General features: G+C 64.8%; 56 protein-coding genes (2 of these 56 running past the window's edge). 28 read left to right on the top strand and 28 right to left on the bottom strand.

What is annotated here, in order from left to right:
* The 5 genes from BX591_RS09235 to BX591_RS09215 all read left to right on the top strand — a co-directional run.
* Nucleotides 1–46, top strand: partial view of a TOBE domain-containing protein gene (locus BX591_RS09235; RefSeq protein ID WP_111930486.1) — the final stretch only. It extends 380 nt beyond the left edge of the window; only the last 46 of its 426 coding nucleotides appear in the window; its start codon lies beyond the left edge, outside the window; its stop codon occupies nt 44–46.
* A 252-nt stretch (nt 47–298) separates the two neighbouring features.
* Nucleotides 299–799, top strand: coding sequence for a GAF domain-containing protein (locus BX591_RS09230; protein WP_111930484.1), 501 nt, complete (start codon nt 299–301; stop codon nt 797–799).
* Nucleotides 800–960: 161 nt separating this feature from the next.
* Complete coding sequence (locus tag BX591_RS09225) at nt 961–2,055, top strand: aromatic ring-hydroxylating oxygenase subunit alpha (protein WP_111930482.1); 1,095 nt, start codon at nt 961–963, stop codon at nt 2,053–2,055.
* A gap of 27 nt (nt 2,056–2,082) precedes the next feature.
* The gene (locus tag BX591_RS09220) at nt 2,083–2,250 is read left to right on the top strand and encodes a rubredoxin (RefSeq protein ID WP_111930480.1); all 168 of its coding nucleotides are present in this window, start codon (nt 2,083–2,085) and stop codon (nt 2,248–2,250) included.
* On the top strand, nt 2,247–3,431 hold the full coding sequence (locus BX591_RS09215) for an NAD(P)/FAD-dependent oxidoreductase (protein ID WP_111930478.1): 1,185 nt from the start codon (nt 2,247–2,249) through the stop codon (nt 3,429–3,431). The genes BX591_RS09220 and BX591_RS09215 overlap by 4 nt, the downstream gene beginning before the upstream one ends.
* A 216-nt stretch (nt 3,432–3,647) precedes the next feature.
* Here the strand turns inward: BX591_RS09215 and BX591_RS09210 are convergent, their stop codons facing one another.
* Complete coding sequence (locus tag BX591_RS09210) at nt 3,648–4,568, bottom strand: LysR family transcriptional regulator (RefSeq protein WP_111930476.1); 921 nt, start codon at nt 4,566–4,568, stop codon at nt 3,648–3,650.
* Nucleotides 4,569–5,125: 557 nt separating this feature from the next.
* Between BX591_RS09210 and BX591_RS09205 the strand changes: the two genes are divergently transcribed.
* A complete protein-coding gene (locus tag BX591_RS09205) occupies nt 5,126–6,838 on the top strand; it encodes a putative bifunctional diguanylate cyclase/phosphodiesterase (protein WP_111930474.1) in 1,713 nt (570 codons plus the stop codon).
* Nucleotides 6,839–6,886: 48 nt separating this feature from the next.
* Here the strand turns inward: BX591_RS09205 and BX591_RS09200 are convergent, their stop codons facing one another.
* On the bottom strand, nt 6,887–7,102 hold the full coding sequence (locus BX591_RS09200) for a hypervirulence associated TUDOR domain-containing protein (protein ID WP_111930472.1): 216 nt from the start codon (nt 7,100–7,102) through the stop codon (nt 6,887–6,889).
* 129 nt (nt 7,103–7,231) lie between these two features.
* Between BX591_RS09200 and BX591_RS09195 the strand changes: the two genes are divergently transcribed.
* The 3 genes from BX591_RS09195 (at nt 7,232) to BX591_RS09185 (ending at nt 10,594) form a co-directional block, all read left to right on the top strand.
* Nucleotides 7,232–8,041 (top strand): mechanosensitive ion channel family protein, encoded by an 810-nt coding sequence (locus BX591_RS09195; protein WP_111930470.1) that lies wholly within the window; start codon nt 7,232–7,234, stop codon nt 8,039–8,041.
* 202 nt (nt 8,042–8,243) lie between these two features.
* Nucleotides 8,244–8,903 (top strand): biliverdin-producing heme oxygenase, encoded by a 660-nt coding sequence (locus BX591_RS09190; protein WP_338068885.1) that lies wholly within the window; start codon nt 8,244–8,246, stop codon nt 8,901–8,903.
* 20 nt (nt 8,904–8,923) lie between these two features.
* Complete coding sequence (locus BX591_RS09185) at nt 8,924–10,594, top strand: sensor histidine kinase (RefSeq protein WP_111930895.1); 1,671 nt, start codon at nt 8,924–8,926, stop codon at nt 10,592–10,594.
* Between the two features lie 55 nt (nt 10,595–10,649).
* Here the strand turns inward: BX591_RS09185 and BX591_RS09180 are convergent, their stop codons facing one another.
* The 4 genes from BX591_RS09180 to BX591_RS09165 all read right to left on the bottom strand — a co-directional run bounded on the left by BX591_RS09180 (nt 10,650) and on the right by BX591_RS09165 (nt 15,338).
* On the bottom strand, nt 10,650–11,087 hold the full coding sequence (locus BX591_RS09180) for a response regulator (protein ID WP_111930893.1): 438 nt from the start codon (nt 11,085–11,087) through the stop codon (nt 10,650–10,652).
* 10 nt (nt 11,088–11,097) lie between these two features.
* Nucleotides 11,098–13,497, bottom strand: a complete 2,400-nt coding sequence (locus BX591_RS09175) for an ATP-binding protein (protein WP_111930463.1) — start codon at nt 13,495–13,497, stop codon at nt 11,098–11,100.
* A gap of 122 nt (nt 13,498–13,619) precedes the next feature.
* On the bottom strand, nt 13,620–14,816 hold the full coding sequence (locus BX591_RS09170; protein ID WP_111930891.1) for an extracellular catalytic domain type 1 short-chain-length polyhydroxyalkanoate depolymerase: 1,197 nt from the start codon (nt 14,814–14,816) through the stop codon (nt 13,620–13,622).
* A gap of 96 nt (nt 14,817–14,912) precedes the next feature.
* Nucleotides 14,913–15,338, bottom strand: a complete 426-nt coding sequence (locus BX591_RS09165) for a CopG family transcriptional regulator (RefSeq protein ID WP_111930461.1) — start codon at nt 15,336–15,338, stop codon at nt 14,913–14,915.
* Between the two features lie 242 nt (nt 15,339–15,580).
* On the opposite strand from BX591_RS09165, the gene BX591_RS09160 reads away from it, so the two are divergent.
* Nucleotides 15,581–16,609, top strand: coding sequence for an SGNH/GDSL hydrolase family protein (locus BX591_RS09160; protein WP_111930889.1), 1,029 nt, complete (start codon nt 15,581–15,583; stop codon nt 16,607–16,609).
* 17 nt (nt 16,610–16,626) lie between these two features.
* Here BX591_RS09160 and rng read toward each other — a convergent pair whose 3' ends face one another.
* The 9 genes from rng to upp form a co-directional block, all read right to left on the bottom strand.
* Nucleotides 16,627–18,096 carry a ribonuclease G gene (rng, locus tag BX591_RS09155; RefSeq protein ID WP_111930459.1) on the bottom strand — a complete coding sequence of 490 codons (1,470 nt, stop codon included), beginning with the start codon at nt 18,094–18,096 and terminating at the stop codon, nt 16,627–16,629.
* A gap of 9 nt (nt 18,097–18,105) precedes the next feature.
* Nucleotides 18,106–18,744, bottom strand: coding sequence for a Maf family protein (locus tag BX591_RS09150; protein ID WP_111930887.1), 639 nt, complete (start codon nt 18,742–18,744; stop codon nt 18,106–18,108).
* Nucleotides 18,745–18,825: 81 nt separating this feature from the next.
* The gene (gene rlmH, locus BX591_RS09145; RefSeq protein WP_091795971.1) at nt 18,826–19,296 is read right to left on the bottom strand and encodes a 23S rRNA (pseudouridine(1915)-N(3))-methyltransferase RlmH; all 471 of its coding nucleotides are present in this window, start codon (nt 19,294–19,296) and stop codon (nt 18,826–18,828) included.
* An 80-nt stretch (nt 19,297–19,376) separates the two neighbouring features.
* Entirely contained in the window at nt 19,377–19,832 is a 456-nt protein-coding gene (rsfS, locus tag BX591_RS09140; RefSeq protein ID WP_111930457.1) for a ribosome silencing factor, read from the bottom strand.
* 4 nt (nt 19,833–19,836) lie between these two features.
* Nucleotides 19,837–20,589: a nicotinate-nucleotide adenylyltransferase gene (locus BX591_RS09135; RefSeq protein ID WP_111930455.1), complete on the bottom strand. Its 753-nt coding sequence runs from the start codon at nt 20,587–20,589 to the stop codon at nt 19,837–19,839.
* A gap of 28 nt (nt 20,590–20,617) precedes the next feature.
* Nucleotides 20,618–21,541 (bottom strand): oxygen-dependent coproporphyrinogen oxidase, encoded by a 924-nt coding sequence (gene hemF, locus BX591_RS09130; RefSeq protein ID WP_111930453.1) that lies wholly within the window; start codon nt 21,539–21,541, stop codon nt 20,618–20,620.
* 390 nt (nt 21,542–21,931) lie between these two features.
* The gene (gene purD, locus BX591_RS09125) at nt 21,932–23,230 is read right to left on the bottom strand and encodes a phosphoribosylamine--glycine ligase (protein WP_111930451.1); all 1,299 of its coding nucleotides are present in this window, start codon (nt 23,228–23,230) and stop codon (nt 21,932–21,934) included.
* A 274-nt stretch (nt 23,231–23,504) separates the two neighbouring features.
* Entirely contained in the window at nt 23,505–24,233 is a 729-nt protein-coding gene (locus tag BX591_RS09120; RefSeq protein WP_111930449.1) for a YebC/PmpR family DNA-binding transcriptional regulator, read from the bottom strand.
* 372 nt (nt 24,234–24,605) lie between these two features.
* On the bottom strand, nt 24,606–25,256 hold the full coding sequence (gene upp / locus BX591_RS09115; protein ID WP_105511614.1) for a uracil phosphoribosyltransferase: 651 nt from the start codon (nt 25,254–25,256) through the stop codon (nt 24,606–24,608).
* Between the two features lie 220 nt (nt 25,257–25,476).
* On the opposite strand from upp, the gene BX591_RS09110 reads away from it, so the two are divergent.
* The 3 genes from BX591_RS09110 (at nt 25,477) to BX591_RS09100 (ending at nt 27,814) form a co-directional block, all read left to right on the top strand.
* Nucleotides 25,477–26,256, top strand: coding sequence for an SDR family oxidoreductase (locus BX591_RS09110; protein ID WP_111930447.1), 780 nt, complete (start codon nt 25,477–25,479; stop codon nt 26,254–26,256).
* Between the two features lie 93 nt (nt 26,257–26,349).
* On the top strand, nt 26,350–26,739 hold the full coding sequence (locus tag BX591_RS09105; RefSeq protein ID WP_111930445.1) for a methylglyoxal synthase: 390 nt from the start codon (nt 26,350–26,352) through the stop codon (nt 26,737–26,739).
* Between the two features lie 100 nt (nt 26,740–26,839).
* Nucleotides 26,840–27,814: a quinone oxidoreductase family protein gene (locus tag BX591_RS09100; protein ID WP_111930443.1), complete on the top strand. Its 975-nt coding sequence runs from the start codon at nt 26,840–26,842 to the stop codon at nt 27,812–27,814.
* A 116-nt stretch (nt 27,815–27,930) separates the two neighbouring features.
* Here BX591_RS09100 and BX591_RS09095 read toward each other — a convergent pair whose 3' ends face one another.
* Both BX591_RS09095 and BX591_RS36045 read right to left on the bottom strand, forming a co-directional pair.
* Nucleotides 27,931–28,755 (bottom strand): hypothetical protein, encoded by an 825-nt coding sequence (locus BX591_RS09095; protein WP_146749744.1) that lies wholly within the window; start codon nt 28,753–28,755, stop codon nt 27,931–27,933.
* On the bottom strand, nt 28,724–29,167 hold the full coding sequence (locus tag BX591_RS36045) for a hypothetical protein (protein ID WP_146749743.1): 444 nt from the start codon (nt 29,165–29,167) through the stop codon (nt 28,724–28,726). The genes BX591_RS09095 and BX591_RS36045 overlap by 32 nt, the downstream gene beginning before the upstream one ends.
* A 331-nt stretch (nt 29,168–29,498) precedes the next feature.
* On the opposite strand from BX591_RS36045, the gene BX591_RS09085 reads away from it, so the two are divergent.
* From BX591_RS09085 to BX591_RS09030, 12 genes are all read left to right on the top strand, one after another.
* Nucleotides 29,499–29,612, top strand: a complete 114-nt coding sequence (locus BX591_RS09085) for a hypothetical protein (protein WP_028196918.1) — start codon at nt 29,499–29,501, stop codon at nt 29,610–29,612.
* The gene (gene kdpF / locus BX591_RS09080; protein WP_007583461.1) at nt 29,609–29,701 is read left to right on the top strand and encodes a K(+)-transporting ATPase subunit F; all 93 of its coding nucleotides are present in this window, start codon (nt 29,609–29,611) and stop codon (nt 29,699–29,701) included. Before BX591_RS09085 ends, kdpF begins: the two co-directional genes overlap by 4 nt.
* On the top strand, nt 29,698–31,503 hold the full coding sequence (kdpA, locus tag BX591_RS09075) for a potassium-transporting ATPase subunit KdpA (protein WP_111930437.1): 1,806 nt from the start codon (nt 29,698–29,700) through the stop codon (nt 31,501–31,503). The genes kdpF and kdpA overlap by 4 nt, the downstream gene beginning before the upstream one ends.
* Nucleotides 31,504–31,559: 56 nt before the next feature.
* On the top strand, nt 31,560–33,644 hold the full coding sequence (gene kdpB, locus BX591_RS09070; RefSeq protein ID WP_111930435.1) for a potassium-transporting ATPase subunit KdpB: 2,085 nt from the start codon (nt 31,560–31,562) through the stop codon (nt 33,642–33,644).
* Nucleotides 33,645–33,675: 31 nt separating this feature from the next.
* Nucleotides 33,676–34,254, top strand: coding sequence for a potassium-transporting ATPase subunit KdpC (kdpC, locus tag BX591_RS09065; RefSeq protein WP_111930433.1), 579 nt, complete (start codon nt 33,676–33,678; stop codon nt 34,252–34,254).
* 150 nt (nt 34,255–34,404) lie between these two features.
* Nucleotides 34,405–37,263: a DUF4118 domain-containing protein gene (locus tag BX591_RS09060; protein WP_111930431.1), complete on the top strand. Its 2,859-nt coding sequence runs from the start codon at nt 34,405–34,407 to the stop codon at nt 37,261–37,263.
* Nucleotides 37,256–37,954 carry a two-component system response regulator KdpE gene (kdpE, locus tag BX591_RS09055; RefSeq protein ID WP_111930429.1) on the top strand — a complete coding sequence of 233 codons (699 nt, stop codon included), beginning with the start codon at nt 37,256–37,258 and terminating at the stop codon, nt 37,952–37,954. The genes BX591_RS09060 and kdpE overlap by 8 nt, the downstream gene beginning before the upstream one ends.
* 154 nt (nt 37,955–38,108) lie before the next feature.
* Nucleotides 38,109–38,429 carry a quaternary ammonium compound efflux SMR transporter SugE gene (gene sugE, locus BX591_RS09050; RefSeq protein ID WP_111930427.1) on the top strand — a complete coding sequence of 107 codons (321 nt, stop codon included), beginning with the start codon at nt 38,109–38,111 and terminating at the stop codon, nt 38,427–38,429.
* Nucleotides 38,430–38,714: 285 nt separating this feature from the next.
* The gene (locus BX591_RS09045; RefSeq protein ID WP_111930425.1) at nt 38,715–39,326 is read left to right on the top strand and encodes a DUF4126 domain-containing protein; all 612 of its coding nucleotides are present in this window, start codon (nt 38,715–38,717) and stop codon (nt 39,324–39,326) included.
* Nucleotides 39,323–41,905 carry an ABC transporter permease gene (locus BX591_RS09040; protein WP_420849356.1) on the top strand — a complete coding sequence of 861 codons (2,583 nt, stop codon included), beginning with the start codon at nt 39,323–39,325 and terminating at the stop codon, nt 41,903–41,905. The genes BX591_RS09045 and BX591_RS09040 overlap by 4 nt, the downstream gene beginning before the upstream one ends.
* Nucleotides 41,906–41,932: 27 nt before the next feature.
* Nucleotides 41,933–42,346, top strand: a complete 414-nt coding sequence (locus tag BX591_RS09035) for a group II truncated hemoglobin (protein WP_111930423.1) — start codon at nt 41,933–41,935, stop codon at nt 42,344–42,346.
* Nucleotides 42,339–42,977: a DUF924 family protein gene (locus tag BX591_RS09030; protein WP_111930421.1), complete on the top strand. Its 639-nt coding sequence runs from the start codon at nt 42,339–42,341 to the stop codon at nt 42,975–42,977. The genes BX591_RS09035 and BX591_RS09030 overlap by 8 nt, the downstream gene beginning before the upstream one ends.
* A 67-nt stretch (nt 42,978–43,044) precedes the next feature.
* Here BX591_RS09030 and BX591_RS09025 read toward each other — a convergent pair whose 3' ends face one another.
* From BX591_RS09025 to BX591_RS08975, 11 genes are all read right to left on the bottom strand, one after another.
* Nucleotides 43,045–45,087, bottom strand: a complete 2,043-nt coding sequence (locus tag BX591_RS09025) for an ArnT family glycosyltransferase (RefSeq protein WP_111930419.1) — start codon at nt 45,085–45,087, stop codon at nt 43,045–43,047.
* Between the two features lie 394 nt (nt 45,088–45,481).
* Nucleotides 45,482–46,228 carry an SDR family oxidoreductase gene (locus BX591_RS09020; RefSeq protein ID WP_111930417.1) on the bottom strand — a complete coding sequence of 249 codons (747 nt, stop codon included), beginning with the start codon at nt 46,226–46,228 and terminating at the stop codon, nt 45,482–45,484.
* A gap of 58 nt (nt 46,229–46,286) precedes the next feature.
* Complete coding sequence (locus tag BX591_RS09015) at nt 46,287–46,871, bottom strand: LOG family protein (protein ID WP_111930415.1); 585 nt, start codon at nt 46,869–46,871, stop codon at nt 46,287–46,289.
* Nucleotides 46,872–46,873: 2 nt separating this feature from the next.
* Entirely contained in the window at nt 46,874–47,599 is a 726-nt protein-coding gene (locus tag BX591_RS09010; RefSeq protein WP_105511601.1) for a TetR/AcrR family transcriptional regulator, read from the bottom strand.
* Between the two features lie 309 nt (nt 47,600–47,908).
* Nucleotides 47,909–48,601 (bottom strand): diacylglycerol kinase, encoded by a 693-nt coding sequence (locus BX591_RS09005; protein WP_111930413.1) that lies wholly within the window; start codon nt 48,599–48,601, stop codon nt 47,909–47,911.
* A 20-nt stretch (nt 48,602–48,621) separates the two neighbouring features.
* Complete coding sequence (locus tag BX591_RS09000; protein ID WP_111930411.1) at nt 48,622–49,653, bottom strand: glycosyltransferase family 4 protein; 1,032 nt, start codon at nt 49,651–49,653, stop codon at nt 48,622–48,624.
* A 30-nt stretch (nt 49,654–49,683) separates the two neighbouring features.
* Nucleotides 49,684–50,625, bottom strand: a complete 942-nt coding sequence (locus tag BX591_RS08995; RefSeq protein ID WP_111930409.1) for a UDP-2,3-diacylglucosamine diphosphatase — start codon at nt 50,623–50,625, stop codon at nt 49,684–49,686.
* Nucleotides 50,626–50,781: 156 nt separating this feature from the next.
* Nucleotides 50,782–51,297, bottom strand: coding sequence for an RDD family protein (locus tag BX591_RS08990; RefSeq protein ID WP_111930407.1), 516 nt, complete (start codon nt 51,295–51,297; stop codon nt 50,782–50,784).
* 12 nt (nt 51,298–51,309) lie between these two features.
* The gene (locus BX591_RS08985) at nt 51,310–52,074 is read right to left on the bottom strand and encodes a DUF3106 domain-containing protein (protein ID WP_111930405.1); all 765 of its coding nucleotides are present in this window, start codon (nt 52,072–52,074) and stop codon (nt 51,310–51,312) included.
* 16 nt (nt 52,075–52,090) lie between these two features.
* Entirely contained in the window at nt 52,091–52,519 is a 429-nt protein-coding gene (locus tag BX591_RS08980; protein WP_111930403.1) for a DUF3619 family protein, read from the bottom strand.
* Entirely contained in the window at nt 52,516–53,079 is a 564-nt protein-coding gene (locus tag BX591_RS08975) for an RNA polymerase sigma factor (protein ID WP_012432361.1), read from the bottom strand. The genes BX591_RS08980 and BX591_RS08975 overlap by 4 nt, the downstream gene beginning before the upstream one ends.
* 363 nt (nt 53,080–53,442) lie before the next feature.
* On the opposite strand from BX591_RS08975, the gene BX591_RS08970 reads away from it, so the two are divergent.
* The 3 genes from BX591_RS08970 to ilvC all read left to right on the top strand — a co-directional run.
* Nucleotides 53,443–55,206, top strand: coding sequence for an acetolactate synthase 3 catalytic subunit (locus tag BX591_RS08970; protein ID WP_111930401.1), 1,764 nt, complete (start codon nt 53,443–53,445; stop codon nt 55,204–55,206).
* Between the two features lie 111 nt (nt 55,207–55,317).
* Nucleotides 55,318–55,809, top strand: a complete 492-nt coding sequence (ilvN, locus tag BX591_RS08965) for an acetolactate synthase small subunit (protein WP_035551805.1) — start codon at nt 55,318–55,320, stop codon at nt 55,807–55,809.
* Between the two features lie 120 nt (nt 55,810–55,929).
* On the top strand, nt 55,930–55,978 hold the 5' portion of the coding sequence (ilvC, locus tag BX591_RS08960) for a ketol-acid reductoisomerase (RefSeq protein WP_074763518.1). Its footprint extends 968 nt past the window's final position; 49 of the gene's 1,017 nt are visible here — the first part of the coding sequence; its start codon is at nt 55,930–55,932; the stop codon falls past the right edge of the window.

The raw sequence follows: 55,978 nt of genomic DNA, 5'->3' as shown, positions 1-55,978 counted from the left end.
GGCGATCTTCAAGGCGTCGAGCGTGATTGTCGGCGTCGATCAGTAAGCGCGGCGTGTCGGCCGGTCTCGCGACTGGCCGATCGTGATTGGGGCGTTCGGCAACCGGCGCCTCGCGCGGCGCAAAACGCAGCCATGGCGCGCGCAGCACACAGCACCGGACGCCGCAGCACCCCAGTACCGCAGCACCGCACTACCGCACCCAAGCCCCACCGCGCCACGTCCCGTGAACGAAACAGCCGCTTGCAGTAAACTGCACAGCCTTGCCGTTCCTTTTTCCGCTTTCATCACGGACACCGTCATGTTCGAAGTTTCCTCCGCCTCCCATCTGCCCAAAGCCGCGCACTACGAAGAACTCGTCGCGCAGGCGCGTTCGCTGCTCGCCGGCGAAACCGACTGGATCGCCAACGCCGCGAATTTTTCCGCCTTCGTGTTTCATTCGCTGAGCGATCTGAACTGGGCCGGGTTCTACTTCCACGACGGCCAGGAACTCGTGGTCGGTCCGTTCCAGGGCAAGCCCGCGTGCGTGCGCATTCCGCTCGGCAAGGGCGTGTGCGGCACGGCCGCCCAAACCCGTCAGACGCAAGTCGTGCGCGACGTGCACGAATTCCCAGGCCACATTGCCTGCGACTCCGCCTCGAATTCGGAAGTCGTGGTGCCGCTGATCGCGCCCGACGGCACGCTGATTGGCGTGTGGGACGTGGACAGCCCGCTGGTCGCGCGCTTCGACGATGAAGACGCGAAGGGTATGGAAGCGCTCTGCGCGGTGTTTATCGAAGCGGCGATGCCGCGCGCCGCATAACGTTTTTCACCTGGCGCGCGGGGACACCCTATGCGCTTTCGTACATAGACTAGATGCCCTTCAGGGGATGGGTCGGCGGACCTCATCCCGCTATCGTTCTCTCCACGCGCTCAGGACTTCACATGGGCGCGACGAACCCCCACCAGGTTTTGGAGACACGCATGAGTTCCGCCATCGCTACCCCTAGCGCTTCCTCTACGGCTGCTGCTACGACCACCCAGCCGCTGACGTTTCAGCGCTCCCCCGCGCTTCCGCGCAATTGCACGTTCGAGGCCCACGACTGGGAGATTCTCAGCCGCTACTGGCATCCGGTCGCGTTCGCCGCGGACGTCGCCGACCAACCCGTCAGCGTGACGCTGCTCGACGAGCCGCTGGTCGTGTTCCGCTCGAACGGTCAACTGGCGAGCGCGCGCGACATCTGTCCGCATCGCGGCGCGCCGCTGAGCCAGGGCTGGGTCGATAACGGCAACATCGTGTGCCCGTATCACGGCCTGGCGTATGGCAGCGACGGCAAGTGCAAACACATTCCGTCGCAAACGGACGGCCCGATTCCCGAGCGCCTGAAACTCGTCACGTACGCGACGCAGGAAGCTTATGGTCTCGTGTGGGTGTCGCTCGGCGGCGGCACGGAAGCGTTGCCTTCGTTTCCGTACTGGAACGACCCGGACTTCCAGCAGATCCTGCCGCCTTCGATCGATATCAACGCGTCGGCGGGACGCCAGACCGAAGGCTTTATCGACGTCGCGCATTTCGCGTGGATTCACCACGACAGTTTCGCCGACCGGCACAACCCGGTGGTGCCGCAGTACTCCGTCGAACGACGCGAACGCGGCATGAAGGCCGAGTACGTGAGCAACGTCAGCAACTTCCCGAAGTCGATGCAGCATCGCGCGCCCGACGATTATCCGTGGCACCGCATTTTCGAAGTAGACGTGCCGTTTTTCGCGCGCCTGACCGTGCATTTTCCGGAGAACGGCCGCCTGTCGATCCTGAACGCCGCGAGCCCGGTGTCGGCGCGCAAGACGCGTCTGTTCGTGCCGATCGTGCGCAACTTCGACAAGGACCTGCCGCTCGAGGACGTCTACGCGTTCAACCGTCAGGTGTTCGAGGAAGACCGCGCGATCGTCGAGCAACAGCGTCCGGAAGACTTGCCGATCGACCGCGCGGCAGAGGCGCCGATTCTGGCGGACCGCTCGTCGGGCGCTTACCGGCGCGCGCTGGCCGAGATCGGTCTCGGCCAGGCTTATGTGCGCTAAGGCGCGCGTCGATTCGGGAGAGAAGTCATGAAAGTATGGGAATGCGTGATCTGCGGATTTCGCTATGACGAAGCGCTCGGCTTGCCCGAAGCGGGCATCGCGGCGGGCACGCGCTGGGAAGACGTGCCGGACGACTGGTTGTGTCCGGACTGCGCGACCGGCAAACACGATTTCGACATGCAGGTGGTCGCATGACGGCCGCGCGGCAGGAGGATGGCGCGGCGCCGGTGGTGATCGTCGGCACCGGCATGGCGGGTTACACGGTAGCGCGCGAACTGCGCAAGCTCGACAGCAGCGTGCCGATCGTGATGATCAGCCGAGACGACGGCAGCTTCTATTCGAAGCCGATGTTGTCGAACGCGCTGGCGATGAAGAAAGAGCCGCAGGCGCTGGCGAGTTTCGACGCGCTGGCGATGGCTTCGCAACTGGGCGCGTGGATTCGCGTGCATCAGAACGTCGAGCGCATCATGCCGGACGAGCACACGCTGCTGGTGGATAACGCACGGGTCGGCTATCGCCAGCTCGTGCTGGCCACGGGTGCCGATCCGCGCCGATTGCTGGTGGGCGGCGACGGCGCCGACGCGGTGTTGTCGATCAACGATCTCGACGATTACGCGCGGTTCAGGCTGGCGCTTACGCGTTGCCGCTCGGTGGCGATTCTGGGCGCGGGGTTGATCGGCTGCGAGTTCGCTAACGACCTGGCCGCCGCCGGTTACGCGGTCGATCTGATCGATCCGGCGACCACGCCGTTGGCGCGTCTGTTGCCGCGGCAGGTGGGCGAGATTTTCGCGCGGGCACTTGAAGGAGGCGGCATCCGCTTTCATCCGGGGCGTAGCGTGAGCCGTATCGATCGTCTGTCGGACGGTTATCGCCTCAGTTTCGCCGACGGCGGACGGATCGACGCCGACCTCGTGGTCTCGGCGATCGGCCTCGCGCCACGCACGGTGTTGGCCGCGGCGGCCGGACTCGAGATCGAGCAAGGTATTCGCACCGACCCGTGGTGCCGCACGAGCGCGCCGGATATCTACGCCCTCGGCGATTGCGCGGCGATCGACGGCAAGGTGCAGCCGTATGTGCTGCCGATCATGCATGCGGCGCGGGCGCTTGCGCGCACGCTGGCCGGCGAGCCGACGCGCGTGGCGTTCCCGGTCATGCCGATCACGGTGAAGACGCCCGCGAGTCCCGCCGTGGTCGTCACGCCCGAAGGCGAGGGCGCATGGTCGATCGAAACCGGCGACGACACAGCGGTGCATGCGGCGCGTGCGGTGTGCACGCAGGCGGATAGCGAACGGACCTTGGGCTTCGCGTTGCTCGGCAAGTCCGTCGAGGGCAAAGCGGCCTTGATCAAAGCGATGACGCCGCCGCCGAACCCCTGACGCCTAACCTTTAACTCATCGATTAACACGTAGCACGTAGCACGCGATAACAATCTTCCTTCTGACCGACCTTACTTCGTGATCGCCTGGTGTTCTACAGGGCCTGTCACCTGAAAAGCATCCGTTGATCCCGTTCGCGCCGCAAGCTCTGCTTGCGGCGTTTTTTTTGTCTTGCGCTTGCGTACGGAGTCGGCGAGAAGCCGCTGGGAAGTTTAATCAGGAAGCCAGATCTTTCGCGACGTTGGCAATCAACCTGCGCAACCAGATCGCGGCCACACTGCGATGCGTGCGGTCGTGCCACAGTTGATAGTAGGTCAGCGCGCGTAATTCCCCGGGCACCGGTTCGATACGCAGCGGCAGCAGCTTCGTGTAGTGCGTGGCCAGCGCGCGCGTGGTGGTAAACAACAGATTGGAACGCGCGAGCACGTAAGGCGCCATGCCGAAGTACGGCAGCGTCGTCGTGACCGTGCGCGACAAACCGTTGCGCGCGAGTTCGATATCCACCGTGCCCCACGCGGTCGTGTTGTAGGTCGTCACCGCCAGATGCTCGGCTTCCTCGTAGACCGCTTTGTCGAGCCGTCCCGGCTTGATCGGATGGCCATTGCGCAGCAGGCATACCAGTTCGTCCTTGCACAGCGGCTGCAAATGCAGATGCTCGGGCGGCGTGCGCCAGTTGCCGATCACCAGATCGAGAAAACCGCTTTCCAGACCGTGTTCGTAACCGCCGTCCACCATCATCAGATGGCGGAATTCGAGCTTGGCGTGCGGCGCCTCGCGATGGAACGCGTCGACCACGGCGGGCACGAAGAACGCGTCGAGATAATCGGGCGAGCCGATTCGAAAGGTCTGGCTGGTGTTGGCCGGATTGAACGACGTGGTGGGGTGCAGGATCGCCGCGATATGGCTCAACGCCTGCGCGGCGGGTTCGATCAGGGTCAGTGCGTGCGGGGTCGGCACCATCCGGCTACCGCTGCGTACCAGCAGCGGATCGCCCGTCATGTCGCGCAGTTTGCGCAGCGCCACGCTGACCGTGGGCTGCGATTGCCCCAGCAAGGTCGCGGTGCGCGACACGCTCGACTCGGTCAGTAGCGTGTGCAGCACCTTGAGCAGGTGCGAGTCGATGACTTCCTTGGACATGAAATGCGGGACTCGGTGACGTGCGGATCCGTGCGGATCGATGCGGCGCAACGGCGCTTTGTATCGGGGAATAGGCGAGCAAAATATATCCACGGATATAACGGTCGTCAATCCGGCGGCACCCTGTGCAACGGGGTGAAACGCCGATGCGCATTGACTTATGACGCACGGAATATCCTGGCCATAGCCGCTGCGGTATGCGCTGCGCGATGCACGAATAAAAGCCAACCGAGCGACAGGCGAATGACAGGCGAACGACAGCCGGCGCGGCGCACGCATCGGGGATTACACGGAGGGAAACGATTGGCGTGAGCAATCCGCGTCCGGCGCGCGGGGAGTGCCGTGGGAAAGCCGTTATGATACGCACGGTTGGCCGGCGTACATGAGTGCGGGCAGGCAGCAATCCGGGCTAATCCGGGCGCTCCTCCGGCAGCGGCTTCTGCGAAAATTCGTACGTGAATGCCACGGCGATTTCGCGAGGCTGAACCGGCTGCGCGCCACACTTGAAGAACACGCTTGTTCGCTTTTATCACCTGGGAAAATCAAAGGCCGGCGCGATGCAACATCTCCTCCATGCCGATGCGCACACGCGCGACGCCGCGCTCGCGTCGGCGCCCTACGGCATGTTCATCTGCACCGCGGACGGCACCTTCGAATCCGTCAACGCCGCTTTCGAAAAGCTGACCGGTTTCGCCGCCGCCCACCTGCTCGGCACGCGCTCGTTCGAATCGTTGTTCGATCCGGCCGAACTCGCGAAGCGCCGCGCCGAATTGCCGCCGCTGGCGGCGATCGGCGCACGCTACGAAGGCGAGTGGACCTGCGTGCGGCGCAATGGTACGACGATACGCGTGGTGCTCGCGCTGGCGCCGCTGGTCGCGGAATCGGTGCAAGCCGGCATGGCACTCGCCGGCGAGCCGCCGCGCTATGTCGGCATCGCGATCGACATGACCCGCTACGCGCTCTCCGAAGCGCGGCTCTGGTACGTCGCGCATCACGACGGCGTGACCCGCCTGCCGAATCAGACGCTCTTCACCGAACGCCTCGAAATGATGATCGAGCGCTGTGCGCGCAACGGCAACGGTTTCAGCGTCGTGATTGCCGAACTCGATCATTTGCGCAAATTGCGGGACGCGCTCGGCCTGCACGCGGCCGAACTCGTATTGCAGATTGTCGGCGAGCGATTGCGCGGACTCTTCCCCAACGACGGCACGATCGCGTCGATCGGCGGCACGCAGTTCGCGTTGCTGATCAACGAAAGCGGCGCGGCAGCCGAAACCTTCGCCACCGAAGCGCTTGGCCGCATCGCCGAATCGATCGATTGCGGCGGCACCACGCTGAACATTACCGCGAGCATCGGCATCGTCGCGTATCCGGCCGACGGCGCCGACGCGCCCACGCTGATGCGTCGCGCGGGGGTGGCATTGTCGGCGGCGTCGGCGGTGCACGGCAATGCGGTGCGGCGCTTTTCCACGGCGCTCGAAGGGCAGGCCGCACGCCGTTTCGAACTGGAGCGGATGCTGCGCGAAGCGCTCGAACGGCAGCAACTGCATCTGGTGTATCAGCCGCAGGTCACGCTGTCGAACGGCCGCATCGCCCAGGTCGAGACACTGCTGCGATGGAATCATCCGCAGCGTGGGCTGATCAGCCCGGTCGAATTCGTGCCGGTCGCGGAAGAAGCCGGATTGATCGAGCCGATCGGCGAGTGGGTGATCCGCACGGCGTGCCGCGACGCCGGCAAACTGCTGCGCCTGACCGGCCATCTGCCGCGCGTCGCCGTCAACGTCTCGCCGCAGCAGTTCCAGCGGCAGAATCTGTTCGACACGATCCGCAGCGCGCTCGAAGACGCCGCGCTCGATCCGTCCTACCTCGAAATCGAGATCACCGAAGGCGTACTGCTGGGCGACACCGAACAGGCCCTGCAGACGCTGTATGCCTTGCGTGAACTGGGCGTGGAAGTGGCGCTCGACGACTTCGGCACCGGCTATTCGAGTCTCGCGTATCTGACGCGTTTTCCGCTGAATCGCCTGAAGATCGATCGCTCGTTCGTGATGCGCATGAATACCGATCCGCATTGCGAGGCGCTGGTCGGCGCGATCATCGCGATGGCGCACGCGCTCAAATTGCGCGTGACCGCCGAAGGCGTCGAGACCGCCGAGCAGGCCGCCCAACTGGAGGCGCTGGGTTGCGACGAGGCGCAAGGATTCTGGTTCTCCCGGCCGATCACGGTCGCCGCGTTGTGCAATCTGCTGAAGCCGTTGGGCGCGGTTTGACGCGTCGGCGAGACGGCGCGGCGCACGCCGTCATTCCTGTTGTTCCTATCACTCCTTAAACCGCTGCAACGCCTCCCCGCGGTGCACGGCATGCTTGCCGCTCTTATCGCTCTCCACTTCGTAATGCGGGTCGGACGGCGACGCGTCGACGGTGCGACCGTCCACGGCCGTATGGGTAGAAATGACACGCACGATTTTGCCGTGCGTGAGCCCTTGCGGCGTGTTCCAACTGACGCGGTCATGTAATTTCAGCGGTTGGGTCATGCGTGCGCTCCGGGCTGGGGACGGCCAGCAGTCGAGCAAGCCGCGTGCCGCTTCGGCCGTTTTGCAAAGGGCGGGAACGCATCCTGCTTCGCCGCATGGGGTGAACCTATTGCAACGGAACGACGACCCATGAACGATCTTCTCGCCCGTCTATTGCATTTCCAACCCTCGCTGCTCGTCACGATGACGCACGACGCCCTCCATATCGTCCTCGCCGTGCTGATCCTGCTGGTCGGCTGGTGGCTGTCCAATCGCGCCGGCAACCTGTTCGCCCGCGCACTCGCGCGCACCCATGCGGACCCGACGCTCGCGCCGATGCTGGCCGCCATGAGCACGTGGGCCGTACGCGTGCTCGTGTTCATCGCGGCGCTCGGCGAGGTCGGCATCGCAACGGCTAGCGTGCTGGCGGTACTGGGTGCCGCCGGCCTCGCGATCGGCCTCGCGTTGCAAGGCACGCTGCAGAACATCGCGGCCGGCATGATGCTGCTGATGCTACGGCCGTTTCGTGTCGGCGACGTGATCGAGGGCAGCGGCGCCGCTGCCGGCATCGTGCGCGAAGTGGGGCTGTTCACCACCCGCATCGAACGCGGCGACGGCAATGCGGTGTTCGTGCCGAACAGTCAGATCTGGAGCAATCCGGTGATCAACTACAGCAGCGGCGGCACGCAGCGTATCGAGGTCGAAGTGGGGCTGGCCGAGCGCAAGGACGTCGACGCGGCGATCGGCGAATTGAAGAAACTGGTCGCCGACGAACCACGCGTGCTGAGCGGTTCGACGCTCGCGCCGGTCATTACCGTGGCCGACTATCCCGACAGCGGTGGCGCGACGCTGCGCATTGCCGCGTGGGTACGCTCGCCGGATGCCTCGCTGACCAGCGACGATCTGCACGATCACGCGCAAAACGCACTTGAACAGGCGGGTTGCCCGGTCGCCGCCTGAGGTTGGGTGTGGCTTGCCTGCGCGTGACCTGCCTGTCATTTCAAGTGCAACGTGCAGGCTCTCCACCCGCCAACCGGCCCGCGATTTCGCGCTGCCTTTCGCGTTGCCGCATGCGACGCACCCCGTGCAAATCGCCTGTCGCGCGTGCGTGCGCGTACCCCTATAATCAGCCGCTACTCAATCCATGTTGAACCGGACTCGTTTGATCGACACACCAGAATCCGTCAACCGCGTGTCGCCAGGTAAAGGCGACGCGGAGGGCGCGCTCGGCGCGTTGCGTGCCGCCACCGCCGCGCGTCACGAACTGCTGCATCTGATCATGCCGCTGTCGGTCGAGAGCGTGGCGCTGCGCGATTATCTTGCGCATCTGGCGCTGCTGCGCGACTGGCTCGAACCGCTCGAAGCCTGGCTGAGAAATTTCAACGACGGGCCGCAAGCGCCCACGTTGCCCGCGCGTATCGACCGGCTCGCCTTGATCGACGCGGATCTCGCGCACGCAGCCGCGCGCCGGCAAGACGATCCTGCCCATGTGGCGGCGCCGGCTCGCATGCAGACCTGGCGCGGCGCGCAAAGCGCCGCTTACCGCTGGGGCGTGTGCTACGTGATCGAAGGATCGCAACTCGGCGGCGCGGTGCTGTATGCGCGCCTGAAAGACCGCCTCGCGCCTCATCCGCTCGGTTATCTCGCCGCCGGCCGCGAGACGCTCGGCGCAGGGTGGCAGGCCTTTGTCCGCGCGTTGTCCGCGGACCTCCATACGCCAGCCACGATCGACGAAGCGTGCCGCGGCGCGGCCGATGCATTCGACCGATTGATCGAACTCGCACAATGCCCCGCGTCGGCGGCGTGCGTGAACGTCGCCTGAAGCGCGCCGGGAAAATGCTCATGGATAGCCGTCACCAGAATCCCGCCAGGCCATCGCATCCGTTCGACGCGGCGACTGCTTTCGAGTCGTTGCCGGATGCGTATCTGATCCTCAATCATCGCTACGAAATCGTGCTGGCCAACGCGCGTTATCTCGAGCTGACGGGACAGTCGTTGAGCAATTTGCTGGGTAAATCGATTCTCGACGTCAACCAGTTCGGTCCGACCGAGCAGCGCGAAGCGCGCCGTGCCTGGCTAGGCGGCGTGCTGCACGAATTGTCGGCGGGCGAAGCAAAATGGTCGCCGCTGTTTCGCTACGAGATGCCCGAGTCGCGTCGTGGCGATAACGGCAGCGATAACAACGGCGGCAGCGACGCGCCGCAAGGCGTGCCGCGCTACTGGAAAATCAAGGCGAGCCGGTTGGGCGCCCATCACGGGCAGGGCGGCCAGATCGCGCTGCGGGTCAGCGAAGTCACGCAGGGCCTGTCCGACTACGAGCGCGACCAGCGTGAACGCGCGAAGCTGCGCTCGCAGGCGCAATTGCGTCTTCTGCTCGCCGACGAGGCGAAGGCCCAGTTGCGCGAACATCAGGAGCGCTTTCATCTGGCGCTCGCGTTTTCGCAACTCGGCGCATGGGAACTCGACCCCGCGACCGGCGTGATCGAATGCACCGATCAGTGCAAAAGCAACTTCGGCTTAGTGGCCAGTTCGGCGCTCACCGAACAGCGCCTGCTCGAGGAAGTCGTGCACCCGGACGACCGCGAGCGCGTGCGCGAGGCGATGCATCAGGGCCTCGCGAGCCATGAGCATTTCGATGTCGACTACCGGGTCGGTTGGGCGAGCGGCGCGATCCGCTGGATTCTCGTGCGCGGCGTCGGCCGGTTTACGCCCGACGGCACGCTGAGTTCGGTGATCGGTTTCACGCTCGACATCACCGCGCGCAAGGAAGTGGAACTGGAGCAGCGGGAAATCGCCGCGTCGGAGAAGCGCGCGCGCGAACACAGCGAACGTCTGGCGATGGCCATGGACCATTTCGTCACCACCGTGAGCCATGAATTGCGCTCGCCGCTGTCCGCGATCCTCTCGTGGGCCGATCTGTTGCAGCGCGCGGCGGATCCGTCGCATGTCACGCGCGCCACCGACGTGATCCGACGCAATGCGCGCCAACTCTCGCACATGGTCGACGATCTGCTCGACAGCGGCGCGATCGTAACCGGCAAACTGTCGGTCAATCTGCAGCCGGTCGATCTCGGCGCGCTGGCCGGTATCGTCGCCGAAGACATGCGCATGCATGCCGAAGCCAAGGGCCTGCAACTGATCGCAGACGACCTCACGTCCGCCATGGTGCTCGCCGACGAAAGCCGCATGAAGCAGGTGGTCTGGAATCTCGTGTCGAACGCGGTGAAGTTCTGCCCGCAAGGGCGCGTGACGCTGTCGGTGCGAGCCGAAGGCGAGCGTGTCGAACTCGCGGTTCACGACACGGGTTTAGGTCTGGACGGGGAATCGCTGGAGCGGATTTTCGAGCGTTTCCAGCAGTTCAGTCCGGAAGGCTCCGGACGCGTGGCGGGTTTGGGACTGGGCTTGTGGCTCGTGAAGAATCTGGTGGATCTGCACGGCGGCACGATTGTGGCTGAAAGCCCCGGTTTGGGGCAGGGCGCGACCTTCCGGGTCAGATTGCCGGTGTATCGCTGAGCGGCGCGCGCAACGTGCGGCGCCCGGCGGCTCGGCGGCTCAACCGCCCAGCGGCTCAACGACCGTAAGGTGGCGGCTCGTTCAGCACCGCCCAGAACATGCCGAGGTCGTTGATCGCGGCCATGAAGTCGTCGAACGCGACCGGTTTCACCACGTAGGCATTGACGCCGAGATCGTAGCTGCGCAGCAGATCGCTTTCCTCGCGCGACGAGGTCAGCATCACCACAGGAATGCGCTTGAGATTGTCGTCGCCGCGCACGGCCTTCAGTACTTCGTGACCATCGATTTTCGGCAGTTTCTTGTCGAGCAGAATCACCGCCGGATTTTCTTCCGCCCGATCCGCCCATTGCCCTTCGCGCCGCAAATATTGCAGTGCCTCTTCGCCATCGCGCAACGACACGACAGGATTCGCGAGGCGCGTTTTCTCCAGCGCGATCAGTGTCAGTTCAACGTCGTTCGGATTGTCTTCTACTAGCAGGATGGGTCGTAGCACGTTGTTTCCTTCATTTCGGTTCATCTTTCGATTCCTTCGGCACCGGGCGAAAGCGCTTGCCCGGCGACAACGCGGTCAGCCGCGCCACCGCGGCCGCCGCGGATTCCTCGCCCTGGCTGGCGTCGGCAATGAACACCTGCGGCAGCGAGAAATACACCGCCGCGCCCCGGCCGATTTCGCCGACGGCCCACGTTTTTCCGCCATGCCGTTCGACGATGCGTTTGACCCCAGCAAGCCCAATGCCCGTTCCGGGAAATTCTTCGACGCGATGCAGCCGTTGAAATACGCCGAAGAGTTTGTCGACGTAGCGCATATCGAAGCCGACACCGTTGTCCTTGACGAAGAAAACGTCTTGACCGGCGAGTTCCGCTTCGCCCGCATGGCGGCCGATTTCGATCACGGCATGCTCGCGGGTAGAGGTGAATTTTATCGCGTTCTCGATCAGGTTACGGAGCACCACGTGCAGTAAAACCGCGTCGGCGGTGACGTGGCCGAGTTGGCCGACATGCCAGACGATCTCGCGCGGCGCGGCGTCTTTCGCTTCGTCGGCGATCAGCGCGTTGACCATCGACGTTACCTCGACCGACTGCGCACGCAGCGCCGCGCGGCCCATCTGCGAGAAGGCGAGCAGATCGTCGACCAGCTTGCCGCCGAAGCGCGCCGACGACGTGATCCGCTCGACGAAATGCCGGCCGCGTTCGGACAGGCGCTCGCTCTCCATGTCGCGCAGCAGATCGGCGAAGCCGACGATATGCCTTAGCGGCGCGCGCAGGTCGTGCGACACCGTGTACGAAAAACCTTCGAGTTCCTTGTTGGCGCGCCCGAGTTCGAGCGCCAGTTGCGCGAGTTCCTCCGCGCGGCGCAGCACGATGCCGAGCAGCGCGGTGCGGAATTCGAGCGCGATTTCGAGTTCGGCGGGACGCCACGGGTGCGAATGGTCGCGCACCGTGTCGGTCCAGACGTCGAAGCTCTTGCGCGGCGACAGCGAATCGGCGAGGCCGGCCAGTTTCGCGCGCGGGTCGCCGGCCCATTGGATCGTCTGCACGACTTCCTTGCGAAACCACAGCACGTAGTTGCGAAACAGCTTCGAGATCGATACGGCGAGCAGGCCGGCGTAGTCCGGATGCGCCAGCAGAACCGGGCAGACGGTGGCGAGCGAGTCGGTGGCGAAGGTGTCGTCGACCTGGGTGTCGAGCCATTCGACGAGGCTGCCCACGGCCGCTTCGGGCGGCGTGGCGCCGACCAGCAGAATGCGCCCGTCGAAGACGATCGCCGCGCCGTCCGACGCGGTCAGCCCGAGCAGATCCTTGGGCGCGTTGACGAGCGCGTCGGCGAAGCTATCCGTGTTGGCCATCGCGGCGAGCGAGCGCGCGAGCGTGCGGCGCAACGCGAGGCGGTATTCGGCTTCGGCGTGGGTTTCTTTGGCTTCGATTTGCAGCGACAGCACCTGCGCGACGTGCTCGCACGCGCTGCGCACTTCGAACGGCGGCACCCGCGCGCTGTCATGGTGGCAGGAGATCAGCCCCCACAGTTTGCCGCGCACCACGATCGACATCGACATCGACGACAGCGTGCCCATGTTTTTCATGTACTGCACGTGGACCGGCGAGACGCTGCGCAGCGACGCGTAGGTGAGGTCGGTGGGCCGACCCGTCGACGGATGCAGCGGCGGCACGAGCGGCGCGGGCTGATAGTCGGCGTCGGCGATCAGACGGATGCGGTTACGCACATAAAGCGCGCGCGCTTGCGCGGGAATGTCGGAGCCTGGGAAGCGCTGGCCGAGATAGGAGGCGTAGCCCGCTTCGAGATGTTCGGCGATCACGTGTCCGCTGCCGGCTTCGTCGAAGTTGTAGACCATCGTGCGGCCGAAGCCGGTGATGCGCTGCACTTCGTCGGCGGCCAGTTGCGCGAGCCCGTCGACGCTGTCCACTTCCTGCAGACGGTTGATGAACGTACGCACCAGCGGGTACATCGACGAGAACACGTCGAGCGTGCCGCGCGCCGGTTCCAGTTCGACGATCGCGATGTCCTGATGACGATGCACGATCACCGCGAACGGCATGTCTTGCGTCCCGGCTTCGTGCGCAGGCTGCGTGCCGGCGCGGCGCGCGCGTGGGTCGCTCATGGAGCCGAGATACAGCGGGATGCCGTCTTCCTGATGCGTGTCTAACGCCTCGACGATGCGCGCGGCCCACGCGTCGCCGACGAGTTGCGCGGCCGGTTCGCCCAACGCGCGCTCGGGCGGCATGCCGGTGATCGCGGCGATGTTCGCGCTGACCTGCAGCACCGTGCCGTCGGCGGCGAGGCTGAACAGAAAGCCGTGCGGCTGGATGCCGCCGGGAATGTGGATGGGTTCTCTTGCGCAGTTGTCTTCAAGGCCCGAAGACACGGAAGATGTGAGGTCTGCCATGCGTGCTCCACGAACGGTATAGGGCATTTTCGCATAGCGGGCGTGGGGGCGCGTTGGGGCCGGACGTAGTGGTTGTCGTCGCTTTTTCGTCGCCTCTTATTGTCTCCGCCTGAATCGACGAATCATGTTTGCCGCGGATGAGCGAGGAAGAATCGCAGCATTTCCGCGGCGGCGTCGGGGCCCGACGGGTCCGTGTACGTGCCGCGCGGACTGCCGCCGGACCACGCATGGCCCGCGCCGTGAATCGACCAGTATTCCGCCTCGACGCCGTTCGCGGCGAGCCGGTGTTGCACCGTATAGCGGCGCTGCGCGTGGGGCGTGCGTGCCGCATCTGATCGCGCGGCGGCGCTTGTGGTCACGTCCGTGACGCTGGCATCGAACGGCGCGACCAGCGCGATCCCGTTCGACGGATGCACGGTTTGATCCGCGTCGCCATGAAACACGATCAGCGGACGTTGCGGTGCGGCGTGACTGCGGTGGCGTTGCGCGCGTATGCCGCCCTTCATCGCGGCGAGCGCCGAGGGCAGACCTTTCGCGCTGCCGTAGGCGAGGCCCGAATGCACACCGGCCGCCGCATACAGATCGGGCGACGTGGTCAGCATGATGTCCGCCATCGCGCCGCCCGCCGATAGACCCGCCACATACACCCGCGCCGGGTCCACCCGATAGCGCGCCATCACCTCGCGCGTGATGCCGGCGATCAGCGACGGCTCGCCCTGATCGCGCTGCTGATCCTCGGGCTTGAACCAGTTCCAGCAGGTCGAATGATTCGCCGCCTGCGACTGATTCGGATAGACGACGAGGAAGCCGTGACGCTCCGCCAGCTCGTTCATGCGTGTACCGGCGGCGAAGTCGTCGGCGTTCTGCGTGCAGCCGTGCAGCATGACGATCAGCGGCAGCGGAGTGTCGTTATAGGCGGCGGGCACGTACAGCTTGTAGCTGCGTTGGCCTGCATGGTTGCTGAACGTGTGCGTGCTGAAAACGCCGGGGGCGTCGGCGTCGATCGTGGTGTCGGCGTGGGCGTGGGCATGGGCCGCTGGCTGTGCTTGCGCTTGGGTTTGAGCGTAGGCGTGGGTCCACGCCTGCGACCACTCGCCTGCGCTGCGAGGTGTGTTTGTGTTTGTGTGTGCGGAGGTGGGCTGCGCTTGTCGTGCAGCGTTGCTGGCGTTGCCGCTGTCGTGTGCGCTGTCGAGGTCGTGTCCGTGGCCTTTGCCGCTGAGCGCCCGTTGCACCGCGGCGGTGGCTTCCTTCGGGCCTTTCGTGCGTAACAGGTCGAAGGCTTCTTTCATCGACTTCAGAAAATCGTCATTTACTTTCATGATGGTTTGCATTGGCCTGCGTTGAGGCGTGGGCGGGGCTCGGGACGAGCGCCGCTGACTACGCCGTGCAATCAATTTATCTACCGGAAAGCGTGCCTAGCTGATGCGTCCCGCGAGCGCCGCCTTGACGGCAGGCGACGCGTGAAACGCACCCAGCACCACCACCGACGCGATCGTGGCCGCCGCGAGTTCCGGCGGGACATCGGCGGCGATGCTGGCGAGGCCGAGCACGTGAATGTCGAGTTGCTCATGGGCGGCCTGCGCGGCTTCGAGATCGCGCCGCGAGAAATGCTGCAAGCCGAGCACCATCGCGCGGCGCGTCACGGTTTCCGTGACGACTTGCGCGTGCACCGCGAGCTGGTTACGGATCGCCGTGCGAATCAGGTCGGTGCGGTTCGAATAAAAGCCTTCTTCGACCAGCAGATCGATCTGCCCGAGGTCGACCGGGCCGAGATTGATGGTGATTTTTTCCGTCTCGCCGCCCTTCGGGCGCGAGGTATCGACGAGGTTGAGCTTAGGCATTTTTACTCCGTTTGGCATCCGGATGGCATCTCAATACCATCCCATGGGATGTTTATACGCCTACGGACCGACCAAGGTCAATGAGAAAAAACGGGGTGCATTTGCGCCGGTGAACGTCGGCGCATGCTTCTTGCTGCGCTAAACGAACTCTCAAAGCCAAACTTCGCAGCGCACAGGCAATGGCCGTCATGCCGCGCCGTGCGCACGCCAGCATCTGCCCGACCGATCAGCAGGGAGCCGATATGAAAGGACTTCAGCAAACGCTATGCGCTGCAATTTTTACCAGCGCGATTTGCTTTCTGACCGGATGCGGGGGCGGGAGCGGCGGCGGATCGGGCAGCACGACGAGCACGACGACTCCGCCGGCGGGCGGCGTCACGCTGCAGGTGGTGTCGTTCGGCGACAGCCTGTCGGATGTCGGCACCTATGCGCCGATCGCAAGCGCGGTGGGTGGCGGACGCTTCACGACCAATCCCGGGCAGGTGTGGACCCAGGACGTTGCGCAGTACTACGGCAACACGCTCAGCGCGGCATTCACGATCAACCTTACGCATGAACTGAGTCCGCAAAACGGTTTGGGCTATGCGGAAGGCGGCTCGACGGTAGCGACACCGGCCGATCAGTACGACTTCCTGACCGACGTGATCGGCAACGTCGAGATGCCGGTCAATCAACAGGTGGGCAGCTATCTGAGCGCTCACACGAGCTTCAATGCGAACCAGTTGGTGCTCGTGTGGGCCGGCGCGAACGACGTGCTGCGCGCGGGCACGCTACCGACCGCCGCGCCGGTCGTGCAGACGGCCGCTGCGGCGCTCGCGCAGATCGTGGGACAGATCGTGGGGAACGGCGCGACGCATGTGGTGGTGGTCAACTTGCCGAATATTGGGCTGTCGCCGAAAGGGCTTGCCGAGCCGGACGGCGGGGCGAACCTGACGCAGTTGTCGCAACTCTTCAACAGCGACCTCGTCACTGCGTTGCAAGCCAATGGGCTGCAAGGCAAGGTGATTCAGGTCGATGCTTATACGTGGTTGAACGGGATCATCGCGAACTTCCAGAGCTACGGCTTCACGGTGTCGAACACCGCGATGGCCTGCGATCCGTCGAAGACGCCTGACGACACGTCCTTGCTGTGCTCGCCGGCCACGTACACGACGGCCAATGCCGATCAGACGTATATGTTCGCCGACGACCTGCATCCGACGACGCATGTGCATGCGCTATTCGCGCAGTACGTGGAGCAGCAGATCGCGGCGAGCGGGTTGGGGCGCTAGAGAGTGAGGGGCGACGACTACATCAGCACGATGTCGTACTGCTCCTGACTCAGATTCGACTCCACCTGCAACGACACCGGCTTGCCGATGAAGTCGATCAGCATGGCCAGATGCTGCGACTCTTCCTCGAGGAACAGATCGATCACCTGCTGCGACGCCACCACGCGGAACTCGCGCGGATTGAACTGCCGCGACTCGCGCAGAATCTCGCGCAGCACGTCGTAGCACACCGTGCGCGGCGTCTTGACCTGCCCCTTGCCCTGGCAAACCGGACATGGTTCGCACAGCACATGCGCCAACGATTCGCGCGTGCGCTTGCGGGTCATTTCCACCAGCCCAAGCTGCGAGAAACCGTTCACGGTGACGCGCGTGCGGTCGCGCGACAACGCCTTCTTCAACTCGCCCAGCACCTGATCGCGGTGCTCGACGTTCTCCATGTCGATGAAGTCGATGATGATCACGCCGCCCAGATTGCGCAAGCGCAACTGCCGCGCGATGGTATGCGCCGCCTCGAGATTGGTCTTGAAGATCGTATCGTCGAAGTTGCGCGCGCCGACATAGCCGCCGGTGTTGACGTCGATCGTGGTCATCGCTTCGGTCTGGTCGATCACCAGATAACCGCCCGACTTCAGATCCACACGGCGCGACAACGCGCGCTGAATCTCCGCCTCGATGTTGTACAGATCGAAGAGCGGCCGCTCGCCGGTGTAGTGATGCAGTTTCGACGATACCGCCGGCGTGAACTCCGCGGCGAAGTCGGCGAGCATCTGATAGGTCTCGCGTGAATCGACCTGAATGCGCGAAGTCTCGTCGTTGACGAAATCGCGCAGCACGCGCTGCGCCAGATTCAGATCCTGGTAGAGCAGGCTGGTCGGCGGCATGCGCTGACCTTGCGAGATGATCGTTGCCCACGTCTTGCGCAGATAGGCGACGTCGCCGGCGAGTTCTTCACTGGTCGCGTCTTCGGCGATGGTGCGGACGATGTAGCCGCCTTTTTCGTCGGCGGGCAGCACGGCGGTTAAACGCGCCCGCACCGCTTCACGTTCGGCCTCGCTCTCGATCTTCTGCGAGATGCCGATATGCGGCTCCTGCGGCAGGTACACGAGCGTGCGCCCGGCAATGCTCACTTGCGTGGAGAGCCGCGCGCCCTTGGTGCCGATCGGATCCTTCACGACCTGCACCATCAGCGTCTGACCTTCGAAGACGATCTTCTCGATCGGCTGATGCGGCGCCTGATGCTGAGGTTCGCCGGCAATGCGCGGATGCCAGATATCGGCAACGTGCAGAAACGCGGCGCGTTCGAGACCGATGTCGATGAAGGCGGATTGCATGCCCGGCAACACACGGACGACCTTGCCGAGATAGACGTTGCCGACGCGGCCGCGCGACAGCGTTCGTTCGACGTGAAGTTCCTGGACGGCGCCTTGCTGGACTAGCGCGACGCGCGTTTCCTGCGGCGTGACATTGATCAGGATTTCTTCATTCATGGTGTTGTTTTAGAAGTCGATGCGCGCTGCGCGCAGGAGCGCAGCGGTTTCAAAAAGCGGCAAACCCATGATACCTGAATAGGACCCGTCGATATGTTCGATAAACTCCGCGGCGCGTCCCTGCACGCCGTACGCGCCCGCTTTGCCGAGCGGCTCGCCGCTCGCCGCATAGCGACGGAGCGCGTCTGCGTGCAGTGCAGCAAAACGGACCTTCGACACGGATAGCACGGCGGGCAGCAACGCGCCCTGCGCGTCGATCACGGCGACGGCAGTCAGGACTTCGTGGTCGCGCCCGGCAAGGCGCGTGAGCATCGCGACGGCGTCGTCTGCGTCGAGCGGCTTGCCGAGAATCGCGCCGTCGATCGTGACGGTTGTATCCGCAACCAGAATCGGCAACGCCGCATGGCCGCCGGCTTCGAGGCGCGCACGCGCCGCCTGCGCCTTGGCGACGCAGACGCGCTGCACGTAGTTGCGTGCGGACTCGCCGGGCAACTCGGCTTCGAGCGCTTCGGCGTCTTCATTGGGGCGAGGTAGCAGCAATTCGAAACGCACGCCGAGCTGTTGCAACAACTCCTGACGGCGTGGGCTTTGCGAAGCGAGGTAGACGAACGGATGCAGCGCAGGCAGTGAATCGGCGGACGTGGGCATGAACAGGTCTCGATGAATCGGAAAGCGCGCGAGACGCACGAAGTGCCCGAAACGCGCGTTTCCGTCAGCAGCCTCGTTCGCTCACACGCGATGGTAGGGGTGATTCTGCGTGATGGTCCACGCGCGGTAAAGCTGTTCGGCGAGCAGCACGCGGACCATCGCGTGCGGCAAGGTCAGGCTCGACACGCGCAACAGCATGTCGGCGCGCGCCTTCAGATCGGGGTCGAGGCCGTCCGCACCGCCGATCAGGAACGCCACGTCGCGGCCGTCCTGCTGCCAGCCGGGCAGTGCGCCCGCCAGTTGCATGGTGGTCCAGTCCTTACCGCGCTCGTCGAGCGCGACAATGCGCGCGTTCTTCGGCAACGCGGCTTCGATCTTCAGACGCTCGGCCGCCATGACGCTTTCCGCCGGCCGCCCGGACGAACGCTGCTCGGGTTTGATCTCGCGCAACTCGATACGCAACTCGGGCGGCATGCGCTTCGCGTACTCGTCGAAGCCGGTGGCGATCCAGTCCGGCATCTTATGGCCGACGGCGAGGATATGCAGTTTCATCAGCGGTGCAATCGAAGACTTCGAAGACTTTCATGACGCGCCGGCGCAGGGCCGGCCCGCCTGGTTGCGCTCAGTCGCCGTTACTTGCGGCGAACCGGCGTCTTGCGCGCGGGCTTCTTCACGGCCGGCGCTTCGTCTTCGTCTTCCTCGTCGTCGGGTTCGCTCGAACGCGCGCCGCCGAACGGATCGGGCGTGGACAGTTTGATGCGCACCGGCTTGTCGCCCCAGATTTCCTCGAGGTTGTAGTACTGGCGCAGCGCCGGTTGCAGGATGTGGACGACCGCGTCGCCGCAATCCACCAGCACCCATTCGCCGACGTCGTCGCCTTCGGTGCTGATGACGTCGCCGCCGTTTTCCTTGACGCTCTCACGCACGCTGGAAGCGAGCGCCTTGGTCTGGCGGTTCGAGGTGCCGCTCGCGACGATCACGCGATCGAACAGCGAGGTCAGGTGGCTGGTGTTGAACACCTTGATGTCTTGCGCTTTGACGTCTTCGAGAGCGTCGACGATCACGCGTTGCAGTTTACGAATATCCATGGGGTTACCGGTGGTACAGATGATGTTGAAGAATATAGTCCCACACCGCGGTGGGGACATGGCTTGCGGCCCGGGCCTGGCTCTGGTCTGGCGGCTCGGCGCCCGCGAGGGCGAGCCGCTGGCTTACCTGTTCGCGCAGATGCGCGCGAATGTCGGTGGCCGAGACGTTGAACGCAAGCGTCGTATCGATCAGCAAGTGGCCGCAGGGCGTGGCTTGCAGAACGTCGGCGCGGGCACGGCGCGCGTCGATTTCATGAGCGACCGCCGGTGGGATCGACGCGAGGTCGAAACCGGGCCGGGTGGCCGCGCAAATATGGGCGAAGTCGAACAGGCGCCGCCAGTCGCGCCATGTGTCGAGATGCACCAGTTGATCCGCGCCCATCAACAGCGCAATCGATGCATCCTTGCCTTCGCGTTCACGCCAGCGTTGCAGCGTGTCGAGCGTGTAAGTCGGACCCTCGTGATCGATCTCGTCGGTTGCGACACGCACGGTGGCGTGCGGCAGCACCAGTTCACCGGCCGCCGCGCGGGTCATGGCGAGGCGATGCACGGCCGGCGAGACGTCCGATTTCTGCCACGGCTGGCCGGCCGGCAGCAGCACCAGTTCGGTCAGTTGCAGTACCTCGGCGAAACGCCGGGCGAGCGCGAGATGGCCGTCGTGGATCGGGTCGAAAGTGCCGCCGAGCAGGCCGATCCGGCGCGGCAGGGCAACAGGGTGAGCGTTCGGCTTCAGGTGAAGGTCCTTTGTCGTGGCCACGTGCGGGGCGGTGCGGGCGGAAAGCGCGTCACACCCAGTCGCGCGGCACGAGAAAATCGCTGTAAAGACGCGCTTCCGGCGTGCCCGCTTCGGGCTGCCAGTTGTAACGCCAGTTCACCACAGGCGGCATGGACATCAGGATCGACTCCGTGCGCCCGCCGCTCTGCAGCCCGAACAGTGTGCCACGGTCGAAGACCAGATTGAACTCGACGTAGCGTCCGCGCCGGTAAGCCTGGAAATCGCGCTCGGCCGGCCCGTACGGAATGTTGCGGCGCTTTTCGACGATCGGCATATACGCGGCGAGGAACGCGTCGCCCACACTCCTGAGCATCGCGAACGACTGATCGAACCCCGGCGCCGAAAAATCGTCGAAGAAAATCCCGCCGATGCCGCGCGGTTCGTTGCGGTGCTTGAGGAAGAAGTACTCGTCGCACCAGCGCTTGAAACTCGGGTACAGCTCGGCGCCGTAAGGCTGCAACGCATCGCGGCAGGTGCGGTGAAAATGTTGCGCGTCTTCTTCGTAGCCGTAGTACGGCGTCAGATCCATGCCGCCGCCGAACCAGAACACCGGCTCTTCGCCGGCCTTGGTCGCGATCAGCAGACGCACGTTCATATGCACGGTCGGGCAGTGCGGATTGTGCGGGTGCAGCACGAGCGACACGCCCATGGCCTCGAAACCACGGCCGGCGAGTTGCGGACGCGCCGCGCTAGCGGAACCCGGCAGCGCGGCGCCCGCGACGTCCGAAAAGCCGATGCCGGCCCGCTCGAAAAACTGGCCGCCTTCGAGAATCCGCGTGCAGCCGCCGCCGCGCAGCTTTTCGCCGGGTGCGCGCTGCCAGGCGTCCGTGGCGAACGGGGTGCCGTCGAACGCGCCGAGCGTGTCCGCGATATGCGATTGCAGGCCTTGCAGCCAGCTGCGCACGGCTTGTGCGTCGTAGCTCGAATCGGTCATGAATGCAGATGCTGAGGGCGGCGCGCTCGTCGTGCCGCGGGTTCATCGTGAAAGGGCGAAGACCGGGGTTTCGTCGGGCGCAGCCCAAGGAGGTAGCCGGTCGGTGCTTCGCGCCGGGTGTCAGGCTTCGGCCTGGATCAGCCCACGTGGTGCGGTGGGCGCGGCAGCTACGGCAGCGATCGCGAGGCGAAAACCCGCTGGCGCCTGGCGCTCGATTCTGTGGCTGGTTTGCTGCCTTGAGTTGCTACCGTGGGTGGCCGCCGCGTTTTCGTGAACACCCGTGTAACCACCCGCGACCACCCGCGCAAAGCCCCGCCGCGAAGCCCGCAGTGTAGCGCCGCCGGCGCCGCGAGCGGGGAAATGCGCGGAATGCGCGGAATGCGCGTCGCCTTAGTGCTTGCCTTCGGTCTTGGCGTCGTGCTTGCGGTTCAACGCGCGGTAGCCGATGTCGCGGCGATACTGCATGCCGTCGAAGGCGATCTGGTTGATCGTTTCGTACGCCACCGACTGCGCGCTGCGCACCGAATCCGCCAGACCGACCACGCACAGCACGCGTCCGCCCGAGGTGGTCAGCTTGCCGTCGGCGAGCGTGGTGCCGGCGTGGAACGTGACCGAATCCACCGTTTCAGCGGGAATGCCGTTGATGCGGTCGCCCTTGCGCGGCGTGTCCGGATAGTTGTGCGCGGCGAGCACGACGCCCAGCGCGGTGCGACGGTCCCATTCCAGTTCGACCGTGTCGAGCGTGCCGGCAATGGCCTGCTCGACCACCTTCGAAAAGTCGCCCTTCAGACGCGCCATGATCGGCTGCGTTTCCGGGTCGCCCATCCGGCAGTTGAATTCGAGCGTCTTCGGGTTGCCTTGCGCGTCGATCATCAGGCCGGCGTACAGGAAGCCGGTGAAGCGGATGCCTTCCTTCTCCATGCCGCGCACGGTCGGCAGAATGATTTCGCGCATCACCCGCGCATGCAGTTGCGGCGTGACGATCGGCGCCGGCGAGTACGCGCCCATGCCGCCCGTGTTCGGGCCTTGATCGGCGTCGAGCAGACGCTTGTGGTCCTGGCTGGAGGCGAGCGGCAGCACGTGCTTGCCGTCGACCATCACGATGAAGCTGGCTTCTTCGCCGGCGAGGAATTCCTCGATCACGACGCGTGCGCCGGCGTCGCCCAGCTTGTTGTCCGACAGCATCATGTCGACCGCGGCGTGCGCTTCTTCCAGCGTTTGCGCGACCACCACGCCCTTGCCGGCGGCGAGGCCGTCGGCCTTGATCACGATCGGCGCGCCTTTGGCGTCCAGATACGCGTGCGCGGCGGCGACGTCGGCGAAGGTTTCGTATTCGGCCGTGGGAATCGCGTGACGCTTCATGAACGCCTTCGCGAAGTCTTTCGAGCTTTCGAGCTGGGCGGCTTCCTTGGTCGGTCCGAAAATCTTCAGACCGCGCGAGCGGAACAGATTGACGATACCGGCCGCCAGCGGCGTTTCCGGCCCGACCAGCGTGAACGCGATCTGTTCTTTCTCGACGAAATCGGCGAGCGCGGCCGGCTCGGTGATGTCGACGTTGCGCAGGCGTTCATCTTGCGCGGTGCCGCCATTGCCCGGCGCGACGTAGACGAGCTGAACCCGCGGCGATTGCGCGAGCTTCCATGCGAGCGCATGTTCGCGACCGCCGGAACCGACGACGAGTAACTTCATGTGAATCCCCGAGACTTAAAAACCATAAACGGCTGACGCGGACAGCTCAGCCGTGGAATACCCGCCAGGTTCGCCGAGCCTGCGCGCCCAGAGGGCGGCGGATTGAAGGCGGCGCGAACCCGAATCTGCAACCTTGACATCTGGACGCAATCGGCAGCCTGATGCAAGCCTGCCTACGTCCGTTCAGCAGCAACGCACAACGCGAGGGCCAACGCGGCGGGCGCCGCGCCCGGGTTCAGATCGAACCACGGTGCGCAACGCCGCCGGGGCGCGCTCATTCGTCGGCGATCACGGCGTTTGTATAGACTTCCTGCACGTCGTCCAGATTTTCCAGCGCGTCGAGCAGCTTCTGCATCTTCACCGCGTCGTCGCCGGTGAATTCGACTTCCGTCTGAGGTTTCATCGTGACCTCGGCCAGTTCGGCCTTGAAGCCCGCGGTTTCGAGCGCGGTCTTCACCTTCGGGAAGTCGTTCGGCGGGCACAGTACTTCGATGCTGCCGTCTTCGTTCGTGACGACGTCGTCGGCGCCGGCTTCGAGCGCGGCTTCCATCAGTTTGTCTTCCGCCGTGCCGGGCGCGAACAGGAACTGGCCGACGTGATCGAACATGAACGACACCGAACCGTCCGTGCCCATGTTGCCGCCGTTCTTCGAGAACGCGTGACGCACGTCCGCCACCGTGCGGGTGCGGTTGTCGGTCATGGTGTCGACGATCACCGCCGCGCCGCCGATGCCGTAGCCTTCGTAGCGGATTTCCTCGTAGCTTGCACCGTCGACCCCGCCCACGCCACGCTGGATCGCGCGGTTGACGTTATCTTTCGGCATGTTGGCGTCGTACGCCTTTTCGACGGCGAGCCGCAGACGCGGGTTCGAGTCGATGTCGCCGCCGCCCATGCGCGCCGCGACCTGGATTTCCTTGATGAGCCGCGTCCAGACCTTGCCGCGCTTGGCGTCGGCCGCTGCTTTCTTATGCTTGATGTTGGCCCATTTCGAATGACCCGCCATACCTTTCTCCATCGCGCGCGCCAGTGGGGCGTACGCATAGTGCAATTGTCGTTGCGATGTCGGGCGCTTGCGCGTGGGAATCGCGTTTTGCGCGCCTCGATGTCTAACCGTCTGGTGTGAGACCGCACGGGGTGAGCCCCGGCCGTGTCCAGGCGCTCCTGGCCCGCTTCCCAAAGCGGGTGGCCCGAGGTTCGCCGCCCGTGTGAAGGCGCGATGCGCCGGGCAATAGCGCCAGTTGAGCCGCTCTTTGAGCGGATTCGAATTTTATCACGGCGGCGGGGCGCGGCAGAGGGGGAGGCGGCGCGAAACGGTGACGAAAGTGCGGGGCAGCGGCGTTTTGCGCCCGCTGTCCCGCACTTTTTCATGCAGATATCAGTTTTTCGTACCGAACAGACGGTCGCCGGCGTCGCCGAGACCCGGCACGATGTAGGCGTGCTCGTTCAGGTGCGAATCGAGCGACGCGACATACAGCTTGACGTCCGGATGCGCGTCCTGAAACACCTGCACGCCTTCCGGCGCGGCTACTAGCGCGAGGAACATGATGTTCTCGCCGGCCACGTTGCGGCGCTTGAGCACGTCCACGGCATGCACAGCCGAATAGCCGGTCGCGACCATCGGATCGCACAGAATGAAGATGCGGTCTTCGAGGTCCGGCAGGCGCACCAGGTATTCGACCGGGCGGTGGTCGTCGGCGCGATACACGCCGATATGGCCCACCCGCGCCGACGGCACCAGTTCCAGCAAGCCGTCCGACATGCCGATGCCGGCCCGCAGCACCGGCACGATCGCGAGCTTCTTGCCGGCGATCACCGGCGCGTCGATGTCGACCAGCGGCGTGGTCAGGCGGCGCGTGGTCATGGGCAGATTGCGGGTGATTTCGTAACCCATCAGCAGCGTGATTTCACGCAGCAGTTCGCGGAACGTGCGCGTCGAGGTGTCCCGGTCGCGCATGTGCGAGAGCTTGTGCTGGATCAGCGGGTGATCGAGGATGAAAAGATTGGGAAAACGGCTGTCCTGAGTCATGGCGGGGGCGCAAGCGGCGGCTAGAGGGATCGGTTCGGCGTGCCGCCGCGCCGGCCTGAGCTTGGCCGAGGCTGGCTGGCGGACGCGCCACGGCGCAAGTTTACCGAAAGAGTACCGTCCGACGATACCGGAGATTGCAGCGGCCCGGCGCAGTCCGGCACCGATTCTTCTAGAATCGGAGAATTCTGTGCAACGCTTGGCCATCACGAGGACACACACCATGGACATGGGAATCGCCGGACGCACCGCGCTGGTCTGCGCGGCCAGCAAGGGCCTGGGGCGCGGCTGCGCCGAAGCGCTCGCCGCCGAGGGCGTCAACCTGACGATCGTCGCCCGCACCGCGGAAACGCTCGAAGCGACCGCCGCGGAAATTCGCCGCCAGAGCGGCGTGGAAGTGAAGACGGTGGCCTGCGACATCACCACGCCGGCGGGCCGCGCGGCCGCGCTCGCAGCCTGTCCGCAGCCGGATATTCTGGTCAATAACGCGGGCGGCCCGCCGCCGGGCGACTTCCGCAACTTCACGCACGAAGACTGGATTCGCGCGCTCGAGAGCAACATGCTCACGCCGATCGAGCTGATCCGCGCGACTATCGACTCGATGAGCGCACGCGGCTATGGGCGAATCGTCAACATCACGAGTTCGGCGGTGAAGGCGCCGATCGACGTGCTGGGCCTGTCGAACGGCGCGCGCTCGGGGCTCACCGGCTTCGTCGCCGGCCTCGCGCGCAAGGTCGCGCCGACCGGCGTGACGATCAACAATCTGCTGCCGGGCCTGTTCGACACCGACCGCATCGCCGTCACGTTCGACGCGCAGGCCAAGGCGCAAAACATTTCCGTCGACGAGGCGCGCAAGCAGCGCATGAAGACGATTCCCGCCGGCCGCTTCGGCACGAGCGACGAATTCGGCCGCGCCTGCGCGTTCCTGTGCAGCGCGCATGCAGGGTACATCACCGGCCAGAACTGGCTGATCGACGGCGGCGCCTATCCGGGCACGTTCTGAACGGCGCGGTTTTTGAACGGGCGCGCGCAAGCGCCCGTGGTTTCATCCTCACTACAACAACGACAATCACAACGGTTTCAGGAGTCTTACGTCATGAGCACCCGCATTGCGCTGATCGCGCACGATCACAAGAAAGACGACATCGTCAAACTGGCCGGCGAATACGTCGAGACGCTGCAGCGTTGCGAGATCGTCGCGACCGGCACGACCGGCGGCCGGATTGCCGACACGCACGGCCTGACGGTCGAGCGGATGCTGTCGGGCCCGCATGGCGGCGACTTGCAGATCGGCGCGCAACTCGCGGAAGGGCGCGTGGACATGGTGATTTTTCTGCGCGATCCGATGACGCCGCAGCCGCACGAACCGGACATCAACGCACTGGTGCGCGCGTGCGACGTGCATAACATTCCGTGCGCCACGAATATCTCGACGGCGCGCATGGTGCTCGACGTGCTGACCTTGCGTCTGAAGCAGCAGGCTTGAAACGGCGGGCCGGCTGCAGCCGGTTTGGCGTAGCGCGCAAGCATCGGTTTCGAGGGCGGCGTTGCGCCGCCTTCACGCAACATCACATCAAGGAGACATGATGGTCAAAGCAATCCGATTCGATAAAACCGGCGGCCCGGAGGTGATGAAATGGGTCGACGTCGAGGTGGGCGAGCCGGGCGCGGGCGAACTGCGCATCCGGCAGACGGCGGTCGGGCTGAACTATATCGACATCTATTTCCGCACCGGCCTGTACCCGTTGCCGCTGCCCGGCGGCCTCGGCATGGAAGCAGCCGGTGAAGTGACCGCGGTCGGCGCGGGCGTGACCGGCTTCAAGGCTGGCGATCGCGTTGCCTATGTCGCGCGGCCGCCCGGCGCTTATACGCAGGAGCGCGTGCTGGCAGCGGCGCAAGTCGTGAAAGTGCCGGACGCGCTGACCGACGAGCAGGCGGCTTCGGTGATGTTGCAGGGTTTGACCGCGCAGTACCTGCTACGCCGAACTTATCCGGTGAAGGCCGGCGACACGATCCTGATCCAGGCGGCGGCCGGCGGCGTCGGGCTGCTGGTGTGCCAATGGGCGAAAGCGCTCGGCGCGACCGTGATCGGCACCGTCGGCTCCGACGAAAAAGCGGAGATCGCCAAGGCGCATGGCTGCGATCACGCAATCGTCTACACGCGCGAGAACTTCACCAAACGCGTGCGCGAGATCACCCATGGCGCGGGTGTGCCGGTGGTGTACGACTCGATCGGCAAGGACACGTTCACGGCGTCGCTCGATTGCCTCGCGCCGCTGGGCATGTTCGTGAGCTTCGGCAATGCATCGGGCCCGTTGCCGCCGATCGATTCGTCGGAATTCGCGGGGCGTGGGTCGCTGTTCTTTACGCGTCCAACGCTATTTACGTACATCGCCAAACGGGCCGAGTACGAGTCGATGTCGACGGAACTGTTCGACGTGCTGGTGTCGGGCAAAGTAAAGACCAGCATCAATCAGCGTTATGCGCTGGCGGACGTCGGTCAGGCGCACGCCGATCTGGAAGGGCGCCGGACGACCGGGTCGACGGTGCTGATGCCGTAACGTGTGAGCGGGGCGGCGCGGTGGGTTGCGCCGCCTTCGCGTTGCCGTGTCACCTTCGCATTACCGCATCCTTTTCGTGCTACCGCTTTACCTCCGCGTCAGCACGCGGTCGCACTTTATTTCGCCGCTTCGCTCGAGTCGCTCGCCCCGCCTGCGCCAGTCGCGCCACTCGCCGCATCGCTCGCTGCCGCTGCCGCCTTGCGGTGTTGCAACCTGTCGATCCGCCCACCGACCACCGCCTTCATGAACGCCTCCGGAAAGTCGTCGGACGCCGCCCACTGGCCGCCGTTCTTCACGAACACGAATTCACCGCGCACCCTGGTCACCGCCGGCGCGCCGACGATCGCCATCAGATCGTCGCGATAGTCGATCGTCACCGGGCAGGACTGGCGGCCGTCGGCAACCTGTTTGCAGTCGGCGGTCGGCACGACGTCGAGCACGCTCTCGGCGAGGCTCGCGGGTTGGTCTTCGTCGGCCTTTTGCGACTGTGCCGCCGGGCCGTGAACCTGATCGTCCACTTGGGTCAGCGCGGTCTTGATCGCCGACTCCATGTTCTCGCGGCCGACCGGCTTGCCGAATGTGTTGTTCAGCGTGGCCGCGTCGTAGCGCGAGCTGATGTATTCGGGCGGGAAGGCCTGCACGGCGAATTTGTCCTGGTCGTCCGGAGTGCGCCGGACCATATAGCCGATCTGGGTCTTCTCCGTGCCGCTGCCGATATCGGCGAGACAGCCGCGCGAATGGTCGCGGCTGTCGTAGCCGACTTCGCGGTAATTGCGGGCATGCGGCAGGCCGCCATTCGCGAGCATCTGCGCACCGGCCATGCTTTTCATCGCGCCTTCGAAGAACAGCGAATCGAGCGCGCTCGTGGTCGACGACGACGTGCAACTCGGCGTCGAGTCGGGCATCAGCTTATAAATACCGAAGCCGCCCAATATCACCACGACCGCCGCGGCATTGATCAGTAAGCTGGTTTTCGCTTTCTTTTTTTTGCCGATCCGCTGCGAGGGCATGCAAACGCGCATCGATACGCGAGTCGATGGCGCGAGTAAACATCAGGATGGCCAGCCGCTTATCGATTTCAACGGATTGGTCTTCCGACCATTGCAGCGTCCGAAGCGTGGCCTTTTCTTCAGTGTCCCGATCTGTGTAGTTTTCCGCGATCAGCCAATCCAGCAGTTGCCGCGTCGCCCCCGTCTCGAACTGGATCTCCGGATGCTCGATAAGCCGCTGCCGCGCCGCTTCCGCCGGCTCGGCGCCGATATATTCCCTGAACTCCAGAACGGCCAGCGTGGTGAGGCGATCGTCGTCTTGCGGTTCGGTCCCGTTGAGGGTATTCGAGGAATCGATTTTCATATTGAGCGCGTGGAAGTCGAATTGAACGGCCAGATTAATTCAATGCAATAAGCATCAAACAGCAGTGAATTTCAAAGCCATTCGGGTGGTTATCGGCGCGCCATTATGCGTGATCGTTTTGTATTCTGGCCAGTGTCAATTCCGCATTGCGCCCATATTCCGTCGCGTAAAGCGCGAGTTTCCTTTCGCTTTATTCCACTCATTTCCGACCGACCCGTCGCCACGCTCCGTTTACACGATTTTTACACCCCGCGCGGACTCTTTGACCAGGCCTTTACGCGGTTCGGCATAACGTTCCACCTATCCAAAGTCCGTGATATGGAGAACAAAAATGGATGTGCTGTATGTCGGGGGGCTGGTGCTGTTTTTCGCGCTGACCTTTGCATTGATTGCCGGCTGCGAGAAGTTGATGCAGTTTCGTCGTGGGCAGGGAGCGCGGTCATGAACTGGATTCTCTGGTTGTCCGGCGCCGCTACCGCGCTGCTGTTTGCTTATCTGGTCTATGCGCTGTTGCGCGCGGAGGACATTGAATGAACTCGAACAATGTCCTGCAGGCGGGCCTCTTCATCGTCGTGCTGCTGGCAGCCGCGGTGCCGATGTCCCGCTATCTCAGCGCCGTGATGGACGGCAGCTCGCGCGTGGTGCGCCTGGGCGGCCCGCTCGAGCGTCTGCTGTATCGCGTCGCCGGCGTCGATCCGTCGAAGGAAATGGGCTGGAAGCACTACGCGATCGCCACGATCGCGTTCAATGCCTTGGGCGCGCTGTTCCTGTACGTGTTGTTGCGCGTGCAACAGTGGTTGCCGGGCAACCCGCAGCAGTTCGGCCCGATGACGGTGGACGGCGCGTTCAATACGGCCGTCAGCTTCGTGACCAACACGAACTGGCAAGACTACACGCCGGAGCAGACCGTCGGCTATCTGACGCAGATGCTCGGCCTGACCGTGCAGAACTTTTTCTCCGCGGCCACCGGCATCGTGGTGGTGATCGCGTTGATTCGCGGCTTTGCCCGTCACACCGCGCAGACCATCGGCAATTTCTGGGTCGACCTGACGCGCGTGACGCTGTACGTGCTGCTGCCGATGTCGGCGATCATCGCGGCCGTGCTGATGAGCCAGGGTGTGATCCAGAACTTCAAGGCCTATCAGGACGTGCCGACGCTGCAAACCACCACCTACGCCGCGCCGAAGCTCGACGCGCAAGGCAACCCGGTGAAGGACGCGAAGGGCAATGCGGTGACGGTCGACACGCCCGTGAAGACGCAGACGCTCGCCATGGGCCCGGTGGCCTCGCAGGAAGCGATCAAGATGCTCGGCACCAACGGTGGCGGCTTCTTCAACGGCAACTCGGCGCATCCGTATGAAAACCCGACGCCGTTCTCGAACTTCCTGCAGATCTTCTCGATCCTGATCATTCCGGCGGCATTGGCGCTGGTGTTCGGCCGCATGATCTCCGACCGCAAGCAGGGCGTGGCCGTGCTCGCGGCGATGACGATCGCCTTCGGCGTCTGCGTGTTCGGCGAGATCAGCGCCGAGCAGAGCGGCAATCCGGCCTTCACCGCGTTGCACGTCGATCAGTCGGCCAATGCGCTGCAGGCAGGCGGTAACGCGGAAGGCAAGGAAACGCGCTTCGGTATCGCGCAGTCGGGCATCTTCACGGTCGCGACCACGGCGGCTTCGTGCGGCGCGGTCGCCAATACGCACGACTCGCTGACGCCGATCGGCGGCCTCTATCCGATGCTGCTGATGCAACTCGGCGAAGTGATCTTCGGCGGCGTGGGCTCCGGCATGTACGGCATGCTCGTGTTCGCGCTGCTGGCCGTGTTCGTGGCGGGCCTGATGATCGGCCGGACGCCGGAATACGTCGGCAAGAAGATCGAAGCGTACGAGATGAAGATGGTGTCGATCGTGGTGCTGCTGACGCCGCTGCTGGTGCTGGTGGGTACCTCGATCGCGGTGCTGACCGACGCGGGCAAGGCGGGTATCGCCAACCCCGGCGCGCACGGCTTCTCCGAAATCCTCTACGCGTTCAGCTCGGCCGCCAATAACAACGGCAGTGCGTTCGCCGGCCTGACCGTGAGCACGCCGTTCTACAACTGGCTCACCGCGATCGCGATGTGGTTCGGCCGCTTCGGCACGATCGTCCCGGTGCTCGCGATTGCCGGCTCGCTGGCGTCGAAAAAGCGTATCGGCGTGACCGGCGGCACGCTGCCCACGCACGGCCCGCTGTTCGTCGTGCTGCTGCTCGGCACGGTGTTGCTGGTCGGTGCGCTGACTTATGTGCCTGCGCTTGCGCTCGGTCCTGGTGTCGAACATCTGATGATGATGGGCGCGCATTGAGCCGCTCCCAACGAACCAGCGACTGAACAGGTGCAAACGGGAAATTCGAGGATTCAATGACTGAACATAATGCAACCAGGTCCATGTTCGATCCGGCGCTGCTGCGCCCGGCGATCGTGGACTCCTTCAAAAAGCTCACGCCGCGCACGCAGTTCCGCAATCCGGTGATGTTCTGCGTGTATGTCGGCAGCATTCTGACGACCATTCTCTGGATCGCCGCGCTCGGCGGCCAGGCCGAGGCGCCCGCGGGCTTCATTCTCGCGGTCACCTTGTGGCTGTGGTTCACGGTGCTGTTCGCCAACTTCGCGGAAGCGCTCGCCGAAGGCCGTTCCAAGGCCCAGGCCGCGTCGCTGCGCAGCGCGAAGAAAGACGTGATGGCCAAGAAGCTCAACGAGCCGCATCCGAAGTCGCCGATCCGTATTATGACGGCCTCCGATCTGCGCAAGGGGGACGTGGTGCTGGTCGAAACCGGCGACGTGATTCCGGCCGACGGCGAAGTGATCGACGGTGTCGCGTCGGTGGACGAATCGGCGATTACCGGTGAATCCGCGCCGGTGATCCGCGAGTCGGGCGGCGACTTTTCGTCGGTGACGGGCGGCACGCGGGTGCTGTCCGACTGGATCGTCGTGCGCGTCACGGCGAATCCGGGCGAGGCGTTCCTCGACCGCATGATCGCGATGGTGGAAGGCGCCAAGCGTCAGAAGACGCCGAACGAAATCGCGCTGACCATTCTGCTGGTCGCGTTGACGATCGTGATGCTGCTCGCCACCGCCACGCTGCTGCCGTTCTCGATGTTCTCGGTCGAGGCCGCCAAGGCCGGTCACGTGGTGACGATCACCGCGCTGGTCGCGCTGCTGGTGTGTCTGATTCCGACCACCATCGGCGGGCTGTTGTCGGCGATCGGCGTGGCCGGTATGAGCCGGATGATGCAGGCCAACGTGATCGCCACCTCGGGCCGCGCGGTGGAAGCCGCCGGCGACGTCGACGTGCTGCTGCTCGACAAGACCGGCACGATCACGCTCGGCAACCGTCAGGCGTCGCAGTTCGTGCCGGCGCCGGGCCTCACCGAGGAAGCGCTCGCGGATGCCGCGCAGTTGTCGTCGCTCGCCGACGAAACGCCGGAAGGCCGCAGCATCGTCGTGCTGGCCAAGCAACGCTTCAACATTCGCCAACGCGACATGGCGTCGCTGCAGGCCGTGTTCCTCGCCTTCACCGCGCAAACGCGGATGAGCGGCGTCGATCTGCCGGGCCGCGAAATCCGCAAGGGCGCGTCCGACGCGGTGAAGAACTACGTCGAAGCGCACGGCGGCCGTTTCCCGAACGAAGTCAGCAACGCCGTGGCCGAAGTCGCGCGGCGCGGCAGCACGCCGCTGGTGGTCGCGGAAAAGGGCGAGCAGGGCGCGCGCGTGCTCGGCGTGATCGAGTTGAAGGACGTGGTGAAGGGCGGCATCAAGGAGCGTTTCGCCGAACTGCGCAAGATGGGCATCAAGACCATCATGGTGACCGGCGACAACCGTCTGACGGCCGCCGCGATTGCAGCCGAAGCGGGGGTCGACGATTTCCTCGCCGAAGCCACGCCGGAAGCGAAGCTCGCCACGATCCGCGCGCACCAGGCCGAAGGCCGGCTGGTGGCGATGACCGGCGACGGCACCAACGACGCCCCGGCGCTCGCGCAGGCCGACGTCGCGGTGGCGATGAACACCGGCACGCAGGCCGCGAAAGAAGCCGGCAATATGGTCGATCTGGATTCGAACCCGACCAAGCTGATCGAGATCGTCGAGATCGGCAAGCAGATGCTGATGACGCGCGGCTCGCTGACCACCTTCTCGATCGCCAACGACGTCGCCAAGTACTTCGCGATCATTCCGGCGGCGTTCGCCACCACCTATCCGGCGCTGAACGCGCTGAACGTGATGCATCTGGCCACGCCGGCCTCGGCGATCATGTCGGCGGTGATTTTCAACGCGCTGATCATCGTGCTGCTGATTCCGCTGGCGCTCAAGGGCGTGCGTTACCGGGCACTCGGCGCGGCGGTGCTGTTGCGCCGCAATCTGCTGGTCTACGGTCTGGGCGGGATCATCGTGCCGTTCATCGGCATCAAGCTGATCGATATGGTGCTGGCCGCGTTCGGCTGGGTGTGAGAACGCTGTAGCTCAAGAGAGATTAAACATCATGAAAAATCTGTTCCGTCCGTTAATCGTGATCTTCGCGGTGCTGACCGCCGTCACCGGACTCGCTTATCCCGCCGTGATGACCGCGGTCGGCCAGGCGGCTTTCCACGAGCAGGCCAACGGCAGCCTGATCGAGCAGAACGGCAAGGTGGTCGGCTCGAAGCTGATCGGTCAGCAGTTCGACGCGCCGCAGTACTTCTGGGGCCGTCTGTCGGCCACCAGCCCGATGCCGTATAGCGCGACGGGTTCGAGCGGCTCGAATCTCGGTCCGACCAACCCGGCGTTGCTCGACGAAGTCAAAGGCCGCATCGACGCGCTGAAGGCCGCGGGCACCGATATGTCGAAGCCGGTGCCGGTCGATCTGGTGACCTCGTCGGGTAGCGGTCTCGATCCGGAGATCAGCCCGGCCGCCGCCGCTTATCAGATTCAACGTGTCGCGAATGCGCGCAAGCTGGCGGTCAACGACGTGCAGGCGCTGGTCGACCGCTTTACGAGCGGCCGTCAGTTCGGCGTGCTCGGCGAGCCGCGCGTGAACGTGCTGCAATTGAATCTGGCGCTGGACGAGATGAAGCACGGTTGATCGACCACGCGTAGTGCTTCGCGAAGGCGGCGTCCGCACGACGCCGCCTTTGCCTTTTCGACGAAGCCCCGCGCCCCCGATTTGCGGGCCGGCCGCCGGCGTGCCACCATGCACCCACCGCCGCTCGTCCAACTATGAAAATCATTGAGCATGAACCGCCCCGATCCTGATGAATTGCTCGACAAACTGCAACGCGACGAAGAGAAGCGTCAGCGTGGCCGGCTGAAGATTTTCTTCGGCGCGTCGGCGGGTGTGGGCAAGACCTACGCGATGTTGCAGGCCGCGCGGCGCCGTTATGACGAAGGCGCGGACGTGGTGGTCGGCATCGCCGAAACGCATGGCCGCAGCGAAACCGCGGCGCTGCTCGACGGGCTCGACGTGCTGCCGCTGCAGCAGATCGAGTATCGCGGCCGCAAGCTCGGCGAGTTCGATCTCGACGCCGCGCTCGCGCGCAAGCCGGCCCTGATCCTCGTCGACGAACTCGCGCATTCGAACGTGCAGGGCGCACGGCATCTGAAGCGCTGGCAGGACGTCTACGAACTGCTCGACGCGGGTATCGACGTCTACACCACGGTCAACGTACAGCACCTCGAAAGTCTGAACGACGTGGTCGGCCAGATCACCGGGATTCGCGTGTGGGAGACGGTGCCGGATCGCGTGTTCGACCGCGCCGACGAAGTCACGCTGGTGGACTTGCCGGCCGAGGAACTGCTCGACCGCATGCGCGACGGCAAGGTGTATTTGCCGCAACAGGCCGAGCGCGCGGTGCGCAATTTCTTCCGCAAGGGCAACCTGATCGCGCTGCGTGAATTGGCGCTGCGCCGGACCGCCGATCGCGTGGATGCGCAAATGCGCGAGTATCGTGCCGACCGATCGATCCAGCGTATCTGGCAGGCGCGCGAGCGTCTGCTGGTGTGCGTCGGCCCAGGCCCCGAAGCGCCGATGCTGGTGCGCGCGGCGGCGCGCCTTGCCGCCAGCCTGAAGGCCGACTGGCTCGCCGTGTATGTGGAGACGCCCGCGCTGCAACGCCTGCCCGACGCGCGCCGCGAACGCACGCTCAATGCGCTGAAGCTGGCCGCCGAACTCGGCGCGGAAACCGCGACGCTCGCGGGCGCCGATGCGGTGGCCGCGCTGGTCGGCTATGCGCAGGCCCGCAACGTGTCGAAGCTGGTGGCGGGCGCGTCGGCGCGCACGGGCCTGAAGCGCTGGCTGCGCCGTCCGCTCGGCGAGCGTCTGGCCGAACAGACCGGCGAACTCGATCTCACGCTGATTCGCGCTTCGTCCGAACGCGATGGCGGCGAACATCGGCATTTGCTGAACACCACGGCGAACGCGTGGCGCGACGCGTTGAGCGCCGCGCGCGAACGCCGTTCGCCGCCGCGTGCGTACGGCATTGCGCTGGCGATCTGCACGGCCATCACGCTGCTGTCGAGTCAACTGATCGATCACATCGATCTGACCAATCTGGTCATGCTGTATCTGCTCGGCGTGATCTTTACCGCGGTGAAACTCGGGCGCGGCCCCGGCGTGGTGCTGTCGTTCCTGAGCGTGGCCGCGTTCGATTTCTTCTTCGTGCCGCCGCGCATGTCGCTGTCGGTGTCGGACACGCAGTATCTGCTGACCTTCTTCGGCATGCTGCTGACCTCGCTCGTGATCAGCCATCTGACTTCGAGCCTGCGCCGCGAGGCGAGCGTCGCGCGGCGTCGCGAGCAACGCACCGGCGCGATGTACGCGATGGCGCGCGAACTGGCCGCGGCGCTCACCACCGAGCAGATCGTCGAGATCGGCAGCCGCCACGTCAGCGAGGTGTTCGGCGCGCGCGTGGCGATGTTGTTGCCGGATAGCGCCGATCAGGTGAAGCAGAAGATCGAGGACCCGGACGCCGCCGTCACGCTCGAAGGGGACTTGCTCGATATCGACGTCGGTCAGTGGGTCTACGATCAGCAGAAGCCGGCCGGCCACGGCACCGACACGCTGCCGGCCGCCGCCGCGCTGTATCTGCCGCTAAAGGCGCCGATGCGCACGCGCGGCGTGCTCGCGGTCGTGATGCGCGACGAAGGCGAACTCGACGTGCCCGAGCAGCAGCGCATGCTCGACGCGTTTGCCGCGCAAATCGCGCTCGCGCTGGAGCGGGTGCATTACGTCGACATTGCGCGCGACGCGCTCGTCAACATGGAATCGGAACGCCTGCGCAACTCGCTGCTGTCCGCGATCTCGCACGATCTGCGCACGCCGTTGACGACCATCGTCGGGTTTTCGTCGATGCTGGCGCAAGCGCGTGAAGCCCATGCGCAAGCCCAACCCGGCGACGATCTCGTCGAGGCGATTCACGAAGAAGCCTTGCGCATGACCGGCATCGTCACGAATCTGCTCGACATGGCGCGGCTGCAGGCGGGCAGTCTGCAACTCAATCAGCAGTGGACGCTGCTCGAGGAAACCGTGGGCGCTGCGTTGCGTGCGTGCAAACGCGTGCTGGCGAAACATCCGGTGCAGGTCAAGCTGCCGGCCGATTTGCCGCTGCTGCATCTCGATGCGGTGCTGATGGAGCGGCTCTTCTCGAACCTGTTCGAGAACGCGGCCAAATACACCGCGCCGGATACGCCGCTGACCATCGGCGCGCAGCGGCTCGACGCGGACGGCAAGTCGTTCGTGCGCGTTTGCGTCGACGATAGCGGCCCGGGGCTGCCCGCCGGCATGGAAGCGCGCGTGTTCGAGAAATTCACGCGCGGCGAGAAGGAGTCGGCCAAGCCCGGCATCGGTCTCGGCCTTGCGATCTGCCGCGCGATCGTCGAAGCGCATGGCGGTACAATCGGCGCGCTCAACCGGGTGGCGGCGGACGGCCGCGTCGAAGGCGCGCGCTTCTGGTTCACGCTGCCGGTGGAAACGCCGCCCGACGCGCCGGACGTGCTGGAAGACGAAGAGCTGGATGCGCCTGCGCATGGCGAACTCGCCGGTCACGCCGACGATTCATCACTTAACCCCCCGCTGGCCAAGCCTACCCATGAGTGACCCGAGCATCACCGTCGTTCTGATCGAAGACGAAAAACAGATTCGCCGCTTCGTGCGCACGGCGCTGGAAGGCGAGGGCATCGTCGTGCACGACGCCGAAACCGGCAAGCAGGGCCTGGTCGAAGCGGCCACCCGCAAACCCGATCTGGTGATCGTCGATCTCGGCCTGCCCGACACCGACGGCCTCGACGTGATCCGCGAATTGCGCGGCTGGAGCGAGCTGCCGGTGATCGTGCTGTCGGCGCGCACCCAGGAAAGCGAGAAGGTCGCCGCGCTCGATGCCGGCGCGGACGACTACCTCACCAAGCCGTTCGGCGTGTCGGAACTGCTGGCGCGGATTCGCGCGCATATGCGGCGGCGCAACCACGGCGGCGCGAATGAATCGCCGCAGGTGCGCTTCGGCGCGGTGATGGTGGATCTGGCCTTGCGCCAGGTGACCCGCGACGGCGCCGCGATCCATCTGACGCCGATCGAATACCGGCTGCTCGCGACGCTGGTGCGCCACGCCGGCCGCGTGCTGACGCACCGGCAACTGCTGCGCGATGTGTGGGGGCCGTCGCATGTCGAGAGCCATCACTATCTGCGCATCTACATGGCGCATCTGCGCGGCAAGCTGGAACGCGATCCGGCGCAGCCGGAGCATATCGTCACGGAAACCGGTGTCGGCTACCGGCTGGTCGGCGCGGTTTGAAGGCTCGCCGACGATGTCGCGAGCCGCGCGCGCAGCCGCCACCGGCGCCCTGGGAGCGGCGTGCGGGCTATTTTGATATAATTACAGGTCGTAAGGACGACCTTACGCATCCGCGACAAACGGGGACGGCCCCATCTGACCATGGAGTTGTCTCATGTCCTGGTTTCTTCTGCTGATTGCCGGTTTGCTCGAAGTGGCATGGGCCGCCGGTCTCAAGACCTCCGAAGGTTTCACCCGCCTGTGGCCGTCCGTGTTCACGATCGTGACGGCGCTCGGCAGCTTCGTGCTGCTCGCCATGGCAATGCGCCAGTTGCCCCTGGGCACCGCTTACGCCGTGTGGACGGGGATCGGCGCGGTCGGCGCGTTCATCTTCGGCATCGTCATGATGGGCGAAGCATTGACGGCGGCGCGGGTGGCCAGCGCGGCATTGATCGTGATCGGGCTGATCGGCTTGAAGCTGTCGTCGGGGCATTGAGTTGCCGCGCCCCGCGCGCCCTGTCGCGAAAACCTTACAATTCGCCTCGAAAAGCCCGAAAAGCGCGTCAATTTGCCGCCACCTGGCCCGTTAGAATTCGCCAATTGTTCTCGTCTCTGCGTTCTGCGAATTAACGTGGCTATAATGAGATTGAATCCAACCTGACTTTGCCCGCGGCCTGCCTGGCGCGGCCGGCTTGGCGCGGGTCTGACGACTTCGGTGCGGTGGCTCCGCCTGCTTTTACCGTCGAAGCGCCCGGCACGCACAGCGCGCCCGGAGGCGGCCATGCTTGAATCACTTTCGCTCGCTGCGGGCCTCTCATGGGGCAGCGGTCTGCGCCTCTATCTGACGGTCCTGCTGGCCGGCGTATTCGCCCGTCTCGGCCTGATCCATCTCCCCGATACCTTGTCCGCGCTGTCGTCGCCGTGGGTAATCGGTGTGGCCGGCGTGCTGACCGTCACCGAATTCCTCGCCGACAAGATCCCCGCGTTCGATTCCCTGTGGGACGCGATCCACACCTTTATCCGCATTCCGGCCGGCGCCGTGCTGGCCGCCGGTGCGCTCGGCCATGCCGATCCGGCGCTGCTGACGGTCGCCGCGCTCGCGGGCGGCACGCTGGCGGGCACCGCGCATCTGGCCAAAGCCGGTACGCGCGCACTGATCAATCTGTCGCCGGAACCGGTGTCGAACGTGGTGACGTCCACCGCGGAAGACGGTCTCGTGGTCGGCGGCATGCTGCTCGCGCTGTTCGTGCCGGTGGCGTTTCTTGTCCTGATGGTTGGCTTCCTGATGCTCGCCGGCTGGGCGTTGCCGCGGCTGTGGCGCGGCGTGCAGGGCGGCTTTCGCGGGATGGCGACGCATATGGTGTCGCGCTTTGCCAGGAGCAGGCACGATTGAGCGAAACGTTACGGGGTTCGACGACGCGCGCAGCCGCCGTGAAAGCGCGTGGACTGAGCGGCATGGAAGTGGTGCGTCAGGCGTTTCGCATGACCGCGCGCGACTGGCGCGCGGGCGAATTGACCATGCTGTTACTGGCGTTGGTGCTGGCCGTCGCGGCGTTGTCGAGCGTCGGCATTCTGGCCGACCGGCTACATCAGGGGCTCGAGCGCGACGCGCGGCGCATGATCGCCGCCGACTTCATCGTGCGGGCCGATCATCCGGTCGATCCGCAATTCAGTCAGCAAGCCAAAGCGCTTGGACTGGACACCGCCACCACGGCGATCTTCCCCAGCATGGTCAATTCGACCGGCGCGCAGCCGGTCTCGCGGCTCGCTGCCGTCAAGGCGGTGTCGGCCGGTTATCCGCTGCGCGGCGAATTGCGGATCGCGCCGGCGCCCGGCGCGCCGGACCATCCCACGCGGGCGATTCCGGCGCCCGGCACCGTGTGGGTCGATCAGGCGCTGCTCGACGCGCTGAAGCTGCACGTCGGCGATAAGGTCAAGGTGGGCAGCCGCGACTTCACGATCGGCGCAGTGATTACGCGCGAACTCGATCGCGGCTTCGCGTTCGTCAATTTTTCGCCGCGCCTGATGTTGCGTGCCGACGACGTGCCCTCGACCGGTCTGATCGCCTACGGCAGCCGCGTGACGTACCGGCTGCTGGTGGCGGGCGCGGATGCGTCGGTGGCGAATTTTGCGCAGTTCGCGCATCAGCGGGTGGACGGCGGCAAGATGCGCGGCGTCGCGCTCGAATCGCTGCAGGACGGCCAGCCGCAAGTGCGCCAGACACTCGATCGCGCGAGTCATTTCCTCACGCTGGTGTCGCTGCTCACGGCGCTGTTGGCCGCCGTGGCGATCGCCATGGCGGCGCACCGCTACATGCGCCGTCATCTGGACGGCTGCGCGTCGATGCGTTGTCTCGGTGTCAGTCAGTCGACGCTGCGCGCGCTGTTCATTCTGGAGTTCACCGGGCTGGGTCTCGTGGGCGGCGTGGCCGGTGTGGTGCTCGGTTATCTCGGTCATCTGGCGTTGCTGACGTGGCTCGGCACGCTGATCGACGTGGTGCTGCCGTATCCGTCGATCTGGCCGATGCTCGAAGGCATCGCCGCCGGTCTCGTGCTGTTGCTCGGCTTCGCGTTGCCGCCGCTGCTGCCGCTCACGCGCGTGCCGCCGGTGCGCGTGCTGCGCCGCGAATGGGGCGAAGCGGGCCGCACGGCATGGGCCGCCTACGCGCTCGGCATCGTGCTGTTCGCCGCGTTGCTGATCGTCGCGGCGGGCGAATTGAAACTGGGCGGCATCGTCGCGGGTGGTTTCGCGGGCGGCATGCTGGTGTTCGCGTGTCTCGCGCGGGGCGCGCTGTGGGGCGCCGCGCGGCTCGTGCGTAGCGAGCGGGTCAATGCGGGAATCGGCTGGCGCTATGCGCTGGCGTCGCTGGAGCGGCGCAGCGGCGCGAGCGCGCTGCAGATCACCGCGCTCGGTATCGGCCTGATGTGTCTGTTGCTGATCGCGATGACGCGCAACGACCTCGTGGCCGGTTGGCGCAAATCGACGCCGCCCGACGCGCCGAACGAATTCATCATCGACATTCAGCCCGATCAGCGCGACGTCGTCACGCAGTATCTGGGCGCGCACGGCGTGACCGACGCGGAGTTGTCGCCGATGGTGCGCGGCCGGCTGATCGCGATCAACGGCAAGCCGGTCAATCCGGATTCGTTCAAGGGCGACGACGCCAGGCGTCTCGTGGACCGCGAATTCAATCTGTCGTACACGTCCGAGCTGCCCGACGACAACGTGCTGGCCGCCGGCAAATGGTATGGCGCCGCGACGACGCCGCAGATTTCGATCGAGCAGGGGCTCGCCAAACTGATCGACGTCAAACCCGGCGATACGCTGCGCTTCGACGTGACCGGCATGCAGGTCGAGGCGCCGGTAACGAGCGTGCGCAAGCTCGATTGGGGGTCGTTCAAGGTCAACTTTTTCGTGCTGATGCCGCCGGCCGCGTTGCGGGATTTCCCCGCGACGTTCATCACGAGCTTCCATTTGCCGCAGGACAGGCACGCGACGATCGACGGCCTGATCGCCGCCTATCCGAACCTCACCGCGATCGACACCGGCCCGATCCTCGCGCAGGTGCAGCGTGTGCTGGAGCAGGTGATCGGCGCGGTGCAGTTCCTGTTCGCGTTCACGCTCGCGGCAGGCGTGCTGGTGCTGTACGCGGCGCTGGCCGGCACGCGCGACGAGCGTATGCGAGAATCCGCGCTGCTGCGCGCGCTGGGGGCCTCGCATCGGCAGGTGCGCGCGGTGCAGATCGCCGAGTTCGTCGCGGTGGGCGCGCTGGCCGGATTGATGGCGGCGATCGGCGCGCAGATCATCGGCTATGTGCTGGCGACGCGCGTGTTCGAGTTCTATCTGAGCTTCGATCCCTGGGTGCTGCCGGCGGGCATCGCGGCGGGTATCGCGTGCGCCGGTCTCGGCGGCTGGTTGAGCTTGCGGCATGTGCTGGCGCGGCCTGCGCTGCAATCGCTGCGCGACGCGTGATTTTTTCTTTCTGTTTGACGAGTGGGTATGAGCGATCTTGACGACGAAGTGTCGGCGGCGCAGCCGACGGCCTTCGAGCTGGTGGGCGGCGAAACGCGCGTGCGCGAACTGGTGGACCGGTTTTACGACCTGATGGATCTGGAGGTGGACTTCGCCGGTATTCGGGCGTTGCATCCGGCGTCGCTCGATGGCTCGCGCGACAAGTTTTTCTGGTTTCTGTGCGGCTGGATGGGCGGGCCGGATCACTACATCAGTCGCTTTGGGCATCCGCGCTTGCGGGCGCGGCATTTGCCGTTCGCGATCGCGTCGAGCGAGCGCGACCAGTGGCTCAGGTGTATGGCGTGGGCGATGCAGGACATCGGACTGGACGAGCCGTTGCGCGAGCGCCTGCTGGGTTCGTTCTTCGAAACCGCCGACTGGATGCGCAACCGCAATGGTTGAAGGGGCCGGCGCGGCACCGGGTACGGCGGCGGGCGCGGACTATGCGTCGCTCGCGCCCGAAGCGCGCGCCGTGCTCGACTGCTGGTTCGGCGCGCCGGGTACGCCGGGGTTCGGCCACGCGCATAAGCGCTGGTTCTCCCGCAACGAAGCTTTCGACACGCTGTTGCGCGAACGCTTCGGCGCGTTGATCGACGCGGCGCGCGAAGCACGGCTCGACGACTGGGCACGAACGCCGCTCGGTGCGCTGGCGTTGATCGTCGTGCTGGATCAGTTTTCGCGCAACTGTCATCGCAACACGCCGCGCGCGTTCGCCGCGGACCACCAGGCTTTGCAGATCGCGCAGCAGATGGTCGCAAGCGGCGCCGACCTTTTATTGCCAGGCGCGCATCATCGTGCGTTCGCGTATCTGCCGTTCGAACACGATGAAACGCTCGCCAGCCAGCACGAATCGCTGCGCCTGTTCACTCGCCTGAAGGCGGAGCCGCAGGGCAGATCGTATTACCGCTCCGCCCTGCGGCACGCGGAAATCATCGAGCGGTTCGGACGCTTTCCCCATCGCAATGCGTTGCTGGGGCGTGAGTCGACGGCGGAAGAACTCGCGTTTCTGCGCCAACCGGGGTCGTCGTTCTAGGCGGGTGGCGCGGCCCGCTCGAGGACAAGAACGGACACGCTCACGCGTCCGGCAGCAGCGTGCGGTTCTAGTCGCCGCCCCCATTTACATCCGCAGTCGGCGTACGCACGAACACCCGCAGCAACTCATCCGTGTCGCCTGGCCGCGCGCCTGACCAGAACAGGCGCCAGTCGTCGCCTTCCGGCGCTTTGGCGTTGTCACGGCGGCTTTGCATGATCAGCCACGTGCACGCGGTCGAGCGGGTATCGGCCGTCGGCTGATGCTCGATGCCGGTGTAGTAGTACAGCATCGGCGCTTCGGATTCACCGAGCGCGCTGCTCGCCATGCAGTCGCCGTCGTTCCACTCGATATTCATCTTCGCGCCGAGGTCTTCGAACACCGCGCGATAGCTCTTGCCATAGTCGAGCCAGGGCAACAGCAGCGTGCTCACCAGCCCCCACGCCAGAATCGCGCCGGCGCACCAGCTCAGCACGCCGCGCCATTTGCCGGTGAACTTGAAAACCGGCAGCAGCCACAGCCAGCCGAGCGTCATGGCCAGCGCGGCGGCGATCAGGCCGGGTTTGACCGGCAGCACCCAATCGAGCGGCAGCCAGCGGCCGAGCCGGTGCAGCGACGCATGCGTGTTGGCCGGGCTGGTCATGATCGACCAGATGATCCACGCGAGCGCCGCCGTGCTGCCGAACAGCACGCGGCTCGTCATGTCCCAGACGATATGCAGACGGCGCGGCAGCCGTTCCACGCCCTGCATGGCCAGCAGCGCGAGCGGGGCGATGAACGGCAGGATGTACAGCTCGCGGATCGTCGCCGAGCTTTGCAGCACCACGAAACCCGTGCACGCGAAGATCGCCGGCAGCGCCACGCGCGGATCGCGCCAGCGCCGCCATGCGCCGCCGACGAGCGCGACCAGCGCGAGCGGCGCCACCGGAAAGCCTACGCTCAACACGGTGCGCAACACGAACAGCCGGCTCTCGCTTTCGGAGCCGAGTTGCGCCACCGAAAAACCGAAAAAGCGGCCGACATTGTTATCCCACAGCCACACCATGAAGAGCGGCTCGGAGCGCAGGTAGAAGCAGATCGGCCAGATCAGCGCGAACGGTGCGCAGACCAGCGCGGCCACGCCGAGCGCGCCGGCGAAGTTGCGGCTGCGGCAGGCCGGATACAGCACCAGCACCGCGAAGGTGGTCGCGCCGAAGACCAGCGGCACGAACAGCCCCTTGGCCAGCAGCGACACGCCGACGCCCGCGCCGAACAGGGCTGCGGCACGGCGCACGGTGTCGCGCCGGCGACGCACGTCGACCGGCAACAGGCGCGCCTCGTCGCGCAAATGCACCAGCACCAGTTCGAACAGGCCGCAGAAGCCGAGCGCGGCGCCGGCCATCAACGCGACGTCGGTCATCATGTCGTGTACGTGCTTGACGACCACCAGCGTGCTGGCGAACAACGCGAGCGTGCCAATCACACGCAGATCGAACCAGCTCGCCGCGTTCACCGCGCGCCGCGCGACGCGCGCGGTGTAGTAGACGGTCACCGCGGCGAATAGCGCGCTCGCCAGACGCGCCGCGTCGTGCAAGGGCAGGTAGCGGCCGAACATCCACGCCAGTCCGGCGGCGACCCAGTCGTAGATCGGCGGTTTTTCGACGAAGGGTTGACCGGCGTTGGTCGGCACCACCAGATCGCCGGTGTCGAGCATGTGCTGGATGATGCCGAAGGTGTAGGTCTCGTCCTGCTTCCACGGCTCATGACCGAGAATGCCGGGCAGAATCCACGCGCACAGGATGGCCAGCGCGACGATCCAGCGCAACGGACGCGCCTTCGCGAGCGCGCGCCAGCGCCGCGCGCCGCGATCGGCAGGGCGCGGCGGCGCGGCGGGCGGCGCCGGTTGGCTGGGGGCACCCGCATCGGCAAAGAGGCCGTTGGGCGTGCCAGTGCTCGTGCCTGCGCTTGTGCTTGCGCCTTTGCCCGCCGTTGCATGCGCTCCGGCGCCGCTTTCGGCAAACTGTGCCGAGCCGGCCCGCACGTTTTCCTGAACGCCGCCGGCTGGACCGGACGACGCGGCTGCCGCGAGCGCGACAGCCGCCGTGCCCAACGGCGCGGATGGGTTTTCTTGCATGAAGATCTCTAATCGCCGTAGGCGGCAACATAGGCCGCTTACTGATGTTTATTGCCAGAGGTCGCGGGCGCTTGCATGCCGTGCGACTCGCAGCGATTGTAGTCCGAGTTTATTACTGTCAATTACAGGAAATGCGCGAATCGGCGCGGCAATTTCACGCTTGACCGGGATTCCTCGTCAAACCAGTAGGAATCTGTAAGGAAGGGGGGAAAGAGAGGCGCGAGAAACGGCTGGCGCGGAATGAAAACGCGGCGCTGAAAGTCGCGAGATGCGGTGGGCGGGAAACAGGCGGGAAGCAGGAATGGCGGTCTGAAGGACACGAGCCGCGCTGAGCGACCATTAAAAACAGGAAGGGGCAGCCGCTCCTCGCAGCCGGCGCGAGGAGCAACGACGCTCAGCGACCGCCGGCAACGTCGAGCAGTGCGCCCGTCACGTACGACGCAGCGTCGCTCAGCAGCCAGACGATGGATTGCGCCACTTCGTCGGCACTGCCGGGACGCCCCAACGGCGTGGCCGCGCCGAGCTGGGCGGCGCGCTCCGGCTTACCGCCGCTCGCGTGGATTTCAGTATCGATCAGGCCAGGGCGCACCGCGTTCACGCGTACGCCTTGCGGGCCGAGCTCCTTGGCGAGACCTAGCGTCAGCGTGTCGACCGCGCCTTTCGACCCCGCGTAGTCGACGTATTCGTTCGGCGAACCCAGCCGCGCCGCCGCCGACGACACGTTGACGATCACCCCGCCTGCACCGCCGCGAGCCGTCGACATGCGGCGCGCCGCTTCGCGCGCACACAGGTACGCGCCGAGCACGTTGACGTCGAACATGCGCTTCAGGCGCGCGAGGTCCATGTCGGCAAGCTGGCTCGACGGCGCGACAATTCCGGCGTTGTTGACGAGCGCGTCGATGCGGCCGTAGGCCTGCTGCAGCGTGTCGAACAGGGCGATCACGTCGGTTTCGCTGGCGACGTCGCCGGCAATCGGCAAGGCGTGGCCCCCGGCGCGTTCGACCTCGGCAGCGGTGGCTTCAGCCGCCGCACGGTTGTTCGCGTAGTTCACACCGACGGACCAGCCGAGCGCGCCCAGTAACCGCGCGGTCGCACGGCCGATACCGCGGCTGCCGCCTGTGATCAGAACCGTTTTCGTCATGGGAGTCCCGTTGGCGGGGTGCGCAGCGCGCCCCGCTTCGAACTTCAAACTTCGAGATTCAGACCGCGTCGCGGTTGATCGCCCACTTGTCGCTGATGGGCGGTTGATAGCGTTGCAGCTTGCCGATCAGTTCGACCGGTTCGGCATCCACCTGCAGGATGTCGAAGTAGGTCTGACGCATGAAGCCTTCTTCCACCGTGTGCTGCAGCAGGCTGATCAACGGATCGTAGAAGCTGTCGATATTCAGCAGCGCCACCGGCTTCTGGTGATAGCCGAGCTGCGCCCACGTGTACACCTCGAAAAACTCTTCGAGCGTGCCCGCGCCGCCCGGCATCGCGACGAACGCGTCGGACAGATCGGCCATCATCTTCTTGCGATGGTGCATGTCGGGCACCACGTGCAATTCGGTCAGCCCGTCATGGCCGACTTCCTTGTTGACCAGCAACTCGGGAATCACACCGATCGCGCGGCCGCCTTCGGCCATGACCGTGTCGGCGATCACGCCCATCAGGCCGACCTTGCCGCCGCCATAGACCAGCGCGAGATCGGCTTGCACCAGTGCCCGGCCGAACGCGCGCGCCGCGTCCGCGTACAGCGGTTTGGCTCCGTTCGCGGAGCCGCAATACACACACACCGACTTCATGCTCAAACGTCCTTCGGTTCGTTGCGGGGCGCGGCGCCTTCCTTCGGTGGCAGGTAGTCGTAAAACTCGCGCTTGGGCAGCTTGCCCGACACGAGGTCGTCGAAAATCTGCCGCGAGCGGCCGCGCAGATAAGGTGCCATCAGCGACACGATCTGCACGCTCACCTGATGCAGCTCCGCGCGCATCGCTTCCTGCTCGTTGTATTTGCGCGGGTTCATCACGAACTGGTACGACAGCCAGTAGGTGCCGATCACGCCGACGTTCGTGGCGATCACGTTCAGCTCTTCCGGCGTGACGACCATTTCGCCGTCGGCGACGAGTTGCTCGCAGAACTGGCTGGCAAAACGCACCTTGTGACTGATGATCTGCTTGAAGTGTGTTTCGAGCGTACGATTGCGCGCCAGCAGGTCGTTCAGATCACGATACAGAAAACGGTAGCGCCATGTGAAATCGACCATGTACTGCAGGTACGACCACATTTCGTCGATGGTGGCGCGATGGTCGTCGGGGAAACGCAGACGCTTTTCGATCTCCTGCTCGAACTGGCTGAAGATGCTGTTGATGATGTCGTCTTTGTTGCGGAAGTGGTAGTACAGGTTGCCTGGACTGATTTCCATTTCCTCGGCGATCGTCGTCGTCGTGACGTTCGGCTCGCCGATTTCGTTGAACAGCTTCAACGAGAGTTCGAGAATCCGTTCGCGCGTGCGGCGGGGAGGTTTGGCTTCCATGTCGTCCGGCCCTGGTTTCGCCGGGCTGGGCGCTTGGGCGGCATGCCGCTGCTGCGTGATCCACCCGGACGCGGTTGGTATATTGAGTGCCCTCAAACCTGCCGTGTGCGGCAGATCCCTGTGGGGCAAGAAAACCTGGGGGCGGCCCAGCGTTTTCTTGTGGGACTGTCGGACGATTATAAACCGACCGTTCTTATACCAAGCAGATACTCAGGGTTTTCATTCTTTCGGACGCCTTGCGCCAGCGCTTTCGCTGTATTTTTCGCCTGTTTTCACGGTGTTTTGCACGCTATGCGCGCAAAGTTGCCATCACCACGCGCGGATCCAATGCACGACGAGCGGCCCCACGATCAGCCCCCACGTCATCACGCACATGCCGAGCGCGACCATCACCGCCGCGCTGCCGAGGTCCTTCGCGCGACGCGACAGTTCATGACGTTCCAGCGAGATGCGATCGATCGCGGCTTCCACGCTCGAGTTCAGCAACTCGACGATCAGCACCAGCAGCACCGAGCCGAGCAGCAGCACGCGCGACACGGGTTCGACCGGCACCAGCACACCGCACGGAATCAGGATCGCCGCGAGCGTCAATTCCTGACGGAACGCGCTTTCTTCGCGGATCGCGACGCGAAACCCGGCGAGCGAGTTTTTCATCGCGTGCCACGCGCGGGTAAGGCCGCGATTGCCTTTGTACGGATTGAAGGGCAGCGGCGCGAGCGGATCGTCGGGGCTGAGCGGTTCGTGCGCGGTGTCGCTGGTGTCGCTGATATCGCTGGCGTCACGCGTGTGCGCGTCGTTGGTGTGCGCGTGGTTTGCCCCCGCATGGGTCGCACCGTGAGCGCCGTTCACGCCGTTCAATCCCGGCGCGCGCTCCGCATGATCCGGCGTGCCGGGTTCGCTCACGTCGTCGAACGGTTCGATGTTCGTCGCCTCGCTCGCGCCGTCGATAGCGCGTAGCGCGCGGGGGGTGGCGCGCGCCGCGGTGGATTGTCTGATTGGCATGGACAGCTCGGCGCGCCGCGTCAGGCGGCAGCGCTTTCCTCTCGGTACGACGTGCGCGGCAGCGGCTTCAGATGGGCGGCGAACTGTTCCGAGGCCGCGGTCCACGAGAAGCGCTCTGCCCACGCACGTGCATGGTTACGATCGATCTTCAGGGCTTCGAGGCAGGCCTCGCGCAGGTCTTCGTGCATCGCGCCCGCGCCGCCGTCGCCGAGCACGTCGATCGGACCGGTGACGGGATACGCCGCGACCGGCGTGCCGCAGGCAAGCGCTTCGAGCAGCACCAGCCCGAAGGTGTCGGTGCGGCTCGGGAACACGAAGACGTCGGCGGCAGCATACACCTTGGCCAGTTCGGCCTGCGTCAGCACGCCCAGATAATTCGCCTGCGGATAGCGCGACTTCAGTTCGGCGAGCGCGGGACCTTCACCGGCGACCCATTTCGAGCCGGGCAGGTCGAGCTTCAGAAACGCCTCGACGTTTTTCTCGACGGCGACGCGGCCCACGTACAGAAAAATCGGCCGCGCGCTGTTGAGCACCTTGGAGTCCATCTGGTGAAAGATGTCCAGATCGACGCCACGAGTCCACAGCACGACATTCGTGAAGCCGAATTTTTCGAGGTCGGTCTTGACCACCGGCGTCGGCGCCATCACCGCCAGCGAGGGTTTATGGAACCAGTGCAGGAACTTGTAGGTGAGGCCGATCGGAATGCCGAAGCGCGCCTGCACGTACTCCGGAAAACGCGTGTGATACGCGGTCGTGAAGGGCAGCTTGTGCTTGATCGCGTAATTGCGCGCGGCCATGCCGAGGGGGCCTTCAGTGGCAATGTGCAGCGCGTCGGGCGCGAACCCGTCGATCCGTTCGTGCAGCTTGCGGCGCGGCAGCAGCGACAGGCGGATCTCGGGGTAAGTCGGGCAGGGGATCGTCTTGAATTCGAGCGGCGTCAGCAGGTCGACGTTGTGGCCGAGTGCGGTGAGTTCGCGGGTGGTGTTTTTCAGCGTGCGCACGACGCCATTGACCTGCGGTTCCCATGCGTCGGTGACGATCATGATCTTCATCGGTGTTGGCCCTATGAAAGTTAAGAGGGACTACGCGGTCGCCCGAGCCTTTTGTACGTTGGCTTCCGGGGAGCGCATCACAGTCCAGTAGATCACCTTGAGTTCGCCTTCATACGTCTCGACCAGCGCGGAAAGACTTTCGACCCAGTCGCCGTCGTTGCAATACAGCACGCCGTCGATGTCGCGGATCTCGGCTTTGTGGATGTGTCCGCAAACCACGCCGTCGCAGCCGCGGCGGCGCGCTTCGTCGGTCATCACGCGTTCGAACGAGGAGATGAAATTCACCGCGTTCTTCACCTGATGCTTCAGGTATTGCGACAGCGACCAGTACGGGAAGCCGAGCCGGCTGCGGATCCGGTTGAACCAGCGGTTCAGGATCAGGATCATCGTGTAGAGCGTGTCGCCGAGATACGCGAGCCATTTGGCGTGCTGGATCACGCCGTCGAACAGATCGCCGTGCACGATCCACAGGCGCTTGCCGGCGAGCGTCGTGTGGAACGCTTCGCCGCGCACGTGGATGTCGCCGAACGCGAGGTCGCAGAACTGGCGCGCGGCTTCGTCGTGATTGCCGGGCACGTAGACGACCTGGGTGCCTTTGCGGGCTTTGCGGAGGATTTTCTGCACCACGTCGTTGTGCGCCTGCGGCCAGTACCAGCCCTTCTTCAACTGCCAGCCGTCGATGATGTCGCCGACGAGGTACAGATACTCCGACTCGTTGTGGCGCAGAAAGTCGAGCAGATAGGGCGCCTGGCAGCCGCTCGAACCGAGATGGATGTCGGATAGCCAGATGGTGCGGTAACGATGCGGCTCGGCGTGATCGTCGTCGTGATGACCGGCGGAAGCGTCGAGCGGCAGGGACGCCATAGGCAGCGGCAAGCCGTGACTGGGGTTGGGTTCCGGGCGGAACGCGACGGGGTCGACGCTCGGGCCGGTTTGGCGGAACAGGGAAGTCGCGGACGTTTTGGGGTCCATGGCTCACGCGTCGAGTTGCAGTGACCGTATTGAGCCTGGCTCGCGTGACTGTGCCGTGACAGTCACGAGAAGTTCTTATTACTGCGGGGCGGGGCGGGGCGGTCGCGCGTGGGGCGTGCCGGATTAAGGCGGGGAGACGCTCGCGCTAGCTCGATGCTAGACGCCGATCACCCGGGTGCCGGCGAGACGATCGTGCAGGAACCGGCGTTGCGAATCGAAGCGCCCCGTGGCAGCCCACAGCACGAACCAGAGGCCGACGATCAGCAGCGTCTGCGGCAGCCTGAGCCCGAGCAGCGGATGCAAGGCGAGCGGCGGCAGAAACCAGAGCCACGCAAGCACATAGCGGACGATCGCGCGGCCGGTGGACAGCGGCGCGCCGTCGGCGGCGACCACGCGCAGGCGCCAGGTTTTCATCGGCAAGGTCTGGCCGCTGTGGGTCCAGAACCACACGAAGTACACGCCGACCACGAGGCCGATCCAGCCCGCCAGCAGGTTGTGGTGAGTCAGCCCGTTGCGCTGCTGCGTCAACGTGCTGAACAGATAACCGGCGATGAACACCACGCCGAACAGGATCACCGCCTCGTAGAACAGGGCCGCCAGGCGCCGTCGCACAGTCGGGGCGATGCTGGGCGCATCAACGGACAGTGTCGGGGGAGCGAGCGGCTGGGACACGGGCGAGCCGGATCAGGAGCCGTTGAAGATCGACGGCGCCTCGGCCGGCGAAACCGGCACCGGCGTGGCGGGCACGAAACTGCCCGCGGCGGGAATCGCCGGTGTGACCACGGCCGGGCTCGGCAGCGTCGCGGCGGCCGCCGCGCTGGCCGCGGCGGCGCCGCTCGCGCCATGCTCACGCGCATTGACGAGGCGGTCGATGCCCTTGATCTCCGTACGGCCCGACGGCGGCGCGCTGATCACGCTCGGCCGACGCTTGCGCTCGCTGGCCGCGAGCCGTTCCTTCTGCTCTTCAGGCAACTGCTGATAGGTCTTCCACGCGTTCTGACGCGTCTCGCGTGGCAGTTCCTTCGACACCTGGTAGTTTTCACGCGCCACACGCCGCTGATCGGGCGTCATGCGCACCCATTCAGTCATGCGATCGTGCAGGCGTTTTTGCGCATCGGGCGACATTTTCGGGTAGCGCGACGCGATCTTGATCCATTTGCGCTTGCGTTCGTCGCTGAACGAATCCCACAGGGGTTCGAACGGCGCAAGCGCGAGATGGTCGGCCGAACTGAGGCGCGACCATGCCATTGGACTGTTGCTGCCGGGCAGGCCCGGCAGTTCCACGGCGAGCGTGGGGGCGGGCGTCCTGGCGGTAGCAGGGTTGCCGCCCGCAGCGGGAGCGCTGGGCGCGACGGGGCTCGGGTAAAAGCGCGGATAAGTCGCGGCGAACGACACCAGGGCCGCGATCGTGCATCCGAAAACAACGGCCAGGCCGCGCTTGTAACTCACCCGAAGAATCTCCCGCTCAGTGGGCGCGTGAAAGATACGCGTTGAAGCCGTGGTCAAGATAGGCATTGAGCGGCAGGTCGTCGCTTAGCATGGCGGCATCGATATCGGCGAGTTCGGCGGTGCGCTGCTGGTCTTCCCAGTAGGCAATTCCCACCAGACTCACGACCAGCGCGACCAGCGGCCACGCGAGCGCAAAGCGGCGCAGCGGCGAGCGGCGGCGCTGCGGCAATTCGACGGGCGGCAGGCCAGCCGGCATACCCGCGCCGGCGAAGCTCGGCACGAACACCGGCGCGCTGACCGTTTCGGGCTTCTTGCGGGCGAGCGCGGCCCGGCGCGCCGCGGCGAGCCGGTCGACGGTGGCGGTGGGAATGCTGGCGGCGTTTTCGTCGAGCGCGCGGCGCATTTGGCGGGCGAACTCGAGTTCTTTGGTTTCCAGGGAGCTCATAGCGTGATTCCTTTAGCCTTGAGCGCTTGCGCCAGCGTGTGCGTGGCCCGCGAGCAGTGCGTCTTCACACTACCTTCGGAGCAGCCCATCGCGGCGGCAGTCTCGGCGACATCCATATCTTCCCAATAACGCATGAGAAACGCCTCCCGTTGACGTGCCGGTAACTTTTGGATCTCGTCGTCGATTAACTGCAGAACCTGTTCGCGTTCGAGTTTTTGTTCGTTGCTCTCCGAGCCCGCCGAGCCCTGCTGGGCTTCGAACGTCTCGAGCGGGTCGAAATCCTCGTCGTCGGCGTTGCCGAGCGACGAAAACAGACTCACCCACGTATTGCGCACTTTCGCACGACGGAAATAGTCGTGCATCGCATTCTGGAGAATACGCTGAAACAGCAGCGGAAGTTCGGCCGCCGGACGGTCGCCATATTTTTCGGCGAGCTTGATCATCGCGTCCTGCACGATATCCAGCGAGGCGTCGTCGTCCCGCACGGCGTAGACCGTCTGCTTGAATGCGCGCCTTTCGACGCCCGCCAAAAAATCGGCGAGTTCCTTGTCTGATGCCATCCGTTGGGGGTCGGCGCAGCGAGCGTGCGCGTAATCGGTCGAAAAATGTCGTAAAACTCGCGGATGCTAACAAACTTTTGCGCCGCTGGGGCGAAACGTGATCCACCTTGCATCTCTATAACAAGCTTTCGGTCGATTCGGAACGGCGGGCGAGATTCGGGGGCAGGGCGCTCAGGCAATAATTGCTTGACCGCGTGGGCTGCAGCAGATATCTTCGCTGGTTCGCAACACAAGTGATTTGTCTCAATTGAGGTGTGGCCCAAGAAGCTCACCTGTCAACTGGACGCGCAGCTTGAACCCGAGCCACAAGCCCGGCAGAGAGCACCCGATCAAATTTTTGCCGAAATTTCGAAAGGTGAATAAATGAATATGCCCAGCGCGGAATTCTCCACGTCGGATACGACTCCTCATCCCGAAGCTGACTCTATCGGCGCCACCGTGCTCATGAAGGCACTGGCCGACGAAGACGTCGAGTTCATCTGGGGCTATCCCGGCGGCTCGGTACTCTACATTTACGACGAGCTGTACAAGCAGGACAAATTCCAGCACGTTCTGGTACGCCACGAGCAGGCCGCGGTCCACGCAGCCGACGCTTACGCGCGTTCCACCGGCAAGGTTGGCGTGTGTCTCGTGACGTCCGGTCCGGGCGTCACCAATGCGGTTACCGGCATCGCCACCGCCTACATGGATTCGATCCCTCTGGTCGTGATCAGCGGCCAGGTGCCGACTGCCGCGATCGGCCAGGACGCTTTCCAGGAGTGCGACACGGTCGGTATCACGCGTCCCTGCGTGAAGCACAATTTCCTCGTGAAAGACGTGCGCGACCTCGCCGCCACCGTCAAGAAAGCTTTCTTCATTGCCCGTACCGGCCGTCCCGGCCCGGTGCTGATCGACATTCCGAAAGACGTGTCGAAAACGCCGTGCCACTACGAACCGTTGAAGAGCGTCTCGCTGCGCTCGTACAACCCGGTCACGAAGGGCCACTCGGGGCAGATCCGCAAGGCCGTGTCGTTGTTGCTGGGCGCGAAGCGTCCGTACATCTACACCGGCGGCGGCATCATCCTCGCCGACGCGGCGCGTGAGTTGAACCAGTTCGCCGACCTGCTCGGCTATCCGGTCACCAACACGCTGATGGGTCTGGGCGGCTACCGCGCGAGCGACAAGAAATTCCTCGGCATGCTCGGCATGCACGGCACGTACGAAGCCAACATGGCCATGCAGCACTGCGACGTGCTGATCGCCATCGGCGCGCGTTTCGACGACCGGGTGATCGGCGACCCGACGCACTTCGCGTCGCGTCCGCGCAAGATCATCCATATCGACATCGATCCGTCTTCCATCTCCAAGCGCGTCAAGGTCGACATTCCGATCGTCGGCGACGTGAAGGAAGTGCTGAAAGAGCTGATCGAGCAGTTGCAAACGGCCGAGCATGGCCCCGACACCGCGGCGCTCGCCGACTGGTGGAAGGACATCGAAGCCTGGCGCGCCAAAGACTGCCTGAAGTTCGACCGCAAGAGCGACATCATCAAGCCGCAGTACGTGGTGGAAAAGGCGTGGGAACTGACCGACGGCAATGCCTTCGTGTGTTCCGACGTCGGCCAGCACCAGATGTGGGCCGCGCAGTTCTATCGCTTCAACAAGCCGCGCCGCTGGATCAACTCCGGTGGTCTCGGCACGATGGGCTTCGGCCTGCCGGCGGCGATGGGCGTGAAGATGGCGCACCCGGACGACGACGTGCTCTGCATCACGGGCGAAGGCTCGATCCAGATGTGTATCCAGGAACTCTCGACCTGCAAGCAGTACGAGACTCCGGTGAAGATCATCTCGCTGAACAACCGCTATCTGGGCATGGTGCGCCAGTGGCAGCAGATCGAATACAGCAAGCGCTATTCGCATTCGTACATGGATGCGCTGCCGGATTTCGTGAAGCTCGCCGAAGCGTACGGGCACGTCGGCATCCGTGTCGAGCACACGGCCGACGTCGAACCGGCGTTGAAGGAAGCGCTGCGCCTGAAAGATCGCACGGTGTTTCTCGATTTCCAGACCGATCCGACCGAAAACGTCTGGCCGATGGTCCAGGCCGGCAAGGGCATCACCGAGATGCTCATGGGTTCGGAAGATCTATAACGACGGCATTGGTGCCGGCTTCGTCACGCGCGCCGTCAAAAACGGCGAACGCGGGCGAAGCGGCACGAATCCGCTCGCAGACATCGACAAAACATCTGGAAGAAGCGAATCATGAGACACATCATTTCAGTCCTGCTGGAAAACGAACCGGGCGCGTTATCACGCGTGGTGGGCTTGTTCTCGGCACGCGGCTACAACATTGAAACCTTGACGGTGGCTCCGACCGAAGACCGTTCGCTGTCGCGCATGACCATCGTCTCCATTGGCTCGGACGACGTGATCGAACAGATCACGAAGCATCTGAACCGCCTGATCGAGGTGGTGAAAGTGGTCGACCTTACCGAGGGTGCCCACATCGAACGCGAGCTGATGTTGATCAAGGTGAGGGCGGTCGGCAAGGAACGTGAGGAAATGAAGCGGATGTCGGATATTTTCCGCGGCCGCATCATCGACGTCACCGAAAAGACCTACACGATCGAACTGACGGGCGCGAGCGAGAAGCTCGACGCCTTCATCGAAGGGATCGACTCCACGGCGATTCTCGAAACCGTTCGCACGGGCGGCTCGGGCATCGGTCGCGGCGAGCGCATTCTGAAGGTGTGACGCTCAACGCCAACCCGTCTCGATCAAGGCCGGGCGGAGCCTTAAAAATCCCGCCAGGCAGCACAACATTCGCAGTATTTGAATTTCACAGTTATCACCGAATTTAGCCAAGGAACCGACATGAAAGTTTTCTACGACAAGGACGCTGACCTCTCCCTCATCAAGGGCA

Origin of the sequence: Paraburkholderia bryophila (assembly GCF_003269035.1) — a bacterium.
In the GTDB taxonomy this organism is placed as follows: domain Bacteria; phylum Pseudomonadota; class Gammaproteobacteria; order Burkholderiales; family Burkholderiaceae; genus Paraburkholderia; species Paraburkholderia bryophila.
The sequence above is the reverse complement of the archived record's forward strand: the minus strand, read 5'-3'. Positions and strand labels throughout refer to the sequence as shown.

Coding starts and splice junctions, on each gene's coding strand:
- BX591_RS09120 (WP_111930449.1), bottom strand. CDS start 24,233: ATGGCGGGTCATTCGAAATGGGCCAACATCAAGCATAAGAAAGCAGCG.
- BX591_RS09225 (WP_111930482.1), top strand. CDS start 961: ATGAGTTCCGCCATCGCTACCCCTAGCGCTTCCTCTACGGCTGCTGCT.
- BX591_RS09060 (WP_111930431.1), top strand. CDS start 34,405: ATGAACCGCCCCGATCCTGATGAATTGCTCGACAAACTGCAACGCGAC.
- BX591_RS09025 (WP_111930419.1), bottom strand. CDS start 45,087: ATGCAAGAAAACCCATCCGCGCCGTTGGGCACGGCGGCTGTCGCGCTC.
- BX591_RS09035 (WP_111930423.1), top strand. CDS start 41,933: ATGAGCGATCTTGACGACGAAGTGTCGGCGGCGCAGCCGACGGCCTTC.
- BX591_RS09210 (WP_111930476.1), bottom strand. CDS start 4,568: ATGTCCAAGGAAGTCATCGACTCGCACCTGCTCAAGGTGCTGCACACG.
- rsfS (WP_111930457.1), bottom strand. CDS start 19,832: ATGGATATTCGTAAACTGCAACGCGTGATCGTCGACGCTCTCGAAGAC.
- BX591_RS36045 (WP_146749743.1), bottom strand. CDS start 29,167: ATGAAAATCGATTCCTCGAATACCCTCAACGGGACCGAACCGCAAGAC.
- sugE (WP_111930427.1), top strand. CDS start 38,109: ATGTCCTGGTTTCTTCTGCTGATTGCCGGTTTGCTCGAAGTGGCATGG.
- upp (WP_105511614.1), bottom strand. CDS start 25,256: ATGACTCAGGACAGCCGTTTTCCCAATCTTTTCATCCTCGATCACCCG.
- BX591_RS09160 (WP_111930889.1), top strand. CDS start 15,581: ATGAAAGGACTTCAGCAAACGCTATGCGCTGCAATTTTTACCAGCGCG.
- BX591_RS09000 (WP_111930411.1), bottom strand. CDS start 49,653: ATGAAGATCATGATCGTCACCGACGCATGGGAACCGCAGGTCAATGGC.
- BX591_RS09220 (WP_111930480.1), top strand. CDS start 2,083: ATGAAAGTATGGGAATGCGTGATCTGCGGATTTCGCTATGACGAAGCG.
- rlmH (WP_091795971.1), bottom strand. CDS start 19,296: ATGAAACTGCATATCCTCGCCGTCGGCCATAAGATGCCGGACTGGATC.
- BX591_RS09100 (WP_111930443.1), top strand. CDS start 26,840: ATGGTCAAAGCAATCCGATTCGATAAAACCGGCGGCCCGGAGGTGATG.
- BX591_RS08975 (WP_012432361.1), bottom strand. CDS start 53,079: ATGGCATCAGACAAGGAACTCGCCGATTTTTTGGCGGGCGTCGAAAGG.
- BX591_RS09230 (WP_111930484.1), top strand. CDS start 299: ATGTTCGAAGTTTCCTCCGCCTCCCATCTGCCCAAAGCCGCGCACTAC.
- BX591_RS08995 (WP_111930409.1), bottom strand. CDS start 50,625: ATGGACCCCAAAACGTCCGCGACTTCCCTGTTCCGCCAAACCGGCCCG.
- BX591_RS09110 (WP_111930447.1), top strand. CDS start 25,477: ATGGACATGGGAATCGCCGGACGCACCGCGCTGGTCTGCGCGGCCAGC.
- BX591_RS09020 (WP_111930417.1), bottom strand. CDS start 46,228: ATGACGAAAACGGTTCTGATCACAGGCGGCAGCCGCGGTATCGGCCGT.
- BX591_RS09170 (WP_111930891.1), bottom strand. CDS start 14,816: ATGAAAGTAAATGACGATTTTCTGAAGTCGATGAAAGAAGCCTTCGAC.
- hemF (WP_111930453.1), bottom strand. CDS start 21,541: ATGACCGATTCGAGCTACGACGCACAAGCCGTGCGCAGCTGGCTGCAA.
- kdpB (WP_111930435.1), top strand. CDS start 31,560: ATGACTGAACATAATGCAACCAGGTCCATGTTCGATCCGGCGCTGCTG.
- kdpE (WP_111930429.1), top strand. CDS start 37,256: ATGAGTGACCCGAGCATCACCGTCGTTCTGATCGAAGACGAAAAACAG.
- BX591_RS09175 (WP_111930463.1), bottom strand. CDS start 13,497: ATGGCAGACCTCACATCTTCCGTGTCTTCGGGCCTTGAAGACAACTGC.
- BX591_RS09150 (WP_111930887.1), bottom strand. CDS start 18,744: ATGCCCACGTCCGCCGATTCACTGCCTGCGCTGCATCCGTTCGTCTAC.
- BX591_RS09205 (WP_111930474.1), top strand. CDS start 5,126: ATGCAACATCTCCTCCATGCCGATGCGCACACGCGCGACGCCGCGCTC.
- BX591_RS09195 (WP_111930470.1), top strand. CDS start 7,232: ATGAACGATCTTCTCGCCCGTCTATTGCATTTCCAACCCTCGCTGCTC.
- BX591_RS09045 (WP_111930425.1), top strand. CDS start 38,715: ATGCTTGAATCACTTTCGCTCGCTGCGGGCCTCTCATGGGGCAGCGGT.
- BX591_RS09030 (WP_111930421.1), top strand. CDS start 42,339: ATGGTTGAAGGGGCCGGCGCGGCACCGGGTACGGCGGCGGGCGCGGAC.
- BX591_RS09215 (WP_111930478.1), top strand. CDS start 2,247: ATGACGGCCGCGCGGCAGGAGGATGGCGCGGCGCCGGTGGTGATCGTC.
- BX591_RS09005 (WP_111930413.1), bottom strand. CDS start 48,601: ATGCCAATCAGACAATCCACCGCGGCGCGCGCCACCCCCCGCGCGCTA.
- BX591_RS08980 (WP_111930403.1), bottom strand. CDS start 52,519: ATGAGCTCCCTGGAAACCAAAGAACTCGAGTTCGCCCGCCAAATGCGC.
- rng (WP_111930459.1), bottom strand. CDS start 18,096: ATGAATGAAGAAATCCTGATCAATGTCACGCCGCAGGAAACGCGCGTC.
- BX591_RS09105 (WP_111930445.1), top strand. CDS start 26,350: ATGAGCACCCGCATTGCGCTGATCGCGCACGATCACAAGAAAGACGAC.
- BX591_RS09015 (WP_111930415.1), bottom strand. CDS start 46,871: ATGAAGTCGGTGTGTGTGTATTGCGGCTCCGCGAACGGAGCCAAACCG.
- purD (WP_111930451.1), bottom strand. CDS start 23,230: ATGAAGTTACTCGTCGTCGGTTCCGGCGGTCGCGAACATGCGCTCGCA.
- BX591_RS09185 (WP_111930895.1), top strand. CDS start 8,924: ATGGATAGCCGTCACCAGAATCCCGCCAGGCCATCGCATCCGTTCGAC.
- BX591_RS09010 (WP_105511601.1), bottom strand. CDS start 47,599: ATGGAAGCCAAACCTCCCCGCCGCACGCGCGAACGGATTCTCGAACTC.
- BX591_RS09085 (WP_028196918.1), top strand. CDS start 29,499: ATGGATGTGCTGTATGTCGGGGGGCTGGTGCTGTTTTTCGCGCTGACC.
- BX591_RS08970 (WP_111930401.1), top strand. CDS start 53,443: ATGAATATGCCCAGCGCGGAATTCTCCACGTCGGATACGACTCCTCAT.
- kdpA (WP_111930437.1), top strand. CDS start 29,698: ATGAACTCGAACAATGTCCTGCAGGCGGGCCTCTTCATCGTCGTGCTG.
- BX591_RS09200 (WP_111930472.1), bottom strand. CDS start 7,102: ATGACCCAACCGCTGAAATTACATGACCGCGTCAGTTGGAACACGCCG.
- BX591_RS09165 (WP_111930461.1), bottom strand. CDS start 15,338: ATGCCTAAGCTCAACCTCGTCGATACCTCGCGCCCGAAGGGCGGCGAG.
- kdpF (WP_007583461.1), top strand. CDS start 29,609: ATGAACTGGATTCTCTGGTTGTCCGGCGCCGCTACCGCGCTGCTGTTT.
- kdpC (WP_111930433.1), top strand. CDS start 33,676: ATGAAAAATCTGTTCCGTCCGTTAATCGTGATCTTCGCGGTGCTGACC.
- ilvN (WP_035551805.1), top strand. CDS start 55,318: ATGAGACACATCATTTCAGTCCTGCTGGAAAACGAACCGGGCGCGTTA.